Genomic DNA, 55,444 nt, shown 5'->3' with positions numbered 1-55,444 from the left:
TTCGATTTCGCCGGCGCGCATTACCGGATCGATCGCGGGTTCTCCGAGGTGAAGCCGGTGAACCCGCGCGGCATCCCGGTCTATTTCGGCGGAGCATCGCCCGCGGCCATCACTGTGGCCGGTCGCCATGCCGACACCTACGCCCTGTGGGGAGAGAGCCTGGACCAGGTCCGCGAAGCCATCGCCAGGGTGAGGGCGGCGGCCGCACCCCATGGCCGCGATCCCCGCTTCAGCCTGTCGTTCCGCCCGATCCTGGCCGCGACGGAGGAGGAAGCCTGGGCGAGAGCCGAGGACATCCTGGCGCGCACCCGCGCCGCCCGCGCGGCCAAGGGGCTCGGCCCGGCGGCCGTACCCGAGAACGAGGGCTCGCGACGCCTGCTCGCGGCGGCCTCCCAGGGCTCGCGCCTCGACAAGCGCCTCTATACCGCCATCGCCAGGGAGACGGGCGCCTCGGGCAATTCCACCGCCCTCGTCGGGAGACCGGAGCAGGTGGCCGACGCCCTGCTCGACTATCATGACCTCGGAGTGCGCACATTCCTCATACGCGGCTTCGACCCGCTGGAGGATGCCCTCACCTATGGCCGCGACCTGATCCCGGCCTTCAAGCGGCTCCTCGCCCAGCGTGGCGCCCGAGCGGAGGCAGCCTGATGCGTGCGCTCATCGCCGCCCTCGCGCTCTTCGCCCTCACCGGCAGCACCCACGCCGACGAGACGGTGCTTCGCGTCGGCGACCAGCGCGGCAACGCCCGTGCCCTCATGGAAGCGGCCGGCGTCCTCGCCGACCTGCCCTACAAGCTCGAATGGAGCGAGTTTCCCGCAGCCGCCCCTCTCCTCGAAGCCCTCAATGCCGGGGCGATCGATGCCGGCGGCGTCGGCGATGCGCCCTTCACCTTCGCGGCCGCCGCCGGGGTTCCGGTGAAGGCCTTCGTCGCCTTCCGCAACAGGCAGGATGGGCTGGCGATCCTCGTCGCCAAGGATTCACCGATCAGGATGGTGGCCGACCTCCGGGGCAAGAGCATCGCCACCAATCGCGGCTCCATCGGCCATCAGGTGGTGCTGGCCGCACTGGAGGAGGCGGGCCTTCCGGCAAATGCCGTGACCCTGCGCTTCCTGCCGCCGGCGGATGCCAAGATCGCGCTAGCGAGCGGCAGCGTCGATGCGTGGTCGACGTGGGAACCCTATACCTCGACCGCCGAACTCGCCGGCCTCGCCCGTGTCGTCCGCGACGGCAACGGCATCACGCCGGGCCTGAGCTTCGCAGTGGCCTCCGACGCCGCCCTGAAGACCAAGCGAGCGCAACTCGCCGATTTCGGCCGCCGCCTCGTCTCGGCCAGGGAATGGGCCCTGAAGGACCCGGCCCCCTACGCGGCGGTCTGGTCGAAGCTCATCGGCCTGCCGGAGACCGTGTCCCTGCGCTGGTTCTCGCGGGCGGAGTATCGGGCCGTCCCCATCGACGAGGCGGTGATCGCCGACGAGCAGCGCAACATCGATCTCTATGTCCGCTCCGGGCTGATCCCCGCCGCGCGGGCGCCGCGCGCCGACCTCATCCTCGATCGGAGCTTCGAACCGCCGTCGATCGCGGTACGTTGAACCGATTGCCGCCGAGGACCGGACCGATGCACGACCCTTCCGACCACAGCCACGACCACGCCCATTCCGAGCACACGCGCGAGCACGAGGCGGCTCCCGCCGCCGAGCGCTGGAAGCATGACGGCGTGCGGGTGATCCCCGGCGACAAGCTCGATTCCAACACCGCCCAGACGCCGGGCATGTTCCGGCAGGCGGCGATCAACCATGCCCGCGTCGGCGCGCAGAAGATCTGGGCCGGCACGGTGGCGATCGCACCCGACGCCAAGACCGGGGTGCACCATCACGGCGCCCTGGAGAGCGTGATCTACGTGGTCTCCGGCCGCGCCCGCATGCGCTGGGGCGACAAGCTCGAATTCGTGGCGGAAGCCGGCCCCGGCGACTTCATCTTCGTGCCGCCCTACGTGCCGCACCAGGAGATCAACGCCGATCCGGACCAGCCCCTGAACTGCGTCCTGGTGCGCTCCGACAACGAGGCGGTGGTGGTCAACATCACCGACGTGGAACCCGTCGAGCGCCCCGAGACGGTCCACTGGATCGACCCCATCCACAAGCATCCCTGATCCTGCACGGACCACGAGACATCGACCCATGATTCATCGTCGCCATGCGCTGCTCGCCGCCGCGCTGAGCCTTGCCACCCTCCTCCCGCGGGCGTCATTCGCCGCCGACCCGAAGACCCTGCGCATCGGCTATCAGAAATCCTCGACCCTCATCGCGCTGCTCAAGCAGGATGGCAGCCTGGAGAAGGCGCTCGCGCCCCTCGGGGTCGGGCTCACCTGGCACGAATTCACCAGTGGTCTTCCGGTGATGGAGGCGCTCAACGCGGGCCAGATCGATCTCTCGGCGGATGTCGCCGACACGGTGCCGATCTTCGCCCAGGCCGCCAATGCGCGGATCACCTACGTGGCGCAGGAGGCGGCTTCACCCGGCGCTCAGGCCATCGTCGTCGGAAGCGATTCCGCGATCAAGTCGGTGGCGGACCTCAAGGGCCGCAAGGTCGCTGTGACGAAGGGTGCCGGCAGCCACTACCTCCTCCTCGCCGCCCTGAAGGCGGAGGGGATTCCGTTCAAGGCGATCACGCCCGCCTACATCACCCCCGCGGACGGGCGCACGGCGCTCGCCAGCGGCGGGGTCGAGGCCTGGGTCGCCTGGGACCCGTTCCTCTCGGCGGCCGAACTGCAATCGGGCGCCCGCATCCTGGAGGACGGGACCGGCCTGTCGCTCTACAAGCGCTACTACCTCGCCTCGGACGAGTACGCGGCCCAGCGCGGCGACGTCCTCAACATCGTCTTCGCCAAGCTGCGCGAGACCGGCGCTTGGGTGAAGGCCAATCCCGACGAGGCCGCGACCCGTCTCGGCGCCTTATGGAAACTCGATCCGGCCATCGTCGCCAAGGCCAATGCCCGCCGCACCTACGTGGTGGAACCGGTAACCCGCGAGGGTCTCTCCGAGCAACAGACCATCGCGGATGCGTTCCGCAGCGAAGGTCTGCTGCCCCGCCCCGTCGACGCCTCGTCGCTGGGCATCTGGGCGCCGACCAAGTCCTGACCGGCGAACAAAAAATCCCGATGAGCCGGGCTCATCAGGATCGTGGCGCTTCTCACCGCATGAGGGACGGGCTCACCACTTGTAGGAGACGCTGGCTACGACCTTGCGCTGGGTACCGTAGAAGCAGGCCGTGGCGGTCGAGCAGGACGACACGAAGCGTTTGTCGCCGATATTGATCACGTTCACGGCAGCGCGCCATCCGGCGTAATCGTAATGCACCGCCGCGTCGAAGGTCACGTATTCGGGCACGACGAGTGTGTTGGCGACATCCGCATAGGACTGCCCGACATAGTTCACACCGCCGCCGAAGCCGAAGCCTTTGAAGTCGCCGACCGGGATCGTATAATCGGCCCAGAGCGAGGCGAGGGTCTGAGGAATACCTACCGGAACCTTGCCAAGGTCGAGGACCGTCCCTTCGATGGTGCGCAGACCGTAGAGCGTATAAGCGGCCGTGAGGTTCAGGCCTTCGGCGAGGGTCGCAGTGGCCGAGAGTTCGAAGCCGCGCGAGCGCACCGATCCGATCTGCAAGTTGGTGAAGATATTGTCCGGGTTCGGCGTCAGCGTATTGTTGCGGACGAGGTCGAAGGCCGCGAACGTGAAGAGCGTGTTCCAGCCGACGGGCTGGAACTTGGTCCCGATCTCGACCTGCTCGCCAGTCTCCGACTTGAACGGCCGGTTGTTGACGTCGGCGCCCGGCGTCGGGTTGAAAGATGTCCCGTAGGTGATGTAGGGCGCCAGCCCGTTGTCGAGATTGTAGATCAGGCCGAGCCGGCCAGTGAAGGCGCTCTCGCTGATCTGGGTCGAGGTCCCCGCTGGGATCTTGCTGTCGATGTTGTTGTCGACGAAGTCCTGACGACCGCCGATGAGGAAGGTCAGGCGTTCGGTGAGCGCGATTTGATCCTGTGCGTAGAGGCCGACCTGCTGGAGCTGCTGGTTCAGCACGCGGTAGGGGGCGGGCGCGACCGCAGTCTGGAAGTAACGCGGGAACAGGATGTTGAGATTCGGCGCTTGGGCGGGGAACGGGGTGGAGGCCTGATTGTCCGAGAGGCTGTAGCGTTTGTAGTCGACGCCCATCAGCACGGTGTGCCCGAACGTACCATCGTTGAAGCGAGCCTCCGCCTGATTGTCGACGGCGAAGAGCCCGGCGCGGGGCGTCGTCAGGAAGCCGTAGCGGGCGAGATTCGTCTGGGATGTGTCGCCGAAGGCGTAGCCGTTGGCGACGTAGCGGGAATCCGAGACTTCCGTGAACGAGTAGCGGAAGTTCTGGCGCACGGTCCACACGTCGTCGACATGGTGCTCGAATTCGTAGCCGAGATTGGCCTGGTTGCGGGTGTAGCGGTCCACCAGCGGATCGCTGGCGTTGAGCTTGCGGTCGATCCTGAGACCGGAAGCGTTGGTGCGCACGGTCCCGAAATACGGAAGGAACTGGCCGGCCCCGCCGGTCTCGTCGCGCTGGAAACTCGTGAGCACCGTGAAGGTGGTGGCGCCGTCGGGCTTATAGGTGAAGCTCGGCGCGATGTAGTAGCGGTCTTCCGGAGCGAAGTTCACCTGGGCGTCGCCGTTCTGGAAGCGGCCGGTGAGGCGGTAGAACCAGTGGCCGGACTCGTCGACCGGGCCGCCGAGATCGAAAGCGGCGTAGCGCTGGCTGAACGAGCCGCCGCCCAGTTCGAGATAGCGCAGGGGCGTAAAGGTCGGCCGCTTCGAGACGATGTTGATGAGGCCGCCCACCGGGCTGCCGCCGAAGAGGGTGGCGGCGGGGCCGCGCAGCAGCTCGATGCGTTCGGCGCCGAACGGGTCGACGCGGAAATTGGCGAAACCGGTCTGGAACAGCTGGAGTCCGTCCCGGAACAGGCCGGATTCCGTGGCCGAGAAGCCGCGGATCAGGAACCAGTCGAGGCGCGTATCGGGGCCGAACTGGTTGGCGTAGATGCCCGGCGTGTAGCGCACGGCCTCGGACAGGGTCTGGGAGCCCTGTGCCTTGATCTGGTCGGCGCTGACGACGCTGATCGATTGCGGCGTGCGGATGATCGGCGTGTCGGTCTTGGTCGCGGTGGCACTGCGGGTGGCGACGTAGCCGTCCACCGGGCCGCGGGCGGTCTCGGGTCCGCGGCGTCCGTTGCCGGCTCCCGCGCCGATACCGGTGCCGGCTCCTTCGACGCTCAAGGTCTCGAGCGTCACGGCGCGTTCCTGTGCCGAAGCGGCGCCCGTCAAGGCGAGCACGATGAGAGACACGCCAGCCGCGAGGGCTGCGGGACAGGCGAAGGAGGGCGACGACATGGGAGTGCGGCTCCGGATGACGGACAGCAGAACGCGCTCGCGGAAACAGCGAGCCTTACCCTGCAGCGTTGTTTAGAATTATGACAAACTACTGTAATACAACAGAAATTCGCGCCTCAGCCGTAGCTCTCGCCCCGGAGGCTGGCAAGACACCGGACACCATTCGCCGGTTCCCGTTGCTGGTTAGACACAGATCACGCAAGTTGTCGTTGACGTCACCACTCAGCCTGCGGACGTTAGCCAATCGCTGAACGAGGCGAGTACGCGGTGGGAGAGCGTTTGGATTCGAGAACCCATGTCGCGTGCGGGCCCTGGCTCCTTCTCGACGCGCCGCGGCGCGGAGTCATGCAGGAGCCCGGCGGGGCGGAGGGCCGGCCTGTGAGAGCGATGATGAGGGCCGACGATCCACATCCCCGGCGCGACCCGCCGGGGATGCGATGATGTGCGGTTGGCCTATTTCAGGCGGTCGGCAGCCCAGGCGATGTGGTCGTCCATGAAGGTCGAGATAAAGAAATAGGAATGGTCGTAGCCCTCGCGCATGTTCAGCGTCAGGGCGATTCCGGCTTTTGCGCAAGCCTCTTCCAGGAGCCAGGGGCGCAGCCCGTCCTGCAGGAAGCTGTCGGCGGTGCCCTGATCCACGAGGAATTCGGGGAAGCGCTTGCCGTCCTCGATCAGTGCCGTGGCGTCATGCGCGCGCCAGGCCGCCTCGTTCTTCCCGAGATACTTCTCGAAGGCGGGCTTCGACCATCCGGCGGTGGACGGCTGTGCGATCGGCGCGAAGGCCGAGCAGGACTTGAAACGGTCGGGATAGGTGAGCGCGATGGTCAGAGCGCCGTGTCCGCCCATCGAATGGCCGAAGATGCCCTGGCGAGACATGTCCGCGGGGAAGTTCTCGGCGATGAGGGCCGGAAGTTCTTCCGTCACGTAGCTCCACATCCGGTAATTCGTGGCATAGGGCGCCTGGGTCGCGTCGACATAGAAGCCGGCGCCCGAACCGAACTGCCAGTTGCCGGCCTCGTCCGGAATGTCCGCGCCGCGCGGGCTCGTATCAGGCGCCACGATGATCACGCCATGCTTGGCCGCCGCCCGACGATACTCGCCCTTGTCCATGACATTGGCATGGGTGCAGGTGAGACCGGACAGGTACCAGAGCACCGGCACCGGGCCGTTCTCCGCCTGCGGTGGCACGAAAACCGCGAAGGTCATGGGGCAGCCGGTGGTCTTGGCATCGTGCTTGTAGACGCCCTGCGTGCCGCCATGGGCGCGGGCCTTCGAGATGGTTTCCATGCTGTGATCTCCTGATGAGATGGGAATGGCGTTCGTCGTTCCGCAGTAATCCGGCGCTACGTTGACCGGCGAGCCGACCGTGCGCCCTCTCTCTTGAAAGGCGGGACACAGGCGCAAGACACAGGCGAATGAGACGCTGCGTCATTCCGGGTCGCCGCAGGCGAGCCCGGAATCCAGAACCGCCGACAGTGTAAAACCTTGCGCCACCTATGGCTCTGGATCCCGGGCTCCGCTGGGCGGCCCCGGGATGACGTGGTGCTGCCGAAGGTCTTCCAACAAGCGAACCTGCAGATGCGATCGCTTCGGTTGGAGGGAGCGGGAACCGCCGCTCCCTCCTCGCCGGACTAGTAAACCACCACCGACCGGATCGACTTGCCTTCGTGCATCAGGTCGAAGCCGTGGTTGATCTGTTCCAGCGGCATGGTGTGGGTGATCAGATCGTCGATGTTGATCTTGCCGTCCATGTACCAGTCGACGATCTTCGGCACGTCGGTGCGGCCGCGGGCGCCGCCGAAGGCCGAGCCCTTCCAGACGCGGCCGGTGACGAGTTGGAACGGACGGGTCGAGATTTCCTTGCCTGCCTCGGCCACGCCGATGACGATGGATTCACCCCAGCCGCGGTGACAGCACTCGAGCGCCTGGCGCATCACGTTGACGTTGCCGGTACAGTCGAACGAGAAGTCTGCGCCACCGCCCGTCACGTCGAGGATCGCCGCGACGACGTGATCGTTGCCGACCTCCTTCGGGTTGATGAAGTGAGTCATGCCGAACTTGCGGGCCATCTCCTGCTTGTCCGGGTTGATGTCGACGCCGATGATCTTGTCGGCACCGACCATCCGGGCGGCCTGAAGCACGTTGAGGCCGATGCCGCCGAGACCGAACACCACGACGTTGGCACCGGGCCAGACCTTGGCGGTGTAGATCACCGCGCCGATGCCGGTGGTGACGCCGCAGCCGATGTAGCAGATCTTGTCGAAGGGGGCGTCTTCGCGGATCTTGGCAAGCGCGATCGCCGGCAGGACCGTGAAGTTCGAGAAGGTCGAGCAGCCCATGTAATGGAACACGGTGTTGGCGCCGCCAGGGCTGCCGCCGGTGGAGGTGCAGGAGAAGCGGCTGGTGCCGTCCGGCATCACGCCCTGGCCCTGCGTGGCGCGGATCGCGGTACAGAGATTGGTGCGCTGCGACAGACAGGACTTACAGCTGCGGCATTCCGGCGTGTAGAGCGGAATCACGTGGTCGCCGACCTTGAGGTCGGTCACCCCGGCGCCGACCTCGCGGACGATGCCCGCGCCCTCGTGACCGAGGATCGCCGGGAACTTGCCCTCGGAATCGAGGCCCGACAGGGTGTAGGCGTCTGTATGGCAGATGCCGGTGGCCATCAATTCGACGAGCACCTCGCCGGCCTTGGGTCCTTCGATATCGATCGTCTCGATGGTGAGAGGCTTCTTGGCCTCCCACGCGACCGCAGCGCGCGTCTTCATGGCGTTCTTCTCATGTCTGGAAGATCACGGACGGCGTCGAACTGCCGACTCTTCGCTTCGCCGCATCCTTGGGAGGGCGAGCCGAACGGCCCGAGAATCTGGATGGTGTGATGATGGTTCTGACGCCGAGATGCAACGGCTCGGGGGGCTCCATATCGGCGCCCCCCGGTTGCGTTGTCCGCAGAGCATGGTGGCCCACGTCTCAGCGATAGCCGGCAGCCTGCAGCTCGAACAGCTCGGCGTAGCGACCTCCGCGACCCTGCAGCTCCGCATGCGTCCCGGACTCGACGACCCTGCCGCTTTCGAGGACGAGGATGCGGTCGGCCATGCGCACGGTGGAGAAGCGGTGCGAGATCAGGACGCAGCTGCGTCCTCGGCTGAGATCGCGGAAGCGCTGGAACACCTCGAACTCGGCCCGCGCGTCGAGAGCGGCGGTGGGCTCGTCGAGGATGAGGATCTCGGCCTCCCGCATATAGGCCCGGCTCAGCGCGATCTTCTGCCACTCGCCGCCGGAGAGGTCGACGCCCTCGGCGAAGCGCTTGCCGAGCGGCTGGTCGTAGCCCAGAGGCAACCGCCCGATTACGCCGTCGGCGAGGCCGCGCCCGGCAGCACGGGTGATACGGTGGGAATCGTCACGCTCGTCGATGCGCCCGACGGCGACGTTCTCGGAGGCGGTGAAATCGAAGCGCACGAAATCCTGGAAGATCACGCCGATCCGGGCGCGCAGGTCGTCGAGGTCGTAGTCGGAGAGCGGACGTCCATCGAGCAGCACACGGCCTTCCGTCGGGTCGTAGAGCCGGGTCAGCAGCTTGACGATGGTGGTCTTGCCGGCCCCGTTCTCTCCCACCAGGGCCAGCACCTCACCGGCGGCGAGGTGGAAGCTCAAGGACCGCACCGCCCAGATCTCGGTGCCGGGATAGCGGAACCCGACATCCTCGAAGACGATGCCGTGAGTGATGGGCTGCGGAAACGGGATGGGGCGGTCCGGCGAACGGATAAGCGGCACCACGTCGAAAAACGAGAACAGGTCTTCGAGATACTGCGCCTGCGACGAGATCTGCGAGAACCCCAGCAGCAGGCCCTCGATCAGGCCGCGCAGACGCTGGAACGAGCCGGCGAGGAAGGCGAGGTCGCCGATGGAGAAGGCGCCGGCCACCGTGCGCCAGACGATGGTGGCGTAGGCCGCGTAATAGGCGAGCGTACCGAGCGCTGCGAAGGCGCCGCCCCAGCCGGCGCGGCGGATGGCCAGGGCGCGGCTGTCTGCGAGCAGCTTTGTGGCAAGGGCCCGATAGCGATCGGCGATATAGGTATTGAGGCCGAAGAGCTTGATCTCCTTGGCGGATTCCACGCTGGCGCCGAGATAGCGCAGGTAGTCGATCTGGCGCCGCTCGGGCGTGCGGGTCCAGGCGAGGCGATAGCCCTGGCGGTTGAAATAGAGCTCGTTGAGGAAGGCCGGGACGAGGGAGCCGGCGAGCAGCACGATCAACCACGGGGCGTAGGCCGCGAGACCGATGCCGAATGAGACGAGCGTGATCAGATCCTGTGCCTGTCCAAAGAGCTGGAACAGCAGGTTGGAGCGCCCGGTCACCTGGCGGCGGGCGCGCTCCAGCCGGTCCTGCTGGGCACTGTCCTCGAATTGCGCGAGATCGAGGGCGGCTGCGTGGCGCATCAGCCGAAGGGTCGCGGCGTTGCCGTAGAGGTCCGCCACCAACCCGTCGACGAGGGTGCTGAACCGCCCCAGGAGGTCGGACAGGATGGCGAGGCCGAGTTCCAGGGCGACGAGGCCGGCGAGACGGCGCAGGGCGGGGTCGGCGAGCCAAGCGTCGAGGCCGGTTCCGGCCGGATGCGGCCGTGCATGTTCGGCGACGATGGCGTCGAGGATGAGCTTGCCGACATAGAGCATCAGCACCGGCAGGCTCGCTCGCACGAGGCGCAGGGTGAGGCTGGTCACCAGCAGGCGCGGGCTGGCGGCATGAACGAGGCGGAACAGCGCCAGCAGGTAGCGCAGCGCCCCCACGCGTTCTGCGACGAACCGGTTCAGTAAAGGGAACGGAGAAGCAAAGGACATCGCGACGGACCATGCAGGGGCCGGCACCCGACGTCGATGCGTCTTACCAGCCCCTTCCGGTGCGTCGGACGCGTTCTCACGCAGGTGCCTGAGGACATCCGGTTCGACCGCAAGACTTTGCTTTGTTTCCCATGTTACCGTTCCGACCGCATGGTGTGCGTGAGGCGGGTTGGATGCTCAGCGGTTCGACTCTTCTGCGAGTGGTCGTTCTCTTTGTCGTAGCGGCGGGGTTGGCGGGTCTGGTCCAGGCTTTCTGGCCCCAGGGCGGTGACGATCCGGTCTCCGTGCCGCAGGTGCAGAGAACCGAGCCTGCCAGACCCGATCCATCGCGGCCGGTTTCGCCGAAACCCGAGCGGCGCGCCGAGCCGGCGGTCCCGGCCGAGCAACCCGCCCCTGCGCAACCGGCACCTCAACCGCAGCAGGCACCCGTGCCGCAACCCATCCAGGCGCCGTCGCCGATCCGGTCTCCGTCGCGGCCGGCGACTCCGCCGACGTCGCCCGAGGGACAGGCGACTGCCGCGACAAGCCCGGTTCCCGCCCCCTCCGGTGGTCCCGCGGCGCCGCTGGCGCAGACTCCTCCCCTGCGGACGTCCCAGACAGAGACCCAGCAAGCGGTGGAGGATGCGGCCGACAGCGCCGGACCGCCGGCGGTCTCCGTAGTGGATCTCAACACCGGATCGCTCGCCGAGCTCAACGGCCTCAAGGGTGGCGGCATGATCGGGCGCGCCATCATTCAGCGCCGCCCCTACACGTCCGTCGACCAACTCCTGTCGAAACGCGTCCTCAGCCGGTCGACCTACGACCGGATCAAGAACCAGGTGACGGTGCGTTGAGGGCATCCTGTCAGCTTCGCGCTGGCATAGGAGGCCGTCGCTTCGTAAGGTCGCCCCGAGGAACGGCGGAAGGTGAAAGCCATGCAATCGGGCACGGGAGACGTCATGCGCTTCGGCTCCTTAGAACCGGACGCAACGGGGCTTCCATCGTCGCCGGAGCCGGATTTCCCCGAGAGATGCCTGTCCCGACAGCCTCGTTCGCCGCTAGCGGCAGGGCGCGTTCCCATGCTCCGACACCGCCAATGCCCCGAGAACGATTGAAAGGATCCGATATGTTGACGCAACCCAGCAACATCACCCTGCGCGACGACCTCGGGGTGACGGAGACCTCGGAGACCGACAACGTGGTGCGGTGGGACGGTGAACGGCTCTACGTCGAGCACGACATCTACCATAACGGCCAGCTCGTTCATAAGAAGTACCGCAAGAACGTCACCGAGGCCGTGGCCAGGGCGCTCCAGGCCCTCGTCAATCGTTCGAAGCAGTAGCCGGGCGGAGCCGTTCAGGCGCCGCCGCACATATGCTGGGAGTCCGGCATCGACCAGACATCTCCCGAACGCAGGTTGGTGGTGGTGTAGACCCGTCCGCGATCGTCGCCCTTGGGGCAGTCCTTCGGCACGGAGATCAGGCACACCATCACCGAGTCCCCGACCTTGGAACGCTCGAGCGCGGCGACGCGGGAATAGGAAATCTGATAGCCGCCATTGGCGTAGGACACCGCCGTGCCCGTGGCGGGGTCGGATTTGCCGGCACCCGTGATGCTCCCCCCGAAGCGGTCGCCGATCTCGGTGATGGTCGTCCGGGCGCATGTTCCGACGATCGTCGGAACCTGAGATGCTTTGGGAGCCGGCGTGGGTTTGGCCAATGCGGCGCCACCGTTCTGCGCCGAGGCACAAACGGCCCATATCTGGGCGACGCAAACGCCCATCGCCATGGTGCCTCGCTTCATCCGCTCTCCTCGTCCCCTGTCGCCCGGTCCCATCCCCTGATGAGGGACATGGCCTCGGATCGGCACCTCTTCTACGACGTTCGAAACGATAGAATATCGTCCGCCGCAAGGGAAACCCGGACCCGCCATGCGCACCGAAACCCCGATCCTGATCCATCTCGAAGACTACCGGCCGAGCGACTACCTCATCGACACGGTAGATATCGATGTACGGCTCCATCCCCGCGAGACGCGGATCATCTCGACTTTGGCCCTGCGCCCGAACCCGGCGGGACGCCCGCACGCTCCGCTGGTGCTCGATGGCGACGAGCTCGCGTTGCTGGGGCTTACCCTCGACGGCAGCCCCCTCGATTCGGCAGCCTATTCCGCCACGCCCGCGGCTCTGACCGTGCACGAGCCGCCACGACGGCCCTTCGCCTTGAGGATCGAGACCCGGATCGACCCGACCGCCAATACCAAGCTCATGGGATTGTACCGGTCGAGCGGCGTCTATTGCACCCAATGCGAGGCCGACGGCTTCCGCTGGATCACGTATTTCCTCGACCGGCCCGACGTGATGTCGGTCTACACGACCCGGATCGAGGCCGAGGAGGACGAGGCGCCGATCCTCCTCGGCAACGGCAACCCGAAGGAATCCGGCCCTGCAGGCCCCGGTCGCCATTATGCCGTCTGGCACGACCCGCATCCGAAGCCGGCCTACCTCTTCGCCCTGGTCGGCGGTCGCCTCGACCGGGTGTCGCGCGAGGTCACCACCATGGACGGCCGCGCCGTCTCGATCGCCGTCTACGTGGAGCCGGGCAAGGCCGACCGCGCAGACTATGCCCTGGAGGCCATCGCCCGCTCGATGAGATGGGACGAGACGGCGTTCGGGCGTGCCTACGACCTCGACGTGTTCAACGTCGTGGCAGTGTCCGATTTCAACATGGGCGCGATGGAGAACAAGGGCCTCAACATCTTCAACGACAAGTACGTCCTCGCCTCGCCGGACACCGCGACCGATGCGGATTACGCGGCCATCGAGAGGATCATCGCCCACGAATATTTCCATAACTGGTCGGGCAACCGCGTCACCTGCCGCGACTGGTTCCAGCTCTGCCTGAAGGAGGGTCTCACGGTCTTCCGCGACCAGGAATTCTCCTCCGACATGCGCTCGCGCGCCGTCCATCGCATCGGCGAGGTCAGGACGCTGCGCGCCCGCCAATTCCCCGAGGATGCCGGGCCGCTGGCCCATCCGGTACGCCCCAGGGCCTATGCCGAGATCAACAACTTCTACACCGCCACCGTCTACGAGAAGGGCGCCGAGATCGTGCGGATGTTGCGCACCCTGATCGGTGCCGCGGCCTTTCGCGCGGGCATGGACCGCTACTTCGCCGACAATGACGGGCGAGCGGCCACGGTTGAAGATTTCCTCGCCGCCTTCGCCACCGAGACCGGCCGCGATCTCTCGGGCTTCGCGCGGTGGTACGAGCGGCCGGGCACGCCGGTGGTCACAATCGAAGGGCATCACGACGCCTCGGCGAGGACATACCGCCTGAGGTTCCGCCAGCGCCTGCCGGGCGCGGAGGACAGCCCGCCACTCGTCATACCGATCGCCCTCGGCCTCGTCGGCGGACGCGGTCCCATCGCTGCCGCCTGCGAGCGTGTCGTCGGGGGCGTCTTCGTCCTTGATCGCCCGGCGGACGAGATCGTGTTCACCGACGTCGACGAGCGGCCGGTCCCATCGCTGTTCCGGGAGTTCTCGGCCCCCGTCCGGGTCGAGATGGTCTTGAGCGATACGGAGCGCCTGACGCTGCTCGCCCACGACAACGATTCCTTCAACCGCTGGCAGGCCGCCCAGAGCATCGCCATGCGCCTCATCGTGCAGCGGACGAAAGCGGACGCCCCGCTGGCGGAGGATGCGGGCTCGGATGCACAGGCCTTCGTCGAGGCCCTGTCCACCTTCCTCGATGCCGAAGCCCTGAGCGATCCGGCCTTCGCCGCCCTGGTCCTCGGATTGCCGAGCGAAGGCGACGTGGCCAACGAGATCGGCGTGGATATCGATCCAGACGCGATCCACCGTGCCAGACGCACCTTGCGACGCCATATCGGACGAGGCCTCCGGAAACGCCTGGAAGCGCTTCACGCCGCTCTGGCCGACCAGGCGGAGGCGGCATTCAGCTCCGATGCGGCTTCCGCCGGTCGTCGGGCCCTGCAAAACGCTACCCTCGACCTGATCAAGGCGGCCGATGAAGAGCGGGGGACCGAACTCGCTGTCGCCCAGTTCACCGATGCCACCAACATGACCGACCGTCTCGCTGCCCTCTCGGCTCTGGCCACGATACCGGGCGAGGCACGAGAGGCGGCCCTCCAGGCCTTCGCCAGCCGATACGCCGACGAACCTCTGGTCCTGGACAAGTGGTTCGGCATCCAGGCGCTGATCCCGGAGAACGACACGATCGCGCGCATCCGCGAACTTCAGGACCATCCGGCCTTCGCGATGACCAATCCGAACCGGGTTCGCGCCCTCATCGGAACGTTCAGTACGGCGAACCCGACCCAGTTCGCCCGGTCCGATGGCGCAGGGTTCAAGCTGGTCGCGGACGCGATCCGGACCATCGACGGGACGAATCCTCAGCTCGCCGCGCGCCTTTTGACGGCTTTCGGATCGTGGCGAATGCTGGAATTCGAACGTCGTAGCCAAGCTACGGCCACGCTTGGCGAAATCGCCGCCACGCCGGGGCTTTCGCGCGATGTGGCGGACATCCTGACCCGGACTCTCGCGCAGGGCTAAACCATTAATAAACAACATAAAATTGAATCGGTCGATTCTCTGGATTCGATTGCCACACTCGGCCGAGAGTCAAGGATCTGTCCAAGAATTCCGTGGACAAGTTGGCTGTGGAAATGCTGAACTGAATACGATTCGGAGCGTGACTCACCAACACGTATCCGAGCGACTCACCGGCAGTTGCGGGGTCTTGTCATGCTGGAGGCGGATTCCGCTTCCCTCTCCGCGCGCGCGGATACGATCCTCGGTATTCACCGCCCTCAGACTGCGGCCCATGCCCGCTTCGTCCGTGCCGAGATCTGGCTGCGCTACGCGGTACCCGCTTTCCTCGCGACGTTCCTCGTCTGCCTGGCGGCTGGAGCGGCGCTCCAGTTGCGCGGCGAACGCAGCGAGATCCTGCGCGAGACGGTCACCGAGATCGAGACCTTCACCCGGCTGGTCACAGCTGCCTTGTCGGATGTGGAAGCGACCTCTTCCGCGATCCGCTCACGCCTGGAGACGCTCCTTCCGGTCACGTTGATGCCGGCCGGACGGCAGATCCTGGTGACGTCGGCATCCGAAGAGATTCTGGGCGCCCATCCGGCCATGACGGATCCGCGCGGAACGCTGACGGACCGGATCGGGGAGATGCAAGCACTCAGCACGCTGGGAGAGCGCGCCGGCGTGATGGCCCTCACCCTCGCCAATGGCGAGCAGGCCTTCGCGGCCCTGCGGACACTTCCCAACGGCCGGGGCCAGGTGGCGGTCATCCAGCCCATCGCCCCCGTTCTCGACGCCTGGACCACGCGGATGCGGAACCAGGCGGTTCTCTACGCCTCGGCCGCCCTCGTCATCGTCGGGATCGGGGTTGCCTACGCCCTCCAGACCCGGCGCGCCTACGCGGTGGACAGGCTGTGCGAGCAGATCAAGCAGCGGCTCGACACCGCCCTCGGCCGCGGGCGCTGCGGATTGTGGGACTGGGACATCCCGCGTGGACGGATCTACTGGTCGGATTCGATGTACGCGCTGCTCGGCTATCGCCGCGAGCGAGAATTCCTGTCCTTCGGCGACGTCAACGCCCTGGTCCACCCGGACGACGGCGACCTCTATGCCCTGGCCCGCCAATTGGCCGCGAGCCAGTCCACCGTCGATCATGAGTTCCGCATGCGCGGCGCCAACGGCGCTTGGATCTGGCTGCGCACCCGCGCCGAGATTGTCCCCGATCAGGTCGATGGCGGGCGCCATCTCGTGGGCATCGCCCTCGACGTCACCGAGCAGCGGCAGCTCGCCGAGTCCAATGCCACCGCCGACATGCGCCTGCGCGATGCGGTGGAGGCGATCTCGGAAGCCTTCGTGCTGTGGGACACGAGCAACCGCCTCGTCCTGTGCAATTCGAAGTTCCGCCACCTCCACGCCCTGAGCCCGGACGATGCGACGCCGGGCAAGCGCTACCACGAGATCATGGGCCGCGGCGTCCTCCCCCCGGTACGCCGGGAGCTACGCGAGATCGAGGCCTCGTCGGCGACGGCCCGCACCTTCGAGGCGGAGCTCACGGACGGCCGCTGGCTCCAGATCAGCGAGCGGCGGACGAAGGACGGCGGCTACGTCTCCGTCGGTACCGACATCACCAACCTCAAGCGGCAGCAGGAGCAGCTCGTCGCATCCGAGCGCGAGCTGATCGAGACGGTCAAGGATCTCAAGCGCTCGCGCCGGACCCTGGAATTGCAGACCCAGCAGCTCGCGGACCTCGCCGAGCGCTATCTCGACCAGAAGGCCCAGGCGGAGACGGCCAACCAGGCGAAATCGGAGTTCCTCGCCACGATGAGCCACGAGCTGCGGACGCCGCTCAACGCCATCATGGGCTTCGCCGAGTTGATGGAAACGGGGGTCTACGGCTCCCTCGGCTCGCCGCGCTACACCGAGTATTGTCGCGACATCCGCTCGAGCGGCGACTATCTGCTCTCGGTCATCGACGACATCCTCGACATGTCGCGCATCGAATCGCACCGGGTTCGTCTGGCTCTCCGGGAAGTCCCCCTCGACGGCGCTATCCAGAACGCCCTGAAGCTTGTCACCGAGCCGGCCCGGGCGAAATCGCTCACCATCGACGTCGATACCGTCGCCGGTCTGACCCTGCTGGTCGACGCGCGCGCGCTGCACCAGATCCTGGTCAACCTGCTGCAGAATGCGGTGAAGTTCACGCCCGGCGGAGACGGCCGTATCGTCGTGAAGGCGCGCCCGTCCGGGGATCGGATCCATATCTTCATCGAGGATACGGGCATCGGCATTCCAAAGGCGGCCCTGCGCCGCCTCGGATCGCCGTTCCAGCAGGTGGAGACCAATCTCACCCGGACGCATAAGGGCTCCGGTCTCGGCCTCGCCATCGCACGCTCCATGGCGCAGCTCCATGGCGGGTCGCTCCGCATCCGTTCGGAGGAAGGCCTCGGCACCATCATCCTCGTGCGCCTGCCGATGCCGACTGCGGAACGGCGGCGGGAAATCGTCACCGAAGGCTCGGACGAGACCGTGGATTCCTTGCGTGAAGCGTCGGGCGCGCGTCCCCGCGGCGGGGCCGGATCGTCAGGCGAGATGCCGCTGAAGGCTTTGACACAGGTGCCGGCCTGACGCATCGCTCCCTGGACAGGCCGCCGCGCGAGCGGAAACGGCGCAGGGTCGAGCGATGTTTCGAATTCTTCTGGTGGCTCTCATCCTCTCCGCACCGACGGCCGTCCAAGCCGACGAGTGCGACGCGCTGGCGGTGCGGATCGCGGGGCAGATCGGTGCCAAGGTCGGCCGGCGGCAGGGGCCGAGTATCGACCTCAAGATTCCCAACAGCACGAAGATCGACCTGACCTGCCGGGCCGAACCGATCGTCCAGGCGGCATCGGGCGATCCGACACCCTTGGCCGTCTACTTCCAGGATCTGGCGATCGCCGGTGGAGCCGCGATCGGAGAATCGCCCGGTGCCGTCCAGAGCGCCATCGGCAAGGCCTACGAGACCTCGCTCCGGGAGCGCCGCAAATCCTTCATCCAGCAGAACGGATGGTCGGCGAGTTGCTACACCGATCCATCCGGCTCCATCCGTACCCTCTGCTCGGTGGGCCGCATCCCGCCGGGGTGACAGGAGCGACAGGAACTCGCCCCGGTCGACTGCCGACTCAATACTCGATGATGTCCTCGAGAGCGTAGTGCTTCACCGTCTTGCGGTTGGCGATGAGCTCGTCGATCGTCGGCTCGCCCTTGATGGCACGGGCGATGGCGAGCTTCGTCGCCTCGTAATTGGTGCGGTAGAGGTCCTTCTGGTCGAGGTTGGCATCCTCGGCGCAGCGCGGGTCGAGCCAAATCATGATGATCATGCACAGCTCGTCGAGCCCGTCCTTCGGCAGGATGCCCTCGATCACGCAATCGACGATCGCGTCGCCGGTGGCGGCCTGAACCACGCCGCCGAGCAGGTTCACGTACTCGACCGTATGGATCGTCGCCTTGGTGGTCATCATGGTGGAGGGACGCACGAGCTGGTTCAGGTCCCGGACCACGAACATGCGGGTATGGCCCTGGACCTGCCCCATCATGCCGGCGAAGGCCTGGCCCACCGGGCCTCGGGTGGAACCGATCAGCACTTCCGGCATCGCGTCGGTATACTGGCCATCGGCGGCGAGCACGGTCGCCTCGCCGGTGCGGAACCAGATCTCGGACATGTCGGCGTTTCCTTGTCTTGACAACATTTGGTCTTGGCAACGGCCGGCGCTCCGGCCGCTACGCGGGCGGAGAAACACCGTTCCGCCGCCGGCCGTCAATCTCCCGGGCCGAGAGATGTGGCCGGCTTGCGCTTCCGCTCTGGCCTCGCAGGCCGCAATCGGTCATTCAAGGCACGGTTTTGAAAAGCACGGCTGCGCAGGCGTGCGATCTTGCACGCCTGCAGCATCGGCCTCCGTCGGGAAGTGACGTTCACTTTGTCCGCCGATGCCTCACGCCGCACGGGAGATGGGCCGATGAGCGGGCAGCAGGAACGGGACTGGAGTCTCGCCGTCGCCGCATTGCCTGATGGTGTGCGGCTCGAACTCGGCCTTGCGGACCTGTCCGGAGCGCCCTTCACCGCCATCCTCGCCCTCGACCGGAGCGAGGCGCGCGACCTCGCCCGCGCCCTGCTCGCGGCATCGGGAGATGCGGCGGAACGGACCTTCCCGCGCCCCTCTGCCGACGGCGGCTGACGCGTCAGCGCGAGGGAAGTCTCGGCACCTTCAGGCCACGCGCTTCAGGGGTGGGATTGCAGACATAGGAGAATTCCGTCTGCAGGTCGGTGAAGACGGATTCCCCGGTGATCTTGCAATTCTCCCGCGCGGTCTCGTCGAGGAATGTGCGGGCCGCCTCGCGCAGCCGCTTGGCGCGCGTTGCCGCGGGTCCGCCCTGTCCGTCGTAGCGCTCGTCGATACCGCAGCCGGTGATCTCCCGAAGACCGTCGGAGACGACGAGCATCTTGTTCACGCGCCGCTGATCATAGACGGAATAGGGATCGTTGCAGCCGATGGTCACGATCTGGACGCCCACCGCGGCGTAGTTCTTCGACAGATAGGAAAAGCCGGTACAGCCGGACACTCCGAGGGCGAGGATGGCGGCGACGGCCAGGATTCCGGTGTTCCGGTTCAACGTGGTCGCGCTCCGCTAGCCCACTCGATCAGGGTGGGTGCATTGAAGCGCGGGCGGTCCGACGGTCAAGGCTCCGCCGGACACACCCATGCTCCATTCCACCGAATGGCGTCTTATTCGGCAGCCGCCGCGAGATAGCGGGCGGGGTCGTAGTTGAGGATCGGCCCGAGCCAGCGCTCGACGTCGCGCAGGTCCATGCCCTTGCGGAGAGCGTAATCCTCGACCTGATCGCGCTCCACCTTGGCGACGCCGAAATAATGCGCCTCCGGATGGGCGATGTAGAGACCCGAGACGGACGAGCCCGGCCACATGGCGTAGCTCTCGGTGAGCTTCACCCCGATGCGCGGCTCGGCCTTGAGGAGATCGAACAGCGTGACCTTCTCGGTATGGTCGGGCTGGGACGGGTAGCCCGGAGCAGGACGGATGCCGGCATATTCTTCGCGCACGAGATCTTCCGGTGCGAACACCTCGTCGGCGGCATACCCCCAGAACTCGCGGCGGACCCGCTCGTGCATGCGTTCGGCGAGCGCCTCGGCGATGCGGTCGGCGAGCGCCTTGACCAGGATCGAGCGGTAATCGTCGTTGGCCCGCTCGAAGCGCTCGGCGATGCGCACCTCCTCGAGCCCCGCCGTCACGACGAAGCCGCCGACGTAGTCGCCGATGCCGGACCCTTCGGGCGCAACGAAGTCGGAGAGGCAGGTATTGGCCCGCCCGTCCCGCTTCGACAGCTGCTGGCGCAGGCCGTGGAAGGTGGCGAGCTTCTCGGAGCGGCTGTCGCCGGTATAGAGCGCGATGTCGTCGCCCACCGCGTTCGCCGGCCAGAAGCCGATGATCGCCTTCGGGTTGAACCAGCGCTCCTCGACGATCTGCTTCAGCATACCTTGCGCGTCGTCGAACAGGGCTTTCGCCGCCGGACCCTGATTGGGGTCCTCGAAGATCGCCGGATAGCGGCCCTTGAACTCGTAGGTCTGCAGGAACGGCGTCCAGTCGATATAGGGGACGAGATCGGCGACCTCGTAGGAGGCGAAGACCCGCGCTCCCGTGAAGGTCGGCTTCTTCGGCGCGTAGCCGGACCAGTCGATCCGGAACGGGTTGGCGCGGGCTTTCGCCAGCGGCAGGCGCTGCTTGTCGAGTTCCGAGCGCGCATGCGCGTCGGCGACCTTCCTGTACTCGGCCCGCACCTTCTCGATGGTCGTGTCCCGCGTCTCCTTCGAGAGAAGGCTCGACACCACGCCGACGGCCCGGCTCGCATCGGTGACGTAGACGGTCTGGCCCCGGTTGTAGGACGGGTGGATCTTCACCGCGGTGTGGACGCGGCTCGTCGTGGCACCGCCGATGAGGAGCGGCACGTCGAACCCCTCGCGCTCCATCTCGGCGGCCACATGCACCATCTCGTCGAGGGAGGGCGTGATCAGGCCGGACAGGCCGATGATGTCGACGTTCTCCTTGCGCGCGACGTCGAGGATCTTGGCCGCGGGCACCATCACGCCGAGATCGATGATCTCGTAATTGTTGCAGGCCAGCACGACGCCGACGATGTTCTTGCCGATGTCGTGGACGTCGCCCTTCACCGTCGCCATCAGGATCTTCCCGGCGGCCTGACGCTTGCCGTCGCCGCCATTGGCGAGCTTCTCCGCCTCCATGAAGGGTTCGAGATAGGCCACCGCCTGCTTCATCACGCGGGCGGATTTCACCACCTGCGGCAGGAACATCTTTCCGGAGCCGAACAGGTCACCGACCACGTTCATGCCGGCCATCAGCGGGCCTTCGATGACGTGAAGGGGGCGCGCGGATTCGAGCCGCGCCTCCTCGGTGTCGACGACCACGTATTCGGTGATGCCGTTGACGAGGGCGTGCTCCAGACGCTTGGCGACGGGGGCCTCGCGCCAGCTGAGATCGGCGGTCTTGGCCTGGACGCCACCGCCGGACTTGAAGCGCGCAGCCGCGTCGAGCAGCCGGTCCGTGGCGTCGTCGCGCCGGTTCAGGACGACGTCCTCGCACAGCTCGCGCAACTCGGCCGGAAGCTCGTCATAGATCGCGAGCTGGCCCGCATTCACGATGCCCATATCCATGCCGACCTGGATCGCGTGGTACAGGAACACCGCGTGCATCGCCTCGCGCACCGGCTCGTTGCCGCGGAAGGCGAAGCTCAAGTTCGAGATGCCGCCCGAGATATGGGCGTGGGGCAGGGTCTCGCGGATGATCCGCGTCGCCTCGATGAAAGCGACACCGTAGCCGTTATGCTCCTCGATGCCGGTGGCGACGGCAAAGACGTTGGGGTCGAAGATGATGTCCTCCGGCGGGAAGCCGACCTCTTCGGTCAGCACCTCGTAGGCCTTGGAGCAGATCTCGACCTTGCGCTCCAGCGTGTCGGCCTGCCCCTGCTCGTCGAAGGCCATCACCACCACCGCCGCGCCGTAGGAGCGGCACACCTTGGCGTCCGCGATGAACTTCTCGATGCCCTCCTTCATGGAGATCGAGTTCACGATGGCCTTGCCCTGGACGCATTTGAGCCCGGCCTCGATGACGTGGAATTTCGAGGAATCGATCATCACCGGCACGCGGGCGATGTCCGGCTCGGCGGCGACGAGGTTGAGGAACTCCACCATCGCCTTCTCGGAATCGAGCAGGCCCTCGTCCATGTTGACGTCGATGATGCTGGCGCCGGCAGCGACCTGATCGCGTGCCACGTCGAGCGCCGCCGCGTAGTCGCCGGCGGTGACGAGCTTGCGGAATTTCGCCGAGCCCGTGACGTTGGTGCGCTCGCCGACATTCACGAAGGGGATCTCCTTCGTGAGCGTGAACGGCTCCAGGCCCGACAGGCGCATCAGCCGGGGCACGTCCGGGATTGCGCGGGGCTTCACACCCTCGACCGCCTGCGCGATGGCGCGGATATGGTCCGGCGTGGTGCCGCAGCAGCCGCCGACCATGTTGACGAGGCCGGAAGTGGCGAACTCGCCCACCAGCTTGCCCATCGCCTCCGGGCTCTCGTCGTAGAGGCCGAATTCGTTGGGAAGACCGGCATTCGGATAGGCGCAGACCAGGGTATCGGCGATGCGCGAGAGTTCGGAGATATGCCCGCGCATCTCCTTGGCGCCGAGCGCACAGTTGAGGCCGATGGTGAGCGGAGAGGAATGGCGCAGGGCATTCCAGAACGCTTCGGGGGTCTGGCCCGACAGGGTACGTCCCGACAGATCTGTAATGGTGCCGGAGATCATGATCGGCAGGGTGGTGCCGGTCTCCTCGAACACCGCCCAGGCCGCGGCCACAGCCGCCTTGGCGTTGAGCGTGTCGAAGATGGTCTCGATGAGGATGAGCTCGGCGCCGCCTTCGATCAGGCCTCGGACCTGCTCCTCGTAGGCGGTCTTGACCTGATCGAAGGTCACGGCCCGGTAGCCGGGATTGTTCACGTCAGGGGAGATGGACAGGGTTCGGTTCGTCGGGCCGATGGCGCCGGCAACGAAGCGGCGGCGACCATCCTGCTCCTCGGCGAGTTTTGCCGCCTCGCGGGCGAGGTGCGCGCCTTGCGCGTTCAGCTCGTGAACGATGGATTCCATGCCGTAATCGGCCTGGGCGATGGTGGTGCCGGAGAAGGTGTTGGTCTCGCAGACATCGGCGCCGGCCAGGAAATAGTCGAGGTGGATCTGCCGGATCGCGTCGGGCTGCGTCAGGATCAGCAGGTCGTTGTTGCCCTTCTGGTCATGGGAATGATCGGGGAAGCGCGATCCACGAAAATCCGCTTCGCCGTAACCGAGGCGCTGGATCACCGTGCCCATCGCCCCGTCGAGGACGAGGATTTTTTCCGCAGCCCGCTGGCGCAGGGCGGCTTCGATCTCTTTACCGTCGACGGGGCGTAGGTCGGTCATGTCGTATCCTTGGAGACGCGAAGTCCCACCAATCCACCTCATCCTGAGGTGCCGGAGCGTAGCGGAGGCCTCGAAGGAGGTCTCCAAGTCTCGTTGCGCGATCTGGAGCCCTCCTTCGAGGCCCGCATGCGCGGGCGCCTCAGGATGAGGTCCAAGGGTTGGATCGCGTGTCCTTATTTCAAGCCGCCTTCGCCGCCACTTTCGGCGCCTGAGAACGCAGGCCGAGCAGGTGGCAGATGGCATAAACGAGGTCGGAGCGGTTCATCGAGTAGAAATGGAAGTCGTTGACGCCCTGATCCACCAGATCGAGCACCTGCTCGGCCGCCACGGCGGCGGCGATCAGGCGGCGGGTGTCGACGTCGTTGTCCAGCCCCTCGAACCGGGCAGCGAGCCAATACGGCACCGACGCGCCGGTACGACGGGCGAAATTGGCCGATTGCTTGAAGTTCTGGACGGGCAGGATGCCGGGGATGATCGGGATGTCGATCCCGGCGGCGCGGACCTTGTCGACGTAGCGCAGATAGACGTCGTTCTCGAAGAAGAACTGCGTGATCGCCTGGTCGGCGCCGGCATCGACCTTGGCCTTAAGGGCATCGATATCGGCATCGAGCGAGGCGGCCTCCGGGTGCTTCTCGGGATAGGCCGAGACCGAGACCTTGAAGTCGCCGACCCGCTTGATGCCGGCCACGAGATCACTGGTCCGGGCATAGCCGCCGGGATGCGGACGATAGGCTGTGCCGACGCCGTCCTGCGGGTCGCCGCGCAGGGCCACGATGTGGCGCACGCCGGCATCCCAGTAGGATTGCACGACCTCGTCGATCTCTTCACGGGTGGCATCCACGCAGGTGAGATGGGCGGCCGGCTTGAGGCTGGTCTCCTTGATCATCCGCGCCACGGTGTTGTGCGTGCGCTCGCGGGTGGAGCCGCCGGCGCCGTAGGTCACCGAGACGAATTTCGGCTGGAGCGGGGCGAGGCGCTCGATCGACGACCACAGGACCTTCTCCATCTCGTCGGTCTTCGGCGGGAAGAACTCGATGGAGACCTGGATCGGCCGATAGCCGTCGCGGCTGGCGCGGTGTTGGGAAGCGGTGGGCATCGGGCGTCCTCAAGATCTTTCGGTTCAGACGGTCTTTGTGATGACGGCAAGGCGATGGCGGCCGTTCAGGCCACGGCGCGCTCCGCCTCGGAAGTTCGTGCCGGCGTGGCCGCGGCGGCGGCGAGCCAGAGGGTGACAGTGAGTTGGTGGCCGCTCTCGTCCGCAGGGGCGAGATGCCGGATCGCGACCGTACCGAGACCCGCATCTGCGAGCCAGCCCGTCACCTGCTCGGGGGCGAAGCCGAGGCGGCGATGGGCCTGATCCTCACGCAGGAATTCGAGGTCGTGAGGCGCGAAATCCACCACGAGAAGCCGGCCTCCGGGCATCACCAGCCGTGCCGCCTCGCGGAGCGCACGGGCCGGGTCGTCGAGATAATGCAGGACCTGATGCACCACGACGAGGTCGAAGCTCTCCCGGCCGAAGGGCGGCGCGTGAATGTCGCCCTGGCGCAGGTCGACGCCGGACAGGCCGGCCCGCTCGAGATTGGCCCGGGCGACGGAGAGCATGGCGTGGCTCGAATCGAGCCCCGTGGCGCGATTGGCTCTCGGGGCCAGAAGACCGAGCATCCGTCCCGTACCGGTTCCGAGATCGATCAGGCTTCTTACCGGCCGCGAACCGAGCGCCTCGATCACCGCAGCCTCCACCATCGCTTCCGGCACGTGGAGCGAACGGAGCTGATCCCATTTCGGGGCGAGACGTGCGAAGAAGGTCTGTGCGGCATCCGCGCGCTGAGCGCGTACGCCATCGAGGCGGGCGCGATCCTCGGACAGGGGCGGGCTCGACCGGTCGAGGCCGACGACCAGGGGCTCCACCAGCCCGGTCCGTGCCTCGATGAGGCGAAAGAACGCCCAAGCGCCTTCCCGATGCCGTTCCACCAGACCGGCCTCGACCAGGAGCTTGAGATGGCGCGAGATCCGCGGCTGCGACTGGCCGAGGATATCGGTGAGATCCGAGACCGAGAGCTCCCCCTGCATCAGCAGCGCAAGGATGCGCAGGCGCGTCTCCTCGGCGGTGGCGCGCAGCACACCGAGGGCGTCGGCGAAAGGAAGGGCGGTCGGCGCCTTGACGCTCTCTTGAGACATAAAGATATCTTTATGTTCGATTGCGTGCCGTGGCAAGGGGAAACGATTGAGGAAGCGGTCGAGCCGTCGTCGGCTTTTGGCAATCGCCTTTCATCCGGGCTTCGCATGGCACGCGCCACATCGACCGTCGTCTTGCTTGTCCGAGCCGGCTGCTCCCGTTTCGGTGGAGAGACGCGATCGACGGTCTTCGGAGGGGAGCGTTCGGGCGCTTCTGCCGATATGCTCGGGCTTCGACATTCGTCTCCCGATCTCGGAACAGCAGAAACGCCCTCGCGTGACCCAGCCGAATTCCCGTCCCCCGATCCGTTTCCGCGGCCGTTCGTTCATGGCCCTCGTGCTGGCCCCCTCGGCACCGGTCCATGACTGGCTCGAAGACCTCGATGCGCTCGCGCGCCGCTCCCCGGCCTTCTTCGTCGGCCGGCCGGTGATCCTCGACGTATCGGGGCTCGGCCTCGACCGGGTGGACCTTGCCGGTCTGGTGACCGATCTGAAGGCGCGGGACGTCACGGTGATGGGGATCGAGGGGGCGAAATCCGGCAGCCTCGGCGAAGGGCTTCCCCCCGCCCCGGCCGGAGGCCGCCCGGTGGACGACGTCGCCACGCCGGACGCGCCGACGCCCGTCGAACCGCCCCGTGCGCCCCGCTCGCTGTTCCTCGATCAACCCGTCCGTTCCGGGCAGACGATCCTGCATCTCGACGGAGACATCACCATCATGGGTTCGGTGGCCTCGGGGGCGGAGGTGATCGCCGGCGGCTCGATCCACATCTACGGGGCGCTACGCGGACGGGCCATAGCGGGCGCCTCCGGCAACCCGGATGCGCGCATCACCTGCCGCAAGTTCGAGCCGGAACTGCTCGCCATCGACGGTCTCTACCGGACGGCCGACGACCTCGGTCCGGAGCGCCGGGGCCAGCCGGCCCAGGTCAGGCTCGATGGGGATTCGATCAAAATCGCCGCGCTCGAATAGCGCCGTCACAGGAACACAGGATTCCGACGTCAACGGATCACGGAAGGCAGGGACGTTAACCAAGCGGTAACCATAACGGACGTCAATGGTTCGGTAAGGAATCGCGAGAGCCCGTGACACACGCCCCTCCATCCCGCCGATCCGTCAAGCTTCGAGGCCGCGCCTTCAAGGCGCTCGTCCTGGCCCCGGAAGCCCCGCTTCCCGATTGGTTCGCCGATCTGGACGCCTCGCTGAAGCGTTCGCCGACCCTGCTCGACGGCCGCCCTCTCATCCTCGACATCGCCGCGCTCGCACCCGACCCGGATGTGCTCGGCAAGCTTCTGGCCGATCTCGGCACCCGCCGCATCCGCATCCTCGGCATCGAGGGCGCCGCGGCCTCGCTCTCGGGGACGGCATCGCTGGACGGTCTCACTCTCCCACCGCTCCTGGTGGGCGGACGCCCGGCCAGCAGCATCGAGATCCCGGCCGATGCCGATCCGGAAACCACCTCGCTCATGATCGAGGGATCGGTCCGCTCCGGCCAGTCGATCGTGCACCATACCGGCGACGTCACCGTCATGGGCTCGGTGGCATCGGGCGCCGAGATCCTCGCCGGCGGCTCGATCCACGTCTACGGCGCCCTGCGGGGGCGCGCCATCGCCGGCGCCGCCCGCAACCCCCGCGCCCGCATCTACTGCCGCAAGTTCGAGCCCGAACTGCTCGGGATCGATCGCCTCGTCCGTACGGCCGAGGATATGGGCACGACCCTGCGCGGGAAACCCGTGCAGATCTGGCTCGATAGCGGCTCCATCAAAATGGCAACCTTGGATTAAGGAGACACACGCATGGCCAAGGTTCTGGTCGTTACTTCAGGTAAGGGTGGCGTCGGCAAGACCACCACCACGGCGGCACTCGGCGCGGCGCTCGCGCAGGCCGGCCAAAGCGTTGCCGTCGTCGATTTCGACGTCGGCCTGCGCAACCTCGACCTCGTGATGGGCGCCGAGCGGCGCGTGGTCTACGACCTCATCAACGTGGTCAACGGCGATGCCAAGCTCAACCAGGCGCTGATCCGCGACAAGCGGCTCGAGAACCTCTCGCTGCTGCCCGCCTCGCAGACCCGCGACAAGGACGCGCTCACCGACGAGGGCGTCGCCAAGGTGATGGACGAGCTGCGCGAGAAGTTCGACTGGGTGATCTGCGATTCGCCGGCCGGCATCGAGCGCGGCGCCACGCTGGCCATGCGCCACGCCGATCTCGCGGTGGTCGTCACGAACCCGGAAGTCTCCTCGGTCCGCGATTCCGACCGCATCATCGGGCTCCTCGATTCGAAGACGCTCAAGGCCGAGCGCGGCGAGATCATGGAGAAGCACCTGATCCTCACCCGCTACGACCCCGCCCGCGCCGATCGCGGCGACATGCTCAAGGTCGACGACGTGCTCGAGATCCTCTCGATCCCGCTGCTGGCCATCATCCCCGAGAGCCTCGAAGTGCTGCGCGCCTCGAATGTCGGCTGCCCGGTGACGATGAACAACCCGCTCAGCGCTCCGGCCCGGGCCTATATCGACGCCGTCCGCCGCCTGAAGGGCGACCCGGTCCCGATGACCGTGCCCTCGGACAAGAAATCCCTGCTCAACAAGCTGTTCACACGGAGGGCGGCATGAGTCTGCGCAACCTCTTCAACAAGCGTGCTTCGGCCCCCACGGCGCGCGACCGCCTGCAACTCATCCTGGCCCATGAGCGGGCCGGGGCCGGCGGTTCCGATCTGGTGATGCTGCTCCGCGAGGAGATCCTCGCCGTCATCGCCAAGCACGTGACGGTGGAGCGGGACAAGGTCCAGATCCGCCTGGAACGGGGCAAGGACATGTCGACGCTCGGCGTCGATATCGAACTGCCCGTGACCGCAGCGCCCAAGCCGCCGGCGAAGCCGCCGGCCAAAGTGCCGGCGAAGGCATCGAGCAAGCGCGCAGCGGCGTGATCGCTGCCCGTCAGACGATGAACAGACCGGCGATGGTGGCGCTGGTCAGGTTCGACAAGGTACCGGCCAGGATCGCGCGCAATCCATAGCGCGCGATCTCGGACCTCCTCTCCGGGACGAGGCTCGCGAGACTCGCGAGCTGGATCGCGATGGAGGCGAGGTTGGCAAAGCCGCACAAGGCGAAGCAGACGATGGCGGTGGTCCGCGCGTCGAGAGCGCCCGACTTCAGCACAGGCGAGAGCTGGGCATAGGCCAGGAACTCGTTGAACGCGATCTTCTGCCCGATGGCGCCGCCGACGAGGCCGGCCTCGCTCCAGGGCACGCCCATGAGCCAAGCCAGGGGCGCGAAGGCGAGCCCGAGCACGCCCTCGATGCTGAGGGACGGATAGCCGACGAGGCCGCCGCCCCATCCGGCGATGCCGTTGAGCAGGGCGATCAGCCCGGTGAAGGCGATCAGCATGGCGCCCACCGAGACCGCGATGACGAGCCCTTTCTGGGTGCCGTCGGCCGCCGCCTCGATCAGGTTCACTGCCCGCGTCTCGCCGAACTCCACCTGCATCGTCGTCACCCGCGTGGGCTCGGTCGACGGCATCAGGATCTTGGCGTAGAGGAGCCCGCCCGGGATCGCCATGACGCCGGCCGCCAGCAGGTACTCCATCGGCACGCCGAGCGCGGCATAGCCTGCCAGGATCGAGCCTGCGGTGGAAGCGGCCCCGCTCGTCATCACGGCGAACAATTCGGCCCCGGTCAGCAGCGCCAGGAACGGGCGCAAAGCCACCGCGATCTCGCTCTGGCCGATGATGATGGTGATGACGGCCGAGAAAGTCTCGATGGGCGAGGTGCCGAGCACCCGCTGGAGCCCGGCTCCGATGATGCGGGCGAGGGTCTGCATCACCTTGAGATGATACAGGATCGCGATCAGCGCCGAGACGTAGAGGATCTGCGGCAGCACCCGGAGCGCCAGGATGAACCCGCTGCCGCCGAAGAGTTCGAACATGCGCGGCTCGACCAAGCCGCCGAACAGGAACAGCACGCCGCGATCGCCATAGGCGAGCACCGTCTGGACCAGCGTCGCCGCCGCATCGAGGGCCTGCCGGCCGAGCGGCACGAACAGGACCACGGCGCCGATCGCGATCTGCAGGGCGAGCGCCGAGAGCACGGTCCGCGGCCGGATCGCCCGGCGGTTGGTGGAGAACAGGATCGCGACGGCAAGAAGCAGGGCGAGGCTTGCGCCTGCGTGGAACACTCTGTCGATCATGTGGCTCCGCCTTCTGCGCGTGACGGAGCAAGGGCGATGCCGGGCCTGACGCAGGTCATGTCGGTTTCGTCCGGAACGGGAAGTGCGCCCGGCGTGTTGACCATCAAGCTGCGCCGTATTGCGGCGCATAACCGGTTTTAAGGAAGACAGCCATGAGCCTGATCGGACGCCTCGTCACCAAGATCCTCGGCAACGAGAACCGCCCCGTCGTCCGCGACGACCGCAACTACGATTCGAGCAACCCCATCGGTCGCCTCGTGACGAAGATCCTTCGGAAGTAAGCTCGGCCATCATCCCTCTCTCCGCACGCGGGGAGAGGGAAGCGACGACCCCGTCGTCTAAGCGGCGAGGCGGCAGCCGCCGGCAAGGGACAATTCCGAAGAAGCCTATTCCGGAATCGCCCGATCACTGTCGGTTCGGTTCTCTCCCGAGATGCAAGGCGACGATAATCATAAATCTCGCGGGCAACGCGAGTCCCCTCTCCTGGAAGGAGAGGAGGCCCGTCGCGCCTCATGTCGAACCCGCTTCGAAAGCGGGAACTGCCGTCGATCAGATGCGTGAATCCAGTGGCGGGGATCTGACATTTGGCACCTATCCTGAAACATCCGAGAAGGATGGATTTGGGGCGGTCCGCCTTCCGGCTTTTTCCCGAGGAAGCGGTCGCGATCACCGGATCGGTATCGCGAACCGCTCTTTCGTGACGCCGATTGCCCCGATCCGGAGATAGAAACGGATGGCATCGCTGTTCCAGACCGGCGTCTGCCATTCGAGCCGGTCGACGTCTTCCGCCTGCACGAGTCGTACTGCCGCGTTGAAGAGTTGCCGGCCGATGCCCCGACCACGCGCTCGAGCCACGACAAACAGGCAGTCGAGGTGGCCATAGGGACACCCTTGCCATAGCGAGAAATCGAGTGTGACCGCAGCGTAGCCGACAAGTGCGGTATGCGCCTCGGCCACGAGCAGATGCGTCGGTGGGTTGTCCGCCGAAAGGATCGTCTCGAGGTCGTCGAGCGACAGGGGAGCCACGCCCCGCTCGAATGCGGCATGCGCCTGAACCAAATTGAGGAGCGCTGTCGCATCGGGCACCATCGCTTTCCGGACGCGCGTGCTCACGCCGCTGCTCCGGTCCGCGCCAATTCGAAGCCTTCGTCGAGCCAGCCGGTGATGCCGCCTGCCATGATTTTGACGGGCCGCCCGAGTTCCGCAAGCCGCAGCGCCCCCCTGGCAGCACCGTTGCAGTGCGGCCCGGCGCAGTAGGTGACGAACACCGTGTGCTCGGGCCATTGTTGGAGCTTGGAACGCACGATCTTTCCGTGTGGCAGGTTGATCGCACCCGGAACATGACCTGCGGCGAAGAGGGCGGGGCCGCGCACGTCGAGCAGCACGAAGTCCGCCCCACGGTCCAGAGCGTCATGCACGTCCCAGCAGTCGGTCTCGAAGGCGAACTCAGCGGCGAAGCGCTCGCAGGCGAGGGCGCTCGGGGCGGGTGGCACTGCGGTGACTGCGGTAGGCATGGGAATCTCCCTCGTTCGACCATGCCATGTCACCCTCGTGAAGTTCGGCTTGCAATTGGCTGAAACGCCAGACATCGTGAAAATCGTGCCAAACACGACTGGACCTCTTGCCGTCGCGCTTCTCTACGATGGCCTCTGTACCTTCGAGTTCGGGATCGTGGCCGAAGTGTTCGGTCTCCCCCGACCCGAGATGGGTAGGGCTTGGTATCGCTTCGCCAGTTGCGCAATCGAGGACGGTCCGTTGCGCGCGCACGGAGGCTTCACGCTCACGCCGGACCACGGCATCGAACTGATCGACCACGCCGACATCATCGTGGTGCCCGGCTGGAAGGGCGCAGACGAGCCGGTTCCCGAGGATCTCTGCCGCCGGTTGCGAACGGCCCATGAGCGCGGGGCGCGGCTCGCTTCCATTTGCTCTGGCGCGTTCGTGCTTGCCGCGACGGGGCTCCTCGATGGCGGATCGGCTACGACGCACTGGCGCTACGCTCAGGCCCTGCAGGAGCGCCATCCCGAGGTCGCGGTCGACCATGCCTCGCTCTATCAATCCCACGGGCGCGTCCTCACCTCTGCCGGAAGTGCAGCAGGGCTCGACCTCCTGATTGAGATCGTGCGTCAGGACTATGGGCCGGAGGCTGCGAACTCGGTGGCGCGCCGCCTCGTGATGCCCGCCCACCGCACGGGCGGACAGGCTCAGTTCCTGGAGCGCCCTGTGCCGGTGCGGCGGAACAGCGAGGTCTCGCCCTTGCTCGACCAGATGCGGGCCGCACTGGGCGCGTCGTGGCCGCTGACGCGCATGGCCGAGGAGTGCCGCATGAGCCTGCGTACGTTCGTCAGACGCTTCACAGAGGCGACGGGGTCACCGCCGGGCGAGTGGCTTGCCGCCGAGCGGATTGAAGAGGCCAAGCGCCTTCTCACCGCAGGCCGCCTGGACATCGATGAAATCGCTGCCGCCGTCGGGCTGGGCGGGGCCGACACGTTACGGCACCACTTCCGCAAACGCATTGGAATCAGCCCTGGCGAGTTCCGGACGCGCTTTGCCCGGCGCGAGACAGCACAGCGTGAGGTGTCCGCTCCGTCCGTTCATGGGCATCCTGCCTCATCGTCTGAATGACCGAGTTGGGCCGGGAACGGCCCCCGGGGCATGGGTTCCATCTGTCAGATGTCGATCACTGGTTAGGCATGGGGGAGAGGAGTGGCCGCGGGTTCGCTCGGGCGTGAAGACGATACGCGTCGGGCCCTATCCCGACGCGTATCGTCTCATCCTCAAGCCGCCTTGCGCTTGCCCTTCTTCTCCCGGCCCTGCCCCGGTGCCGTCTTGCCGGTCTTCGACCGATCGAGGACGAAGCGGGCGTAGTCGTCCATGTCGCCCGCGAAGGGCTTCACGGTCCTGTCGGCGGCGAGCCAGAGCCGGTCGGCCACCAGCTCCATCAGCGAGCGGTCGTGGGTGATGAGGATGACGGCGCCGCCGTAATCGTTCAGCGCGTCGAGAAGTGCCCGCCGGCTGTCGATGTCGAGGTGGTTCGTCGGCTCGTCGAGGATGAGCAGGTGCGGCGCCTGCATTGCCACGAGGTTGAGCAGGAGGCGGGCCCGCTCGCCGCCGGACAGCGCATCCACCGTGGTTTCCTGCTTGTCGAAGGCGAGACCGAAGCTCGCGAGCTTGGCGCGACGTCCGGATTCGCTGTCGTCCGGCCGCTCGCGGCGGATGATGGCGAGCGGCGTGTCCTTCGGGTCGAGGGCCTCGATCTGGTGCTGGTGGAACCAGCCGACCTGCACCCTGCCCTCGCGCACCATCCTCCCGTCCCGCACCGTCAGCGCGCCGGCCGCCATCTTGGCGAAGGTCGATTTTCCCGCGCCGTTCACGCCGAGCAGACCGATCCGGTCGTCGACGTCGAGGGTCAGGTTGAGGTCGCGCAGCACCGGTTCGTCGCTGCCGTAGCCGATGGTGGCATCGGTGAGATGCATCAGGGGCGGCGCCAGGGGGCGCTTCGGTGAAGGCAGGTGGAACGGCGCCACATGCTCCTCGATGGTGGTGGCGATGGGCTCCATCTTGGCGAGACGCTTCATGCGCGACTGGGCCTGGGCCGCCTTCGAGGCGGAGGCCTTGAAGCGATCGACGAAGCTCTGCAGATGCGCACGCTCCGCATCCTGCTTCATCTTGGTGGAGGCCTGGAGCCGCGCTTTCTCGGCACGGCGCTTCTCGAAATCGTCGTAGCCGCCGGTGTAGAGTTCGAGCTTGCCGTTGGCGACGTGCAGGATCGCATCGACCGAATTGTTCAGGAGTTCGCGGTCGTGGCTGATGATCAGCGCCGAGTGCGGATAGCGCTTGAGCCGCGCCTCCAGCCAGAGCGCGCCTTCGAGATCGAGATAGTTGGTGGGCTCGTCGAGCAGCAGCATATCGGGCTCGGCGAAGAGCGCGGCGGCCAAGGCCACCCGCATGCGCCAGCCGCCCGAGAATTCCGACATCGGCCGGCCCAGATCCTCGACCGAGAAACCGAGACCGGCGAGGATCTCGCCGGCCCGCGCCGGCGCCCGGTCGGCGTCGATCTCGATCAGCCGGCCGTAGATCTCGCCCATGCGCTCGGGCTCGGCGGTTTCGAGTTCGAGGTTGAGCGCCTCGCGTTCGAGATCCGCGGCGAGGATCGTATCGATCAGGCTCACCGGTGTCGCCGGGTGCTCCTGATCGACGGATGCCACGCGGGCGGTCTTCGGCAGGAGGATCACCCCGCTATCGGGCTGAAACTCACCGAGGATGATCTTGAACAGGGTCGACTTCCCGACCCCGTTGCGGCCGACCAGACCGACCTTCGATCCGGGCGGCACGGCCACGCTGGCGCGGTCGAAGAAGCGCCGGCCCCAGGCATTGAAGGTGAGGTCTTCGATCTGGATCATGGGTCAGCGGCCAAACGCAGGGGAGATGCGGGCCGGTGGCCACACGGGGATCGAGATCTCTCCCTATCGCAGTGCAGCATCGAGCGCGAGAGCGAGCCGCGCAGGGCACCACCCCATCGGGGGATGGTGCCCGTCTCTCAGTTCCGCTCGACGCCCGCGGCGATCGCCTTCACGAGAGGCGCCGTGGGGACGTTCTTGCGCCAGAACGTGCCGGACCGTGCGGTCTCCTGGCCGCTCTCGTAGAGCTTGCGCATGTAGCCCGTATCGAACCCGCGCGCCGCGGTGGTGTTGGGCGCGGATTCATCGATGTAGGTCAGGTTGAAGCCCATGCCGTTTCCGCGTGTGAAGGCGTAGGTCGCGGCCAGCGTCGCGCGGCTGCGCGCCCGGCTCGCGGTGGTGAACGAGCGCTCGACGATGGAGAGCGTGTTGTTCTGTGCCAGGTCGAATTCCGGCTCGAGCCGCCCGTTGATGATGACGTAGATGTCGGCCTTGCCCGCCGCGCGCATGCGACTGTCCCGCAGCAGGAAGGATTGCGGAAGGGTGAAGACCGGCGTCACCACGGACCCGTCGACGTGCATTTCCTGGAAGGCCCTGCCCTCCGCCTGCACGTCGAGAAACTGGGGCGGGAACACGGCAGGAATGCTGGCGGAAGCCGTCAGCACATCCGTGAACAGCGAGACGGCGTTGGGGCCGCCATTGGCGGCGATGGCCCCCATGTTCCAGATCACGGCCCTCTGAGAATCGAGGTTCGTCGTCACCACGAGCAGGCGACGCCCCTTGGCATGCTGCTCGGCGATGGCCGCCAGCAGGTCCGGCGTCACGTAGCGGCGCACGAGATCGCGCAGGCGGCCATCCCCGAACAGGCCGGACCCGAACACGATGTTGGTCACGCTCGGCGACTGAACCAGGGTCGAGGCGATGCCGCTCGTGTAGATATCGGTGAGGTAGGAATCGTAAGCCGGTCCCAGGAAGGCGAAGGGAGCGATCAGGGCGCCGGTGCTCACTCCGGAGACGAGAGCGAATTCCGGTCGCTTCCCGGATTCCGTCCAGCCGTTGAGAATGCCGGCGCCGTAGGCTCCGTCACCGCCGCCGCCTGACAGGGCCAGATAGGCGAAGGTCTGCTTCGACCGTTCCGGCCTCGCCACCATCTCGGTGAAGGTACCTTCGGAGGCATCGGCATAGGCCCGCACGCTCAGGTCCATACCGACCGGCGTCGCCGCCGCCGCCTGATCTGCGGTGTAGGCGACGCGCGGAATCGATCCGCAGGCGGCCAGTTGTGCGGCCATCAGGAGGGCGGCAGCGCCCTTGACCCATCCGAACCGGCGAGATGTCGACATGGCGGCGTGATCCTGGCGTTCGACCTGCATCGCGACCGACGCACGGAGCGGTCAAGCTGATCGATAACGAGCTTGGCCATTCTACCGTTCCGGGCATTGCTGGGCAATTGCCGGTCGGTCGGGTTCCTGTCGTCGGCGCGGTCCGTGACCGGCGAGCAACGCCCACCCCACCGTGCTCCGGCGCATCCGCCCGCCTCGGCGAAGATCCGGTTCCGAAGGAGTGAGGCACATCGAAGCTTGTCGAACGGCGACAACTTCCTATGTCACGGAAAATCAATCGACATCGGCATTCAGACCCACCGATCGCCCGTCATGACGGGTAGATAGCGGCGCAATCCTGCGACGGCGGAGCGGCCTGCATGCCTTTTACCATACATGGTCCGGCTTCGAGACGTGCCGGGCGACGCAGGAAGGCAAGATGGAATCGGACGACGCCTGGCATCTCACCGACCGACTGGGTGCCGAGCACGGCAGGGGCGATCCGTTCGCCGCGGCCATCCGTGCGACGCGCATGGCTATGATCATCACCGATCCGCGGCAGGCCGATAACCCCATCGTCTTCGTCAACGACGCCTTCCTCAACATGACCGGCTATCACCGCGCCGAGATCATGAACCGGAACTGCCGCTTCCTTCAGGGTGAGGCGACGGATCCCAACGCCGTGCGCCAGATCCGCGAGGCGATCGCGGCCAAGCGCGACATCGCCATCGACATCCTCAACTACCGGAAGGACGGCAGCTCGTTCTGGAACGCCCTCTATGTCAGCCCGGTGATCAACGAGGAGGGCGAGAACCTGTACTACTTCGCCTCGCAGCTCGACGTGACCGACCGGATCGACGCGCATATGCGGACGCGCAACGAGAAGGAGCATTTCGAGCGAGAGGTGGAGAAGCGGACGAAGGAGCTGACCGAGGCACTGGCGGCGAAGACCATGCTGGTCCACGAGGTGGATCACCGGGTGAAGAACAATCTTCAGATGATCGCCTCCCTGCTCACCATGCAGACGCGAACCATCACCGATCCCGATGCCAAGGCATCGCTGCAATCCATGCTGACCCGCGTCGAGGCTCTCGGCACGGTGCACAAGCGCCTCTATCAATCCAACGACGTCGAGCGGTTCGACGTCGCCGCCTTCGCGCGGGAACTCACGATCGATCTGGTGCGCGGCTCCGGGCGAACTGGAATCGAGATGGAGTTCGATCTCGTCTCCGTCGAAGTCCCCGTCGAGCAGGCACCGCCGGTCGCCCTCGTCATGAACGAGCTGCTGACCAACGCGCTCAAGCACGCGTTCCCGCACGATGCCGGCGGGAGGCTGTCGGTCTCGGTGAAGCCGGACGGCGACGACATCCGGATCGCGATCATCGACGGCGGCATCGGCATGCCGCGGGAAGTCGTCGGCAACCGGACATTCGGCAAGCGCCTGATCGAAAGCCTTGCGCGGCAGCTGAATGCCAGTATCGCTTGGCACCCGGCCAATCCTGGGACCTGGATCGACATACGCCTGCCCCGTGACGGGCCGGGCAGCAGGGAGACACCGTGAGTGAGCCCCTCAGGATCGTCATCGTCGAGGACGAAGCACTGATCGTGATGCAGTTGGAGATCCTCATCGAAGAGGCAGGGCATCAGGTCGTGGGCACGGCTGCCTCGGCCGGTGACGCCATCGCCGTCGCCAGACGGACCCGACCCGACATCGTCTTCATCGATCTGCAGTTGCGGGGAGGTTCCTCGGGTCTCGACGTCGCCAAGGCTCTGGCCGAAGAGCCCGCGATGACGCTCGTGTTCCTGACCGCGAATGCCCGGCACTTCAGTGACGATTTCGCCGGCGCGGCGGCGGTGATCGCGAAGCCCTTCTCGGAAGCCATCATCGGGGACACGATGGTCTTCCTCGAGGAATGCATCCGGACACCGCCCCCGCTGTCGGCCCTGCCCCTCGGCCTGCGCTGCGCGCCGGGATACCTCGAACGGCTCGGCACCTGAGGCGAGGCTGGGCGAGGATCAGGCGGCCTTCTCGGCGCGCGACAGCCTGATGAAGAGGTCCGGAACGTCCCGCGCCGGAACGGGCCTGCTGAAGTAGAAGCCCTGGACTTCGTTGCAGCCCTCCGCCCGCACGAGATCGAGCTGAGCACTCGTCTCCACGCCTTCCGCCGTGATCGTGGTCCCGCGACGCTCACCGAGTCCGACGATGGACCGCACAATGGCGGCCGTGTCCGGATCGGCGATCTCGCGAATGAAGGAACGGTCGATCTTGATCTTGTCGAACGGGAACTGCCGCAAATAGCTCAGGGACGAATAACCGGTCCCGAAATCGTCGAGGGCGATCCGGACGCCGATATAGCGCAGGCGATGCAGGCAGCCGATCACCGCCTCGGTATCCTGGATCAGGACGCTCTCGGTGATCTCGAGTTCGAGCCGGTCGGCGGCGAGGCCCGATGCGGACAGGGCCATGATCACGTTCTGCTCCAGGCCCGGCTCGCGAAACTGCATCGCCGAGACGTTGACCGCGATCCGCGCGGGTTGAGGCCAGGACGCGGCCTCGCGGCAGGCCTCCCGCAGGGCCCATTTGCCGAGATCGACGATCAGCCCGGTTTCCTCGGCGATCTCGATGAAGGTCGAGGGCGGGATCATCCCGCGGGTCGGATGCGACCAGCGCATGAGCGCCTCGAAGCCGCTCACGGTATCGGTCGCGAGGTCGACCACGGGTTGGTAGTGCAAGGTCAGGTCGTGGCGCAGCACGGCTTCGCGCAGCTCGAATTCGAGCTGGATGCGGTCTTCGATCGCCGCATCCATGCTGGCTTCGTAGACGCGTACCGTGTTCCGGCCGGCGGCCTTCGCACGGTACAGGGCGAGGTCCGCATGTCTCAGCAGAGGATCGGCCTCCAGCCCGTCCACCGGAGCATGGGCGATGCCGATGCTGATCCCGATATTGGCCAGATGCCCGTTCAGCTTAATCGGCTGGGCGATGGCGTCGATCGCCCTCCGCGCAATCGCCACGGCCTCGTCGATCCGGTCGAGATTGCCGAGGATGATGCCGAACTCGTCGCCTCCGAGACGAGACACGATGTCATCCGGCCCCACGACGCCGCTGAGGCGCTCGGCGACGACCTGCAGGAGCGCATCGCCGGCCAGATGGCCGAGCGTGTCGTTGATCGCCTTGAACCGGTCGAGATCGAGGCAGAGCACCGCCGTCGCGTGCCTGCCGTTCCGCTCCGAGCCGAGCATCTGTTCGAGACGCCCATGGAAGACCGACCTGTTGGGCAGTCCGGTCAGGGCGTCGTGGCAGGCGAGATGGGCGATCCGCTGGTCCGCCTCCTTTCGTGCCGTGATGTCGATATAGGTTCCGACGAAGCGGATCGGGACGCCACCGGACCCGTGCGTGACGACCTTGCCGCGAGCGAGGAGCCAGATATAGCGGCCTTCCTTGGTGCGGACCCGGATCTCGGCCTCGAAGGCGGATATTCGCCCCTGGAGATGCTCGCGCAGGGCATGCCGGCCGACCGGCAGATCGTCCGGGTGGATCAGTGACTGGACTTTTCTGAAGTTGCGTCCGAACTCGCCTGGGGCATAGCCGAGCATGGTCTGAGCCCGGTCGGAGAACCAGGCTCGACCGGTTCGAAGGTCGGCATCCCACAAGCCGTCGCTTCCGCTGTCGAGGGCGAGCGCCAGGCGCTCCTCGCTCACGCGCAGACGCGCGTCGCTCGCCCTGAAGGCTTCCTCGGTCTCCTTGCGGGCGGTGATGTCGAGGTTCATGCCGACGAAGCGGCAGACTTCGCCTGTCTCAGGGTCGAGGACGGCACTGCCGAAGCCGTGAAACCAGCGGCATTCGCCGGTCCTCGGGTTGATGGTGCGAAATTCCACCCTGTGGTTCGTGCGCGTCTCGATGGCGCGAACGGCTTCGGCCCGAACTCTCACGATGTCTTCCGCGGGGACATTCCGTTCCCATTCATCGAGGGTCATGGAGGCGCCTGCGGCCGGGTTCTTCGCATCGTCGAGGGGCAAACCCTGCATCAGGGCGCTCTCCGCCGATTGCCAGACACGGCCGGTGGGGATCTCCCATTCCCACACCCCGGCTTCCGCCGCGTCCTGAGCGAGACGAAGGAGGACGCCGGTGCGTTCCAGCACCATCCTGGCAGTGATGATGTCGTCGATGTCGAGGGCGGTGGTGAGCCATCCGGGCTGCCCGTCGAGCAGGCGGAGCGGGCGCTTGCTGAGTTTGTGCCAGCGATACACGCCGTCGGTGCGGCGGATTCGGATTTCGAGGTCGAAATCCTCCCGCGCCTCGTAGCGTTCGCAGATCGTGCCGAGAAGGCGGGTGTGATCGTCAGGATGATAGGAAGCCAGCCGTTCGTCGAGCGAGACGAGGGAGTGGCCATAGTAATCGTCGTAATGTCGGTTGCGATAGACCGTGTTGTCCTGTTCGTCAGTGACCCAGACCATCTGGGGAAGAAAATCCGCCAGGAGACGGTAGGACGCCTCGCTCTCGCGCAAGGACCGTTCGGCCTCTTTTCGGGCTGTCACGTCCGCGAAGGTGTAGACGGTGCTGCCGTCGGCCAGCGGCACGCCGAAGATTTCGAGGATGGTTCCGTCGCGTTCGAGATGCTCGCCGTCGGCACCGGGTTCGCCTCGATCACGCCTGCGCCTGTCGAGCGTTTCCGGCAGCGCCCCGTCACGCTCGATGAGGTAGCGGCGGACCTCCTCGAAGAGAGCGCCGTCGTGGAGCATTCCTTGCGGCAGATCGAGGAGGAGGTTCAGGCGCTCGTTATGGACCCTTATCCGGTCTTGCGCATCGACCATGACGAGGCCTTCGTCGATGCTCTCCAGGGTGATGCGCAGCAGGTCCGTCGTCTCGCGCAGGTGCTGATCCGAGCGCGCCAGTTCGGTGACGTCGAGGCAGATGCCGGTGATGGCGCACACGGCTCCGGCGGAGTCGCGCTCGATGATTCCGCGCTCGGCGACCGTCCGGCATTCCCCGCCGGGACGGATGATGCGTGAGCGATGCTCGTAATCGTCCCGCGTGAAGGCACCCGATCCTGAAACGGCATCGTCGAGATGCCAGCGGACGCGATCCCGATCCTGGGGATGATAGAATGCCAGAAGCTCGTCGAGAGGGACCCGGGCGATATCTGCGGGCCGGCGGCCATAGATCCGTGTCATCCCGTCGGACCATTCGACGCGCCGCTCGACGACGTCGATACGCCAATGTCCGAAGCCCGCGATCTCCTCGGCCATACGCTGCGATTGCAGCGCTGCGGTGAGATGGGCCTCGCGACCTGCGAGGATGCGGGCCACACGCTGGCGCTCGCGCAATTCGGCCTCACGTTCCGCATTGGATTCGTAGAGGCGCAGATGCGCAGTCACGATGAGAGCGAGATCCTGGAGCTGGCCGACCTGCTCGTCCGTGAAATCGGGACGCGGGACGGTATCGATCAGGCACAGAGTCCCGATATTGTGTCCAGGGTGCAGGGCGAGCGGGACGCCGGCGTAGAAGCGGGCGCGGGGGCCTCCTTGCACCAGCGGATTACCGGAAAACCGGGGATCGGCGAGGAGGTCGCGGACCACCATCGGCTCGTCGGGCGAGCCCGCGATGGTGTATTTGCAGAAGGCGTCGTCTCGACTCGGTGGCGGCCCCTCGACCCCGAGCCTGGCTTTGAGCCGCAGGGATTCGGCATCGATGAGCGGAACGAGAACGATGGGAACCCCGAACAGGGCCGCCGCGGTGCGGCAAACCGCATCGAGATGGGGCTCCGGGTCATTGTCGATGAGGCTCAGGAAATCCCGTTTGGCGGAACATGCAGCTTCGGAGCCTTCAAGGATTTCGAGGCTCCGGGAGATGTCAGGGCTCTGTGAGATTTCAGGTCTTTGGTCCTGAGCCTGATCTTGCACGTCGCACCATCCAGGGAACCGAACCGAGGCTATCCGTCCTGACGAAGGTCGAGAATGACACAGCGTGCCGAAAGCCTTCGCGTAGGAATAGGACGGGGTCCGTTGCGATATTCCTACCGTCTCATGAAGACTGCCCGCTCATTCAACCTCGTCGCGCGGAATCTTCGCATGGCGGGTTCGCATTCCCAGCCTGGGCGACCACGTGGATGGAATGGCCGAGCTTCCTTTCACAGGGCGTAATTTCATCGTAACCGTAGGCGACTGTCTCCGGTCACCCGTCGTTCCTTTCGCCTCGAACCCCGTTCAACCGCCTTGTTTCTTCCCGGCGAAAGCCATCTTACCAGCGCGGGCTCCCGCGGTTTCTCGAGCGTCGACACCTGGGTGTTCGACCTCGACAATACGCTCTATCCGAGCGACGCTCGGGTCTGGCCGCAGGTCGACGAGCGCATCACCTTGTTCGTCATGCAGCTCTACGGGCTGGACGGCATCTCGGCGCGTGCGCTGCAGAAGCATTTCTACCATCGTTACGGCACCACGCTGAAAGCGCTGATGGTGGAAGAGAAGGTCGATCCCTACCATTTCCTCGACTTCGCCCACGACATCGACCACTCCTCGATCCGCCTCGATGCGGCGCTCGGCGATGCGATCGAGAAGCTGCCGGGCCGCAAGCTGATCCTCACCAACGGTTCCCGGCGCCATGCCGAGAACGTGGCTGCCAAGCTCGGCATCCTCGACCATTTCGAGGACGTGTTCGACATCGCCGCCGCAGACTTCGTCCCGAAGCCCGAACGCTCCACCTACGAGCGCTTTTTGGTTCGGCACGACGTCGATCCGGGTCGCTCGGCACTGTTCGAGGACATCGCCCGCAACCTCGTCGTGCCCCATGAAATCGGGATGGCGACGGTACTGGTCGTTCCCCGCACCATCGATCCGTTCCGTGAGGCGTTCGAACAGGAGGCGGTGCAGGAACCGCATATCGACCATATCACCAACGACCTCGCCGCCTTCCTCAGCGAGCGGGTCCTTCCGGTCGTCGGATGAGCGATTCCGTTCAGGATTGGTCGGACATCCGCGCGCCGTCCCTGGACGACGTGGAGATCCTGGCACGTGACGCGCTCGCCCGCCTGCCGGCGGCGTTCCTCGCCCTCTGCGACGGAGTGACGATCCATGTGGAGGATTTTCCCGACGACGCGACGCTGCGGGAGATGGAATGCGAGAGCGGGTTCGATCTCCTCGGCCTGTTTCGAGGCGTCGGCCTCGCGCAGAGCGGCGAGACGGTGACCGGGCAGATGCACAACCGGGTCTGGCTCTATCGCAGGCCGCTCCTCGACTATTGGGCCGAGTACGAGGAGACCCTCGGCCATCTCGTCACCCATGTCCTCGTCCACGAGATCGGGCATCATATGGGCCTGTCCGACGATGATATGGCCGCCATCGAGGCGTCGGCGGGCGACTGATTTCCGGTCGCAGGACCTGTCCAGGCGATCAATCGTCGTTCGCGGGTTTCGGGCTCGCGGCCCGCGGCCTGAGGAGGCTGGCCTTCGGACGCCGCGTGCGGAACTGGCCGCGCTCCACGGCGACGAAGACCAGCACCGTGATGGTGAGCGTCGTGATCCACCAGATCACCGTCAGGCCGACGCCGATACAGGCGATCGTGAAGGCGCTGGCGAAGGCGGCCATCGCTCCGGGAACGATCGCGCCGGGAGCGGTCGCGGTGGCGGAGCGCCCGCTATGTCGGATCGCCGCATGAAGGGCGAAGGCTGCCGCGAAGGCGCCGACGATCCCGAGTTCGTACCAAAGCTCGAACAGCATCGTCGTCGGAGCATTGTTGGGCAGCAGGTTCACGAAGCGGCCGCGCAGGGCGGTCTCGAATCCGTGCCCGGTCACGAGCCGGAACGGCTCCGTTGTGACGACCTTCTGCCACGCCTTGATCGTGAGGACGCCGGGGGCCGTCGGGCCGAAGGCGACGATGCCGATCGGCCGGGCGAGGAAGGGCAGGAACGGTGCTGTGACCAGCAGGCCGGCGCAGACCAACGCCACGGCGCGGACGGCGACGAGGGGGCGATATGTGGCGAACAGAAACACCACCGCACCGGCAGCCAATGCCAGGATCTGGGTCACATTCGGCGAGATCGAGAGGGCGATCGCCACCAGGATCGCGGTACCGAGCGCCTCCATATCGCGACCGCGGGAACGCAGCCACGCGATGGACGGCCAGACCAGCAGGGCGAGAAGCGTGAGCCCGCGATCGACCGAACTCTGGTCCTCGGGGACGTTGCGCAGGAGCGTATCGCCGAACAACCCGAACAGGATCGAGACGATGGACGCGGCGATGATTCCGAGCGGCAAGAGATAGAGGTTGGCCGAGCGCATCCGGTCTGGCAGCGCGAAATAGGCGGCCAGCGTCATCAGAATCGTGGCGACGAGGTTCAGCAGGCGCTCGGTCGCAGGGCCGAGAAACGGCGTCCAGACGAGGGAAAGCGCCGACCAGACGATCACCAGCCCGCCCGCGAGGAACACCGTCGACGTCACAAGACGCGTGGCGGCAGGCCTGAGCGGTCGTTGCTTCCCGTCGATCGCACTGGCGATGACGATGAGCGCGATCGCGATGGGGGCGAGGATGACGGTGGCACGGCGGGCCACCTGAGCCGCGACCGGAAGCACGACGAACAGGCCGAAGAAGCCGACACGGCGCAGAAGGGCCGCCGCGTCGAGAGCCGGGTCGATGGATGGTCGGGACGTGGAGGCGCGGGCCATGGTGCGATTGTAGCCGTGAAACGGCGCCACGAGACCGTCCGTGCGCTACCAATCGAGTCGTAGTGCAGCGCGCGGGTGTGGGCTGTAGATGTCGTGCAACACCTGTGCCTCCTCCGCCAGATGCGCTCAGACCGGTTTCGGCTGGCGTCGGCTCGGAGCCAGCCGCCGGCCGATATCGGTCAGGACCCGCCAGCCCGCCCAGGTCGCGAGGAAGCCGAGGATTCCGGCGATGATCCCGTCGGCGGTGGCCGGGACGGCCGGGACGTAATCCTGGTAGGTGGCGCGTGCGAGGGACATGTCTGGATCGCGCAGCAGCGCCGCAAAACGACCCATCGGTCCCCCCGCCTCGGCCAGAGCCCGCTTCTGCGCATCGAGATGCTTCAGGCGCTCGATATCGGCTCGTGCGGATTCTCCGCGCCGCGCCACCAGGGAATCGCCGTTGCTGCGGAGACGGTCAACCGCGCCCTCCCGGTTGGTGCCGCTTGCGGCGGCGTCCGCGTCGAGGGCGGCGAGGGAGCGGCGAAGCTCGTCGAGGGTGCCTCCCAGCCGCTGGGCGTATTGCTGGGCGAATTCGGGTCCCTGCGCCGCGACGATGCCGCCGAGGATGCCGAGGGCGAGGCCGAAGGTGCGGATCACACGGAGCACGATTCATTCCTCATGGCGTCGTGGGACAAAAGGGTGAGCCGCAGGGCGGTTCCCGAGCGATCAGAGCGCATCGGCCAGGGCCTCTCCCACCTCCGCCTCGGTCACCTCCAGCAACGGCCGGCTCACCTTCGCGGCCCGCGTCTTCCGGCCGGGCCGCATGACCAGGATGATCGTCTCGAGGCCGGGACAGGCGGGATCGGGGCACAGGATCTCGTTGACCTTCACCACGCAATCCGGCTCGACGAGGGCGCGGACCCACGTCTCGACCCGTCGCCGCGCGGTGTCGTCGGCCGGTTCGCGGCGGCGCCCCAACCCGAGAAAGACCATCGTCCGCCCTCAACCCGGCAGCGTCAGGATGCCGGCCATGCCGTCGGCGCAACCGAAGGCGAGGCGGCTGCCGCGTCCGTCCCAGGCCAGGGCCGAGATCGCGCCGCCCTTGGTGGCGGGGCGGACCAGGAGTTCCGAGGCGTCGACGAAGCGCACGAGCAGGATGCAGCCGTCCTCGTAGCCGATGGCGAGGACCAGCGCCTTGGGATGGAACGCGACGCGCGAGACCCGGGCCGGGCGGATTCCGCATTCGCGCGGCGTCTTGCCGGTGGGCCCCTCCTTCGAATCGAAGGGCCAGATGATGGCGGCCTCGGCGCCGCTGGTGGCGAGCCAGTTGCCGTCGCCCGACCAGCTCACCGAGCGGACCTTGGCCGGATAGCCCGACATCCGCATGTGGCCGCGGTCGGGCTGAAGGCGCCAGCCGTGGAGCGAGTTCTCCTGCATCGTCGTCACGACGAAGCGCCCGTCCGGCGACCACGTCACGTCGATATGCGAGCCCTTCCACTCCACGAAATCGGGCGCGGTCTCGAGATTCGGATACCAGAGGGTGGCGCCGTTGTAATGCGACACCGCGAGGCGGTAGCCCTTGGGGGCGAAGGCGAGGCCGCGCGCCGTCGAAGGGGCGGCGAAGATCTTCTCCCGGCCCTTGGCATCGCGGGCGACGACGTTGCGGCCGGCGGAATAGGCGAGGCCTCCATCGGGATGGAGCGCCAGGGCGTCGATCCAGGCGCCGCCCTTGGTGGCGGCGACCTCGGTCGGGTCTCCGTTCGCCGCGGTCGCCACGATGCGTCCGTCGTCGCCCCCCGTCACGATCCGTTTCCCGTCGCCCGACGCCACCAGGATGCCGGCGTCCGGGTGGGCCTCGACCCGCCGCGTCGTCTCCGGGCCGACGAGCAGGACCGCACCGTCGCCGAGGGCAAGGGCCAGGGTTTCCTTCAGCCAGACGGCACCGGAGACGTGGGCGCCGGCCTCCACCGGCACCACGTGGTCGAGGAGGGAGGGAGCGCTGGCGCTCATCGGCTAAGAACCTCTCAGGACGCAGCCGCGGCGTCCGGTGCCGATCTCAGCACCGTCAGAACCGTCGCGACCAGGGCGAGACAGCCGGCGATGCCGGCGGGAATGGCGAGGGCATACAACGCGAAGCGTCCGTAGGCGACCGTTCCGGCGAGCGAGCCGACCAGGAGCGACAGCCAGACCAGGCTGTCGCCGACCCAGCCGAAGCGGGGGCCTCGGCCAGCCAGGGCCGAGGCGAGCTTCTGGCCGGTGCTGAACAGGGCACCGGTGACGAAGGTGGTGCCGGCGCGAAACCCCTGGACATGGGCCAGCACCGCGTTCTGCGCGCCCATCGCCAGGGCGAGGAGCAGCGAGGCATGGCCGGGGCTCGGATCCTCCACCGCCGTGAGATAGGCGCCCGAGACGAGGATCGTCTCGAATCCGAGCAGCACGGGCGTGCTCCAGCGCGGCGGCGTCAGGGCCGAGAGGCCGCCGCCGCACAGGCTGCCTAGGAGGAAGGCGGCGATGAGCAGGCCCGGAAGGACCGCGACGAGGGGCGTGTCGTGCCCCAGCGCCACGGCGAACTGGGTCGTGTTGCCGCTCATGAACGAGGTGTAGAGGCCGCCGAGCCGGATGAATCCGAGGGCGTCCACGTAGCCGGCGAGCGCCGTGAGGACGAGGCCGAAGCCGAGATGCCAGGTCCGGCTCATGACGGCGCGCGCATGCGATCCGCCCCGTTTCGTCCCGGGACGACCGAGACCGGCCCAACAGGGTTAAGGCATTGCTTACCAAGTCCGCGCAATTCGAGTGAACGGGTCCGAACATCGGGGCCGTGGCACCCGTTGGTGTGACGATCCGGCGTCGGGGTTTTCATTCCGGCCCGGGTGAGTTGGAGTTGCGTCATGATCCCTGTCGCCTGCGCTGCCCTTGCGTTGCCGAACTTCGGCTCCCTCCGCCGAGCCGAAACCGTCCTCGTGGTGGAGGATGAAGCCATGGTGTGCGAACTGGCCGTCGAAGCCCTCGCCGACGAAGGCTACCGCGTCCTGAGCGCTGCGGATGCCGAGGAAGCCGAGGACATCCTGGCGCGAGAGCGCGTCGACCTGCTCTTCACCGATATCGATTTGGCCCGCAACACCAATGGCCTCACCCTGGCGCGCAGGGCGCGCCGCCTGCGCCCGAGCCTGCCGGTCATCTACACGTCCGGCGGGCGCGGAAGCCTGTCGCAGGCGGACGCTGTGACGGAGTCAATCTTCGTGCCAAAGCCCTATCGTCCGAGCCAACTCATCGCCCTCGCCAACGGCCTCCTGCGCCGTTTTCCCCACTACGCCTGAGCGCATCACCGCGCCTACCCGCCTCCCGGAGCCAAATCCCCCATGCGTACCCTGCTCGCCACCGCCCTCGTCCTCTTGGGCACGTCGCTCAGCGCCTACACGACGGGGAATGCCAAGGCCGCATGCGACGTGAAGGGGGCGAAGCTCGAAGAGGCCATCGCCGGCAAGTCCGAGCTTCGCGAGAGCGCCAACAAGCAGGCCGTGCGCGACCTGCGCACCCTGCGGGATGCCGCCATCATCCTCGAAACCTACAAGTACGAGCCCGAATGCGACCGCCTCGTCGCGATCATCAAGACGCTGGCCGCCAACCCGGAAAAGGCGATCGAGCAGAGCGGCGATACCGACGAGGAAAAGGCCGAGGACATGATGGAGGCTCGCCAGCCCAAGGCACCGGCCGCCGAGGCTCCGGCCACCAAGCCGAAGTGATCGCCTGCCCCGACCGGCGCGACGCTCACCGAGTGAATCACGGCACGAGTGGAACGCTTGTCGCCTGGAATCCCTGTCACCTGGAACGCTTGGCCAGCAGAAGGCTTGGCGAACAGGACATCCAGCCGATGGAACGCTCCGCCTACGGAGCGATTGCATCGGCGGTCACGCAGAACGAGCACGGCTAATCTCCGGAGGCGGGGCCACACCTCCCGGCGCTTCCCTCTTTCCTGAACGGGTCGACCAAGCATGGGCACGGATACGACAACGCGCGGATCGCGCTTGGTCCACGCGGCGAGCGACCTGCCCTCGGTCGTCCTCGACGACTACAACATCGAACTGAAGAACGGCGAAGGCTTCGTCGGCGACCGTGTCTCGAAGGCCGCCTTCCGCGATCTCGTCGAGGATTGGCGCGAGAAGCTGCGCAAGCTCGGCCCCGATCCGCTGGGTAGCAAGGCCAGCCGCGATTTCAGCAAGCGGCGCCTCGACGACTATCTCATCGAAGGCCCACCGCTGGCGGCCGGCGTGGTCTTCGGTGCCATCGAGGAATTCGCGCAGGAACTCGCCACCGTGGTCCGCCGCTTCCTGCGGCAGAAGGGCTGGCGGGACACGCAGAGCATCGTGGTCGGAGGCGGTTTCAGCGACAGCCTCGCCGGACGCCTCGCCATCGACCGGGCCAGCGTGATCCTCCGCGCCGGAGGGCTCAACCTGACTCTCGAGCCGATCCGCCATCATCCAGACGAGGCCGGCCTGATCGGCGCCGTCCACCTCGCGCCCTCATGGATATTCTCGGGCTACGACAGCCTGCTCGCCGTCGATATCGGCGGGAGCAACATCAGGGCGGGGGTGGTCTCCACGAACCTCAAGAAAGCGTCCGACCTGTCGCGCGCCGAAATTTGGCGCTCGGAACTCTGGCGTCACCGGGACGAAGACCCGGCCCCGAGCCGGGACGAGGCGGTGGATCGCCTCATCACCATGCTGAACGACCTGATCACGCGGGCAGAGCGGTCGCGACTGAAACTCGCGCCCTTCATCGGAGTCGGGTGCCCCGGCGTGATCGCGGCCGACGGAACCATCGAACGTGGCGGCCAGAACCTGCCGGGCAATTGGGAGAGCAGCCGCTTCAACCTCGCGGAAAGACTGGTCGAGGCCATCCCCATGATCGGGGATCACGACACGATGGTGCTCATGCACAACGACGCCGTGGTGCAGGGCCTTTCGGCCATGTCGGACATGACCGGCGTCGCGCGCTGGGGCGTCCTCACCATCGGCACCGGCCTCGGCAACGCGCGCTTCACCAACCGGCAGATGCCCGACACGGTGCATTGAACGAGCCTATCGCCGCCACCCCGTTCGTCGTCTTGGAACAGGCCTTCGCGACGAACGGCGGAAATCCGAGGCCGATGCCCTAACGCGCGGCGGGAGTCGGGATGGCCGCGGGGGCGGTCTCTTGGTCTGAACGGCTGCGCAAGCGGGTCGCCTTGCTGGCGATGCGCGCCCTCAGGTCGCTCGTCAGCTCGATCTCCACGAGCCGCCACGACCATCCGCGCAGGCGGAGGCGAAGGCGGAATTGCTGCGATCGCGGCGCTTCGGGAGGTACGGCGATGACGACGGTCCGAAACCCGCGCATGTCGGAAGCGAGATAATAGGGGATCAGCCGCGTCAGCGTATCGATCTTCAGCCCATAGGCGGAAGGTGCCCCCGGCTCGGCCGTCGAACTATCGGAATCCGGCGGGAAAGGACCGAGATCGAGGGTTTGCGGTATGCCGTCGTCGAGGAGATCGATGACCGACTGCGCCGTCACGAGGGATTCGGTCAGGGGCTCGGCGAGGGCCGCAGCGGCCTCGACGAGCCGCTGCCGTTCCTTCGGGACCTCGACTTCGGCGCCGGGCTCACCCCGCGCTTGTGTGGCAGCGGCCGCGGCCTGCCGGATCATCGACTGGCGCAAGGTGCGGAAATTGACGTGTCTCTCCACGTAGCCGACGTCCCGCGTCTGGACGGCCCTGGCCAGGTCGTAAAGCATCCAGAACGGCGTCAGCGTGTACAGGAACCACGCAAGCACCAGGGAGATGGGGATCCACCACAATCGCATCATCGCGCGATGGCAGACCTCGGCGCCCGCTCCCTCCATCCGGCGAGGCCCGCGAACTCCGTGACGACGGCCTCGTAGACCGGCCGCTTGAACGGCACGATGAGATCCGCCAATCCGGCCATCGCCTCCCAGCGCCAGGCATCGAATTCCGATTTGTGCAGGCCGCCGCCCGGCGAGAGAACGTCGATCTCGACCTCGTTCCCGACGAGCCCGAAGGCGAACCATTTCTGCATCTGCCCACGATAGCGCCCCTTCCAGGCCTGTTTCAGGACCGTCGGCGGCAGGTCGTAGGCGAGCCAGTCCGAGGTTTCCCCGAGGAGTACGACCGACTCCGTCGAGACGTTGGTCTCCTCGTGCAGTTCCCGGAGGGCGGCGGCCAGAGGCTCCTCGCCGTCATCGATCCCGCCTTGGGGCATCTGCCAGGCGCGATCGCCATCCACATGTTCCGGCCCGGCCTCCTGACGGCGACGGCCGACGAAGACCAGTCCCGACGGGGCGATCAGCATGATCCCGACGCAGGGCCGATACGGCAAGTCGAGATGGGATTCGGGCGGTTTGGGGTTCATCGGCCGGACCATAGGTCAGGGGATCGACCGCCCGCAATGTGGCAAGCGGCGGATCACGGTCGAAAACCCGCCGCCGCGTCAGCCCGGCGGCGGATCAGGAGACTCCACCTCTCCCCTGCGCTGGAGGATCAGGGCCACGAACCAGCACAGGGAGGCCCAGGCGGCGCCGATACACCAGCCGGCGAGCACGTCGCTCGGCCAGTGGACGCCGAGATAGATCCGGCTCGCCCCGACCAGCAGCGTCATCCCGACGCCCAGGACGAGGACCAGCACCTTCACCGACCGGTTCGGATCGACGCGGGCGAGAAGCGTCGCAAGGGTCAGGTAGGCGATGGCCGACATCATGGCATGGCCGCTGGGGAAGCTCGCGGTGAACACGTCCATCCCGTGGGGGACGAGGTCCGGCCGCGGCCGGTGGTAGAACATCTTCAGCACCGTGGAGACGAGCAATCCGCCGCCGATGGCGCCCAGGACAAAGAGCGCGATACGGTGCCGTCGGGTCAGCGCGAGATAGGCGACCGCGCTCAGGGTGACGAAGGTGATGGTGAAGACGCTTCCCAATCCGGTGATGTCGCGCATCGTCTCTTCCAGCCAGCGCGGCCCGATCGGGTCGGACAGGTCGGCCGGATTGCGCAGGGAAAGCAGGATCTTGCGGTCGAGCGCCGCAGTGGAGCCCTCCCCGACCTCGTCGGCGAGATAGAAGAAGGCGTAGCCGAGGAGGCTCACGCCGAGCAGCGCCATGAGGGGGCCGACCTCGTTGAGGCGAAGGCGCAGCCACAGGGCGGTGGCCCGGCTGAACAGCGGGTGGTCGAGATAGGTCGGGAGCGGCGCCTTCATGCTGCGGTCTTCATCGTCCGGTCGTCGTCCTTCGATCATCGAACCAGCCCGAAGGCGTAGCGTCCCCGCTGTTGCCACGGTCCACCAAGGTAGCGCCAGAGCAGGAGTCCCGCCGCGGTGAAGCTGAACGGCTTGAAATCGAGTTCCAGGGCATGTTGGAGATTGCGGGCGACCTCCGGCGAAACCTTGTTCTGGACCGTGACATGCGGCCTCCAGCCCTGCCGGTCCTGCGCCGTCAGGAGATTCTCGTAGCGCCGGGCGATGCTGTTCCGGATGGAGGCGAGAGGCTCGGAGGCGAGCGTGAAGGCGACGCCGCGCCCCAGGAAGCGAAGTCCCGTCACCTCGACCATCACCGGCTCCTCGACCGCCGTGAGTTCGGCGAGGGTCGCGGCGATGTCCTGCTCATCGCCTCCGGGCAGATGGTGGAACAGCGTCACATGGGCCGGGAGATGGTTGAGGGCCTCCGGAAAATGCCGCCGTCGCAACCCGTCGAAACGCACGAAGGTCGCCGGATCCATCTCCAGTGTGACGATCAGTGGATCGGATGTGAGTTCGCCGGACAATGTCATCGTCCGCAGATGGAGCGGGAGTGGGCGCAATCCAGTCGCCGCTCCACTCTCCGACGCCCTTCCCCCCCGGAGATGCACAGCCCATCTGTGACAGGCAACGCGTAGGGAGGGATGGCGGATGGGGCTGCTCGTCGACGGCATTTGGCAGGACAAGTGGTACGATACGAAGGAGACGGGCGGCCGCTTCAAGCGTACCGAAGCCAAGTTCCGCAACTGGGTCACTGCCGACGGCGAGCCCGGTCCTTCCGGCGAAGGCGGTTTCCGGGGCGAGGCCGGGCGTTATCACCTCTACGTCTCGCTCGCCTGCCCCTGGGCACATCGCGCCCTGATCGTGCGGGCCCTCAAGGGCCTCGAACAGGCGATCACCGTCTCGGTGGTCGATCCGCTGATGGGCTCGGACGGCTGGGTCTTCGGTGACACGCCGGGCGCCACCCCCGACGCGGTGAACGGAGCGAGCCGCCTCTACGAGGTCTATCTCGCGGCGGTGCCGGACTTCACCGGCCGGGTCACGGTGCCGATCCTGTGGGACAAGCAGCGCCGCACCATCGTCTCCAACGAATCCTCCGAGATCATCAGGATGCTGAACGACGCATTCGGCGGATCCGGCCCCGACCTCTACCCGGAGGCCTTGCGCGACGAGATCGATGCGGTGAACGCGCGGGTCTACGATGCGGTCAACAATGGGGTCTACAAAACCGGCTTCGCGACGACGCAGGACGCCTACGAGGAGGCCTTCGACGCGCTGTTCGCCGAACTCGACAGCCTCGACGAGCGGCTGGGCCGGGCGCGCTACCTCTGCGGGTCGGCTCTCACGGAGGCCGACATCCGACTGTTCACGACGCTGGTGCGGTTCGATCCGGTCTATGTCGGGCACTTCAAATGCAACCTGCGCCGGATCGCCGACTATCCGAATCTGTCGCACTATCTGCGCGACCTCTACGCGCTGCCGGGCGTCGCCGGCACGGTGAACCTCACCCATATCAAGCGGCACTATTACGAGAGCCATCCGACCATCAACCCGACCGGCATCGTGCCGAAGGGTCCGGAGATCGATCTCGATGCGCCCAACGACCGCGCCCTGCGCTTTGGAGCTTGAGATGACGAGGTTCGCGGCGATCGGGCCTCGACAGATCGGATGGCGGACATACATCTGCGGTATGACGACACGAAACGCCCTTCCCCGCTCCGCCGCCCGCTCGATCCTGCTCGGCCTGCCGCTGACATTGGCCATGCTCGCCACGGCCGGTTCGGCCTCGGCCCAGACGGCGGTCAAGCTCGAAGGGACGTGCGAGAAGCTGATCGTGGCGGGGCTGGACATCACCCAGAACTGCAAGGACACGATGATGAACACCGTGTCCCGCAACCGGACGAGCTTCGACTTCTCGGCCTGGGACGGTCGCGTGCTGAGCTTCAGCGGCAGCGGCGCCCAGCAGGAGCGGACGGAGGAGACCGACGCGCTCCAGCCGATCAACCTCGTGGTGCCGAGCGAGAAGACCAACGACGGGGTGGTGCAGGGACCGCTCGTCGCGGTGGGGGCGTGCAGCTTCAGCAGCCCGGCGGCGGGCAAGACGGCGATCACCTGCGAGGCGAACGCCGCCAAGGGTCGTTACGAGGCGAGGTTCGTGACCGATGCGAAGACGCCGGCCGACGCGCCCAAGCCCTGATTCCGGGCATCCGTCCGGGGTCGGAATTGCCTCGCGGGCGGTCTGGTCTCGACGTGTCGTTGCGCCCATTTAGGGCAGGGACAATCTGAACGGCGAGACCGGCATGTTTGCCGACGATCCGGCCGCGAGAGTTGAGGATGGCATGCTGAACGACGTTTCCACCGCCGGAGTGAGCCCGGCTGGCGGTCCCGAAAACCTCATCAAGGATGTCACCACCGCCACGTTCCGCGACGAGGTGATCACGGCGTCCATGACCCAGCCCGTGCTGGTGGATTTCTGGGCGACGTGGTGCGGACCCTGCAAGCAGCTGACGCCGCTGATCGAGAAGGCGGTGAAGGCGGCGCAAGGCCGCGTCGTCCTCACCAAGGTAAACATTGACGAGAACCCGGCCATCTGGAGCCAGATCAGCCAGCAGCTCGGCCTGCAATCGATCCCCGCGGTCATCGCCATCGACAAGGGGCGCCCGGTCGACGGCTTCGTCGGCGCGCTGCCCGAGAGCGAGATCAAGGAGTTCATCGGACGGCTCACAGGCCCCGCCGGCCCGACGCCGGTGGAGGCGATGATGGCCGAGGCCGAGGTCGCGCTTGGCGAGGGCGATTTCGCCGGTGCGTCCGAGCTTTACGCAGCCGTCCTCGGGGAGGAGCCGGAGAACCTGGTGGCGCTCGCAGCGCTCGCCAAGATCCAACTCGATGCCGGCGAGGTCGCCAATGCCCGGCAGATCCTCGACATGGCGCCCTTCGAGAAGGCGTCCGATCCGGCACTCGCCAGCATCCGCGCGGCGGTGGAGCTCGCCGAACAGGCGGCCTCCCTCGGCGATCTCGGCGTGTTCCAGCAACGCATCGCTGCGGATCCGGCCGATTTCCAGGCGCGTTTCGACTTCGCGCTCGGCCTCAACGGGCTCGGCAAGCGCGACGAGGCGGTGGACGAGCTGATCGAGATCGAGCGGCGCGACAAGAGCTGGAGCGACGGGGCGGCGCGCAAGCAGCTTCTCACTTTCTTCGAGGCCTGGGGCCTGATGGACAAGGCTTCGATCCGAGGCCGGCGGCGACTTTCGACGCTGGTCTTCGCGTGACGCACCAACGCCAGGGCGGAGAGACGCGATGAGCACCCATGCGGGCTACAAGGGACCGGGCGATTGCCCCGGAGTCATCCCCGTCTTTCCTCTCCCCGGCGCGTTGCTGCTGCCGCGTGGGCAGATGCCGCTGAACATCTTCGAGCCGCGCTACCTCGCCATGGTGGACGACGCTCTGAAGACGGACCGCGTCATCGGCATGATCCAGCCCGACGTGGAGAGCGGGTCGTCGCCGATGACGCCGAAGCTCTTCCGCGTCGGCTGCGTTGGCCGGATCACCCAGTTCGCCGAGACCGGCGACGGGCGCTATCTCATCTCACTCACCGGGATCAGCCGGTTCCGCATCGTCAGCGAACTGGCCACCACCACGCGCTACCGGCGCTGCCAGGTCTCCTACGACGATTTCGTCAGTGATTTCGAGCCGCGGGCCGGCGAAGAGGCGGTGGATCGGGAGGGCGTGCTGAAGGCGTTGAGGGATTTCGTCGAGGTCAACGATCTCAAGGTCGATTGGGCCGGTATCGACGAGGCGCCGAACGAGGCTCTCGTCAACGCCCTGTGCATGATGAGCCCGTTCGGCTCGCGGGAAAAACAGGCGATGCTGGAGGCCCTCGACCTCAAGACGCGGGCCGAGGTCTTGATTGCGGTGACCGAGATGGAGTTGGTGCGTGGATCGGGGTCGGAGCCGACCCTGCAATAGACCCTCACCGATCGTGACCCGAGGACAGAAGACGATGGCCGAAGAAATCCCCAATGCCGTGGAAGCCACGCGCGTCGACCCCAAGCTCCTCGAACTCCTGGTCTGCCCGCTGACCAAGCAGTCGCTCGATTACGATTCCGTCCGCCAGGAGCTGATCAGCCGTTCGGCGAAGCTCGCCTACCCGATCCGCGACGGCATCC

The 55,444-nt window shown here is 66.6% G+C and carries 53 protein-coding genes and 1 pseudogene (2 of these 54 cut by a window edge); 28 read left to right on the top strand and 26 right to left on the bottom strand.

The genetic code is table 11. The features are described from left to right. The 4 genes in view from ACFQ4G_RS01395 to ACFQ4G_RS01380 are tightly spaced (at most 28 nt apart) and all read left to right on the top strand, a layout consistent with a single transcriptional unit that may run on beyond the window. Window positions 1-648, top strand: the 3' portion of a protein-coding gene (locus ACFQ4G_RS01395; RefSeq protein WP_238206841.1) for an LLM class flavin-dependent oxidoreductase. The gene continues 456 nt to the left of window position 1, outside the view; the window shows 648 of its 1,104 coding nt (coding positions 457-1,104); its start codon lies off the left edge, out of view; its stop codon occupies window positions 646-648. After that, window positions 648-1,589 (top strand): ABC transporter substrate-binding protein, encoded by a 942-nt coding sequence (locus tag ACFQ4G_RS01390; RefSeq protein WP_379039535.1) that lies wholly within the window; start codon window positions 648-650, stop codon window positions 1,587-1,589. Before ACFQ4G_RS01395 ends, ACFQ4G_RS01390 begins: the two co-directional genes overlap by 1 nt. Window positions 1,590-1,615: 26 nt before the next feature. Beyond that, window positions 1,616-2,149 (top strand): cupin domain-containing protein, encoded by a 534-nt coding sequence (locus ACFQ4G_RS01385; RefSeq protein ID WP_238206843.1) that lies wholly within the window; start codon window positions 1,616-1,618, stop codon window positions 2,147-2,149. 28 nt (window positions 2,150-2,177) lie between these two features. Next, a complete protein-coding gene (locus ACFQ4G_RS01380) occupies window positions 2,178-3,137 on the top strand; it encodes an aliphatic sulfonate ABC transporter substrate-binding protein (RefSeq protein ID WP_238206844.1) in 960 nt (319 codons plus the stop codon). A 72-nt stretch (window positions 3,138-3,209) separates the two neighbouring features. On the opposite strand, the gene ACFQ4G_RS01375 is transcribed toward ACFQ4G_RS01380, so the two are convergent. The 4 genes from ACFQ4G_RS01375 to ACFQ4G_RS01360 form a co-directional block, all read right to left on the bottom strand. Beyond that, a complete protein-coding gene (locus tag ACFQ4G_RS01375) occupies window positions 3,210-5,414 on the bottom strand; it encodes a TonB-dependent siderophore receptor (protein ID WP_238206845.1) in 2,205 nt (734 codons plus the stop codon). A 453-nt stretch (window positions 5,415-5,867) separates the two neighbouring features. Further along, window positions 5,868-6,701: an S-formylglutathione hydrolase gene (gene fghA / locus ACFQ4G_RS01370; RefSeq protein ID WP_238206846.1), complete on the bottom strand. Its 834-nt coding sequence runs from the start codon at window positions 6,699-6,701 to the stop codon at window positions 5,868-5,870. Window positions 6,702-7,045: 344 nt separating this feature from the next. Continuing rightward, on the bottom strand, window positions 7,046-8,182 hold the full coding sequence (locus ACFQ4G_RS01365) for an S-(hydroxymethyl)glutathione dehydrogenase/class III alcohol dehydrogenase (RefSeq protein WP_238206847.1): 1,137 nt from the start codon (window positions 8,180-8,182) through the stop codon (window positions 7,046-7,048). Between the two features lie 202 nt (window positions 8,183-8,384). After that, window positions 8,385-10,250 carry an ABC transporter ATP-binding protein gene (locus ACFQ4G_RS01360; protein ID WP_238206848.1) on the bottom strand — a complete coding sequence of 622 codons (1,866 nt, stop codon included), beginning with the start codon at window positions 10,248-10,250 and terminating at the stop codon, window positions 8,385-8,387. A gap of 200 nt (window positions 10,251-10,450) precedes the next feature. On the opposite strand from ACFQ4G_RS01360, the gene ACFQ4G_RS01355 reads away from it, so the two are divergent. Further along, window positions 10,451-11,083: a ComEA family DNA-binding protein gene (locus ACFQ4G_RS01355; RefSeq protein WP_379039531.1), complete on the top strand. Its 633-nt coding sequence runs from the start codon at window positions 10,451-10,453 to the stop codon at window positions 11,081-11,083. Between the two features lie 272 nt (window positions 11,084-11,355). After that, the gene (locus ACFQ4G_RS01350) at window positions 11,356-11,571 is read left to right on the top strand and encodes a hypothetical protein (RefSeq protein ID WP_238206850.1); all 216 of its coding nucleotides are present in this window, start codon (window positions 11,356-11,358) and stop codon (window positions 11,569-11,571) included. Window positions 11,572-11,585: 14 nt separating this feature from the next. Here the strand turns inward: ACFQ4G_RS01350 and ACFQ4G_RS01345 are convergent, their stop codons facing one another. Further along, the gene (locus ACFQ4G_RS01345) at window positions 11,586-12,032 is read right to left on the bottom strand and encodes a hypothetical protein (protein ID WP_238206851.1); all 447 of its coding nucleotides are present in this window, start codon (window positions 12,030-12,032) and stop codon (window positions 11,586-11,588) included. Window positions 12,033-12,159: 127 nt separating this feature from the next. Here ACFQ4G_RS01345 and pepN point away from each other — a divergent pair, with 127 nt between their 5' ends. The 3 genes from pepN (at window position 12,160) to ACFQ4G_RS01330 (ending at window position 17,899) form a co-directional block, all read left to right on the top strand. Continuing rightward, window positions 12,160-14,802: an aminopeptidase N gene (gene pepN, locus ACFQ4G_RS01340; RefSeq protein WP_238206853.1), complete on the top strand. Its 2,643-nt coding sequence runs from the start codon at window positions 12,160-12,162 to the stop codon at window positions 14,800-14,802. A 192-nt stretch (window positions 14,803-14,994) separates the two neighbouring features. Continuing rightward, complete coding sequence (locus ACFQ4G_RS01335) at window positions 14,995-17,403, top strand: PAS domain-containing sensor histidine kinase (protein ID WP_238207052.1); 2,409 nt, start codon at window positions 14,995-14,997, stop codon at window positions 17,401-17,403. 55 nt (window positions 17,404-17,458) lie between these two features. Beyond that, complete coding sequence (locus ACFQ4G_RS01330) at window positions 17,459-17,899, top strand: hypothetical protein (protein WP_238206855.1); 441 nt, start codon at window positions 17,459-17,461, stop codon at window positions 17,897-17,899. A 37-nt stretch (window positions 17,900-17,936) separates the two neighbouring features. Here the strand turns inward: ACFQ4G_RS01330 and fae are convergent, their stop codons facing one another. After that, complete coding sequence (gene fae, locus ACFQ4G_RS01325) at window positions 17,937-18,476, bottom strand: formaldehyde-activating enzyme (protein ID WP_238206857.1); 540 nt, start codon at window positions 18,474-18,476, stop codon at window positions 17,937-17,939. 294 nt (window positions 18,477-18,770) lie between these two features. Between fae and ACFQ4G_RS01320 the strand changes: the two genes are divergently transcribed. Then, entirely contained in the window at window positions 18,771-18,989 is a 219-nt protein-coding gene (locus ACFQ4G_RS01320; RefSeq protein WP_238206858.1) for a hypothetical protein, read from the top strand. Between the two features lie 4 nt (window positions 18,990-18,993). Here ACFQ4G_RS01320 and ACFQ4G_RS01315 read toward each other — a convergent pair whose 3' ends face one another. From ACFQ4G_RS01315 to ACFQ4G_RS01300, 4 genes are all read right to left on the bottom strand, one after another. Continuing rightward, the gene (locus ACFQ4G_RS01315; protein WP_238206859.1) at window positions 18,994-19,425 is read right to left on the bottom strand and encodes a hypothetical protein; all 432 of its coding nucleotides are present in this window, start codon (window positions 19,423-19,425) and stop codon (window positions 18,994-18,996) included. 113 nt (window positions 19,426-19,538) lie between these two features. Then, on the bottom strand, window positions 19,539-23,291 hold the full coding sequence (metH, locus tag ACFQ4G_RS01310) for a methionine synthase (RefSeq protein ID WP_238206860.1): 3,753 nt from the start codon (window positions 23,289-23,291) through the stop codon (window positions 19,539-19,541). Between the two features lie 178 nt (window positions 23,292-23,469). Then, window positions 23,470-24,387 (bottom strand): methylenetetrahydrofolate reductase [NAD(P)H], encoded by a 918-nt coding sequence (metF, locus tag ACFQ4G_RS01305; RefSeq protein ID WP_238206861.1) that lies wholly within the window; start codon window positions 24,385-24,387, stop codon window positions 23,470-23,472. A gap of 65 nt (window positions 24,388-24,452) precedes the next feature. After that, entirely contained in the window at window positions 24,453-25,469 is a 1,017-nt protein-coding gene (locus tag ACFQ4G_RS01300; RefSeq protein WP_238206862.1) for an ArsR/SmtB family transcription factor, read from the bottom strand. Window positions 25,470-25,743: 274 nt separating this feature from the next. Here ACFQ4G_RS01300 and minC (ACFQ4G_RS01295) point away from each other — a divergent pair, with 274 nt between their 5' ends. The 4 genes from minC (ACFQ4G_RS01295) to minE all read left to right on the top strand — a co-directional run bounded on the left by minC (ACFQ4G_RS01295) (window position 25,744) and on the right by minE (window position 28,390). Next, window positions 25,744-26,436 (top strand): septum site-determining protein MinC, encoded by a 693-nt coding sequence (gene minC / locus ACFQ4G_RS01295; RefSeq protein WP_238206863.1) that lies wholly within the window; start codon window positions 25,744-25,746, stop codon window positions 26,434-26,436. A gap of 113 nt (window positions 26,437-26,549) precedes the next feature. Then, window positions 26,550-27,248, top strand: coding sequence for a septum site-determining protein MinC (gene minC / locus ACFQ4G_RS01290; protein WP_238206866.1), 699 nt, complete (start codon window positions 26,550-26,552; stop codon window positions 27,246-27,248). Between the two features lie 12 nt (window positions 27,249-27,260). Next, window positions 27,261-28,076 (top strand): septum site-determining protein MinD, encoded by an 816-nt coding sequence (minD, locus tag ACFQ4G_RS01285; RefSeq protein ID WP_238206869.1) that lies wholly within the window; start codon window positions 27,261-27,263, stop codon window positions 28,074-28,076. Then, entirely contained in the window at window positions 28,073-28,390 is a 318-nt protein-coding gene (gene minE, locus ACFQ4G_RS01280; protein ID WP_238206872.1) for a cell division topological specificity factor MinE, read from the top strand. Before minD ends, minE begins: the two co-directional genes overlap by 4 nt. Window positions 28,391-28,400: 10 nt before the next feature. Here minE and ACFQ4G_RS01275 read toward each other — a convergent pair whose 3' ends face one another. Then, a complete protein-coding gene (locus ACFQ4G_RS01275; RefSeq protein ID WP_238206874.1) occupies window positions 28,401-29,648 on the bottom strand; it encodes a NupC/NupG family nucleoside CNT transporter in 1,248 nt (415 codons plus the stop codon). Window positions 29,649-29,800: 152 nt separating this feature from the next. Here ACFQ4G_RS01275 and ACFQ4G_RS01270 point away from each other — a divergent pair, with 152 nt between their 5' ends. Continuing rightward, complete coding sequence (locus ACFQ4G_RS01270) at window positions 29,801-29,929, top strand: hypothetical protein (RefSeq protein ID WP_056254243.1); 129 nt, start codon at window positions 29,801-29,803, stop codon at window positions 29,927-29,929. 385 nt (window positions 29,930-30,314) lie between these two features. On the opposite strand, the gene ACFQ4G_RS01265 is transcribed toward ACFQ4G_RS01270, so the two are convergent. Together ACFQ4G_RS01265 and ACFQ4G_RS01260 are read right to left on the bottom strand one after the other, a co-directional pair. Continuing rightward, window positions 30,315-30,761: a GNAT family N-acetyltransferase gene (locus tag ACFQ4G_RS01265; RefSeq protein WP_238206877.1), complete on the bottom strand. Its 447-nt coding sequence runs from the start codon at window positions 30,759-30,761 to the stop codon at window positions 30,315-30,317. Beyond that, a complete protein-coding gene (locus ACFQ4G_RS01260) occupies window positions 30,758-31,162 on the bottom strand; it encodes a rhodanese-like domain-containing protein (protein WP_238206879.1) in 405 nt (134 codons plus the stop codon). The genes ACFQ4G_RS01265 and ACFQ4G_RS01260 overlap by 4 nt, the downstream gene beginning before the upstream one ends. 85 nt (window positions 31,163-31,247) lie before the next feature. On the opposite strand from ACFQ4G_RS01260, the gene ftrA reads away from it, so the two are divergent. Continuing rightward, on the top strand, window positions 31,248-32,273 hold the full coding sequence (gene ftrA, locus ACFQ4G_RS01255; RefSeq protein ID WP_379039545.1) for a transcriptional regulator FtrA: 1,026 nt from the start codon (window positions 31,248-31,250) through the stop codon (window positions 32,271-32,273). 152 nt (window positions 32,274-32,425) lie between these two features. Here ftrA and ACFQ4G_RS01250 read toward each other — a convergent pair whose 3' ends face one another. Further along, window positions 32,426-34,051 (bottom strand): ABC-F family ATP-binding cassette domain-containing protein, encoded by a 1,626-nt coding sequence (locus ACFQ4G_RS01250; protein WP_238206883.1) that lies wholly within the window; start codon window positions 34,049-34,051, stop codon window positions 32,426-32,428. Between the two features lie 137 nt (window positions 34,052-34,188). Next, window positions 34,189-35,388 carry a patatin-like phospholipase family protein gene (locus tag ACFQ4G_RS01245; RefSeq protein ID WP_238206885.1) on the bottom strand — a complete coding sequence of 400 codons (1,200 nt, stop codon included), beginning with the start codon at window positions 35,386-35,388 and terminating at the stop codon, window positions 34,189-34,191. Window positions 35,389-35,806: 418 nt separating this feature from the next. Between ACFQ4G_RS01245 and ACFQ4G_RS01240 the strand changes: the two genes are divergently transcribed. Both ACFQ4G_RS01240 and ACFQ4G_RS01235 read left to right on the top strand, forming a co-directional pair. Then, window positions 35,807-36,928 (top strand): histidine kinase dimerization/phosphoacceptor domain -containing protein, encoded by a 1,122-nt coding sequence (locus ACFQ4G_RS01240; protein WP_238206887.1) that lies wholly within the window; start codon window positions 35,807-35,809, stop codon window positions 36,926-36,928. Further along, window positions 36,925-37,365 carry a response regulator gene (locus ACFQ4G_RS01235; protein ID WP_238206889.1) on the top strand — a complete coding sequence of 147 codons (441 nt, stop codon included), beginning with the start codon at window positions 36,925-36,927 and terminating at the stop codon, window positions 37,363-37,365. The genes ACFQ4G_RS01240 and ACFQ4G_RS01235 overlap by 4 nt, the downstream gene beginning before the upstream one ends. Window positions 37,366-37,383: 18 nt before the next feature. On the opposite strand, the gene ACFQ4G_RS01230 is transcribed toward ACFQ4G_RS01235, so the two are convergent. Both ACFQ4G_RS01230 and ACFQ4G_RS01225 read right to left on the bottom strand, forming a co-directional pair. Beyond that, window positions 37,384-40,743 carry an EAL domain-containing protein gene (locus tag ACFQ4G_RS01230; RefSeq protein ID WP_238206891.1) on the bottom strand — a complete coding sequence of 1,120 codons (3,360 nt, stop codon included), beginning with the start codon at window positions 40,741-40,743 and terminating at the stop codon, window positions 37,384-37,386. A gap of 57 nt (window positions 40,744-40,800) precedes the next feature. Then, window positions 40,801-41,268, bottom strand: a pseudogene (locus ACFQ4G_RS01225) (GAF domain-containing protein); the annotation flags it as partial. A 312-nt stretch (window positions 41,269-41,580) separates the two neighbouring features. Here ACFQ4G_RS01225 and ACFQ4G_RS01220 point away from each other — a divergent pair. Both ACFQ4G_RS01220 and ACFQ4G_RS01215 read left to right on the top strand, forming a co-directional pair. Beyond that, the gene (locus tag ACFQ4G_RS01220) at window positions 41,581-42,309 is read left to right on the top strand and encodes a pyrimidine 5'-nucleotidase (protein ID WP_238206896.1); all 729 of its coding nucleotides are present in this window, start codon (window positions 41,581-41,583) and stop codon (window positions 42,307-42,309) included. Then, the gene (locus tag ACFQ4G_RS01215) at window positions 42,306-42,725 is read left to right on the top strand and encodes a metallopeptidase family protein (protein WP_238206898.1); all 420 of its coding nucleotides are present in this window, start codon (window positions 42,306-42,308) and stop codon (window positions 42,723-42,725) included. The genes ACFQ4G_RS01220 and ACFQ4G_RS01215 overlap by 4 nt, the downstream gene beginning before the upstream one ends. A gap of 28 nt (window positions 42,726-42,753) precedes the next feature. Here the strand turns inward: ACFQ4G_RS01215 and ACFQ4G_RS01210 are convergent, their stop codons facing one another. From ACFQ4G_RS01210 to ACFQ4G_RS01190, 5 genes are all read right to left on the bottom strand, one after another. After that, window positions 42,754-44,025, bottom strand: coding sequence for a peptide ABC transporter permease (locus ACFQ4G_RS01210; protein ID WP_238207053.1), 1,272 nt, complete (start codon window positions 44,023-44,025; stop codon window positions 42,754-42,756). 126 nt (window positions 44,026-44,151) lie between these two features. Next, window positions 44,152-44,670 (bottom strand): DUF2937 family protein, encoded by a 519-nt coding sequence (locus ACFQ4G_RS01205; RefSeq protein WP_238206900.1) that lies wholly within the window; start codon window positions 44,668-44,670, stop codon window positions 44,152-44,154. A 60-nt stretch (window positions 44,671-44,730) separates the two neighbouring features. Next, window positions 44,731-44,997, bottom strand: a complete 267-nt coding sequence (locus tag ACFQ4G_RS01200) for a hypothetical protein (protein WP_238206903.1) — start codon at window positions 44,995-44,997, stop codon at window positions 44,731-44,733. A gap of 9 nt (window positions 44,998-45,006) precedes the next feature. Further along, window positions 45,007-46,014, bottom strand: coding sequence for a WD40 repeat domain-containing protein (locus tag ACFQ4G_RS01195; protein ID WP_238206905.1), 1,008 nt, complete (start codon window positions 46,012-46,014; stop codon window positions 45,007-45,009). Window positions 46,015-46,028: 14 nt separating this feature from the next. Then, a complete protein-coding gene (locus tag ACFQ4G_RS01190) occupies window positions 46,029-46,700 on the bottom strand; it encodes a YoaK family protein (RefSeq protein WP_238206908.1) in 672 nt (223 codons plus the stop codon). Between the two features lie 192 nt (window positions 46,701-46,892). Between ACFQ4G_RS01190 and ACFQ4G_RS01185 the strand changes: the two genes are divergently transcribed. The 3 genes from ACFQ4G_RS01185 to ACFQ4G_RS01175 all read left to right on the top strand — a co-directional run bounded on the left by ACFQ4G_RS01185 (window position 46,893) and on the right by ACFQ4G_RS01175 (window position 49,076). Continuing rightward, window positions 46,893-47,321 (top strand): response regulator, encoded by a 429-nt coding sequence (locus tag ACFQ4G_RS01185; protein ID WP_238206910.1) that lies wholly within the window; start codon window positions 46,893-46,895, stop codon window positions 47,319-47,321. A gap of 42 nt (window positions 47,322-47,363) precedes the next feature. Continuing rightward, window positions 47,364-47,747, top strand: a complete 384-nt coding sequence (locus ACFQ4G_RS01180) for a photosystem reaction center subunit H (protein ID WP_238206912.1) — start codon at window positions 47,364-47,366, stop codon at window positions 47,745-47,747. A gap of 249 nt (window positions 47,748-47,996) precedes the next feature. Next, window positions 47,997-49,076 (top strand): ROK family protein, encoded by a 1,080-nt coding sequence (locus tag ACFQ4G_RS01175; RefSeq protein ID WP_238206914.1) that lies wholly within the window; start codon window positions 47,997-47,999, stop codon window positions 49,074-49,076. Window positions 49,077-49,155: 79 nt separating this feature from the next. Here the strand turns inward: ACFQ4G_RS01175 and ACFQ4G_RS01170 are convergent, their stop codons facing one another. The 4 genes from ACFQ4G_RS01170 to ACFQ4G_RS01155 all read right to left on the bottom strand — a co-directional run bounded on the left by ACFQ4G_RS01170 (window position 49,156) and on the right by ACFQ4G_RS01155 (window position 51,811). Further along, on the bottom strand, window positions 49,156-49,839 hold the full coding sequence (locus ACFQ4G_RS01170) for a DUF2939 domain-containing protein (RefSeq protein ID WP_238207054.1): 684 nt from the start codon (window positions 49,837-49,839) through the stop codon (window positions 49,156-49,158). After that, a complete protein-coding gene (locus ACFQ4G_RS01165) occupies window positions 49,839-50,417 on the bottom strand; it encodes an RNA pyrophosphohydrolase (protein WP_238206916.1) in 579 nt (192 codons plus the stop codon). Before ACFQ4G_RS01165 ends, ACFQ4G_RS01170 begins: the two co-directional genes overlap by 1 nt. A 66-nt stretch (window positions 50,418-50,483) precedes the next feature. Continuing rightward, window positions 50,484-51,242, bottom strand: coding sequence for a phosphatase PAP2 family protein (locus ACFQ4G_RS01160; RefSeq protein WP_238206918.1), 759 nt, complete (start codon window positions 51,240-51,242; stop codon window positions 50,484-50,486). Between the two features lie 35 nt (window positions 51,243-51,277). After that, window positions 51,278-51,811 (bottom strand): 2'-5' RNA ligase family protein, encoded by a 534-nt coding sequence (locus tag ACFQ4G_RS01155; RefSeq protein ID WP_238207055.1) that lies wholly within the window; start codon window positions 51,809-51,811, stop codon window positions 51,278-51,280. 118 nt (window positions 51,812-51,929) lie between these two features. Here ACFQ4G_RS01155 and ACFQ4G_RS01150 point away from each other — a divergent pair, with 118 nt between their 5' ends. The 5 genes from ACFQ4G_RS01150 to ACFQ4G_RS01130 form a co-directional block, all read left to right on the top strand. Beyond that, on the top strand, window positions 51,930-52,907 hold the full coding sequence (locus tag ACFQ4G_RS01150; protein ID WP_238206920.1) for a glutathione S-transferase family protein: 978 nt from the start codon (window positions 51,930-51,932) through the stop codon (window positions 52,905-52,907). 61 nt (window positions 52,908-52,968) lie between these two features. Further along, window positions 52,969-53,475, top strand: coding sequence for a hypothetical protein (locus ACFQ4G_RS01145; RefSeq protein ID WP_379039521.1), 507 nt, complete (start codon window positions 52,969-52,971; stop codon window positions 53,473-53,475). A gap of 142 nt (window positions 53,476-53,617) precedes the next feature. Further along, window positions 53,618-54,547, top strand: coding sequence for a thioredoxin family protein (locus tag ACFQ4G_RS01140; protein ID WP_238206922.1), 930 nt, complete (start codon window positions 53,618-53,620; stop codon window positions 54,545-54,547). 28 nt (window positions 54,548-54,575) lie between these two features. Beyond that, the gene (locus ACFQ4G_RS01135; protein ID WP_238206924.1) at window positions 54,576-55,244 is read left to right on the top strand and encodes an LON peptidase substrate-binding domain-containing protein; all 669 of its coding nucleotides are present in this window, start codon (window positions 54,576-54,578) and stop codon (window positions 55,242-55,244) included. A gap of 34 nt (window positions 55,245-55,278) precedes the next feature. Further along, window positions 55,279-55,444 carry the 5' portion of a Trm112 family protein gene (locus tag ACFQ4G_RS01130; RefSeq protein WP_238206926.1) on the top strand. The gene runs 41 nt beyond the window's last position, so the window shows 166 of its 207 coding nt (coding positions 1-166); its start codon is at window positions 55,279-55,281; the stop codon falls past the right edge of the window.

The sequence above is a fragment of the Methylobacterium marchantiae genome (assembly GCF_042679825.1).
GTDB lineage: Bacteria > Pseudomonadota > Alphaproteobacteria > Rhizobiales > Beijerinckiaceae > Methylobacterium > Methylobacterium marchantiae.
Note: the sequence above shows the minus strand (reverse complement) of the source record. Positions and strands in the feature narration are given on the sequence as shown.

What these genes read in the sequence shown, in the direction of transcription:
- ACFQ4G_RS01390 (WP_379039535.1), top strand. Translation starts at nt 648, where the DNA reads ATGCGTGCGCTCATCGCCGCCCTCGCGCTCTTCGCCCTCACCGGCAGC.
- ACFQ4G_RS01385 (WP_238206843.1), top strand. Translation starts at nt 1,616, where the DNA reads ATGCACGACCCTTCCGACCACAGCCACGACCACGCCCATTCCGAGCAC.
- ACFQ4G_RS01380 (WP_238206844.1), top strand. Translation starts at nt 2,178, where the DNA reads ATGATTCATCGTCGCCATGCGCTGCTCGCCGCCGCGCTGAGCCTTGCC.
- ACFQ4G_RS01375 (WP_238206845.1), bottom strand. Translation starts at nt 5,414, where the DNA reads ATGTCGTCGCCCTCCTTCGCCTGTCCCGCAGCCCTCGCGGCTGGCGTG.
- fghA (WP_238206846.1), bottom strand. Translation starts at nt 6,701, where the DNA reads ATGGAAACCATCTCGAAGGCCCGCGCCCATGGCGGCACGCAGGGCGTC.
- ACFQ4G_RS01365 (WP_238206847.1), bottom strand. Translation starts at nt 8,182, where the DNA reads ATGAAGACGCGCGCTGCGGTCGCGTGGGAGGCCAAGAAGCCTCTCACC.
- ACFQ4G_RS01360 (WP_238206848.1), bottom strand. Translation starts at nt 10,250, where the DNA reads ATGTCCTTTGCTTCTCCGTTCCCTTTACTGAACCGGTTCGTCGCAGAA.
- ACFQ4G_RS01350 (WP_238206850.1), top strand. Translation starts at nt 11,356, where the DNA reads ATGTTGACGCAACCCAGCAACATCACCCTGCGCGACGACCTCGGGGTG.
- ACFQ4G_RS01345 (WP_238206851.1), bottom strand. Translation starts at nt 12,032, where the DNA reads ATGAAGCGAGGCACCATGGCGATGGGCGTTTGCGTCGCCCAGATATGG.
- pepN (WP_238206853.1), top strand. Translation starts at nt 12,160, where the DNA reads ATGCGCACCGAAACCCCGATCCTGATCCATCTCGAAGACTACCGGCCG.
- ACFQ4G_RS01335 (WP_238207052.1), top strand. Translation starts at nt 14,995, where the DNA reads ATGCTGGAGGCGGATTCCGCTTCCCTCTCCGCGCGCGCGGATACGATC.
- ACFQ4G_RS01330 (WP_238206855.1), top strand. Translation starts at nt 17,459, where the DNA reads ATGTTTCGAATTCTTCTGGTGGCTCTCATCCTCTCCGCACCGACGGCC.
- fae (WP_238206857.1), bottom strand. Translation starts at nt 18,476, where the DNA reads ATGTCCGAGATCTGGTTCCGCACCGGCGAGGCGACCGTGCTCGCCGCC.
- ACFQ4G_RS01320 (WP_238206858.1), top strand. Translation starts at nt 18,771, where the DNA reads ATGAGCGGGCAGCAGGAACGGGACTGGAGTCTCGCCGTCGCCGCATTG.
- metH (WP_238206860.1), bottom strand. Translation starts at nt 23,291, where the DNA reads ATGACCGACCTACGCCCCGTCGACGGTAAAGAGATCGAAGCCGCCCTG.
- metF (WP_238206861.1), bottom strand. Translation starts at nt 24,387, where the DNA reads ATGCCCACCGCTTCCCAACACCGCGCCAGCCGCGACGGCTATCGGCCG.
- ACFQ4G_RS01300 (WP_238206862.1), bottom strand. Translation starts at nt 25,469, where the DNA reads ATGTCTCAAGAGAGCGTCAAGGCGCCGACCGCCCTTCCTTTCGCCGAC.
- minD (WP_238206869.1), top strand. Translation starts at nt 27,261, where the DNA reads ATGGCCAAGGTTCTGGTCGTTACTTCAGGTAAGGGTGGCGTCGGCAAG.
- minE (WP_238206872.1), top strand. Translation starts at nt 28,073, where the DNA reads ATGAGTCTGCGCAACCTCTTCAACAAGCGTGCTTCGGCCCCCACGGCG.
- ACFQ4G_RS01275 (WP_238206874.1), bottom strand. Translation starts at nt 29,648, where the DNA reads ATGATCGACAGAGTGTTCCACGCAGGCGCAAGCCTCGCCCTGCTTCTT.
- ACFQ4G_RS01270 (WP_056254243.1), top strand. Translation starts at nt 29,801, where the DNA reads ATGAGCCTGATCGGACGCCTCGTCACCAAGATCCTCGGCAACGAGAAC.
- ACFQ4G_RS01260 (WP_238206879.1), bottom strand. Translation starts at nt 31,162, where the DNA reads ATGCCTACCGCAGTCACCGCAGTGCCACCCGCCCCGAGCGCCCTCGCC.
- ACFQ4G_RS01250 (WP_238206883.1), bottom strand. Translation starts at nt 34,051, where the DNA reads ATGATCCAGATCGAAGACCTCACCTTCAATGCCTGGGGCCGGCGCTTC.
- ACFQ4G_RS01245 (WP_238206885.1), bottom strand. Translation starts at nt 35,388, where the DNA reads ATGTCGACATCTCGCCGGTTCGGATGGGTCAAGGGCGCTGCCGCCCTC.
- ACFQ4G_RS01240 (WP_238206887.1), top strand. Translation starts at nt 35,807, where the DNA reads ATGGAATCGGACGACGCCTGGCATCTCACCGACCGACTGGGTGCCGAG.
- ACFQ4G_RS01215 (WP_238206898.1), top strand. Translation starts at nt 42,306, where the DNA reads ATGAGCGATTCCGTTCAGGATTGGTCGGACATCCGCGCGCCGTCCCTG.
- ACFQ4G_RS01210 (WP_238207053.1), bottom strand. Translation starts at nt 44,025, where the DNA reads ATGGCCCGCGCCTCCACGTCCCGACCATCCATCGACCCGGCTCTCGAC.
- ACFQ4G_RS01200 (WP_238206903.1), bottom strand. Translation starts at nt 44,997, where the DNA reads ATGGTCTTTCTCGGGTTGGGGCGCCGCCGCGAACCGGCCGACGACACC.
- ACFQ4G_RS01195 (WP_238206905.1), bottom strand. Translation starts at nt 46,014, where the DNA reads ATGAGCGCCAGCGCTCCCTCCCTCCTCGACCACGTGGTGCCGGTGGAG.
- ACFQ4G_RS01190 (WP_238206908.1), bottom strand. Translation starts at nt 46,700, where the DNA reads ATGAGCCGGACCTGGCATCTCGGCTTCGGCCTCGTCCTCACGGCGCTC.
- ACFQ4G_RS01185 (WP_238206910.1), top strand. Translation starts at nt 46,893, where the DNA reads ATGATCCCTGTCGCCTGCGCTGCCCTTGCGTTGCCGAACTTCGGCTCC.
- ACFQ4G_RS01180 (WP_238206912.1), top strand. Translation starts at nt 47,364, where the DNA reads ATGCGTACCCTGCTCGCCACCGCCCTCGTCCTCTTGGGCACGTCGCTC.
- ACFQ4G_RS01175 (WP_238206914.1), top strand. Translation starts at nt 47,997, where the DNA reads ATGGGCACGGATACGACAACGCGCGGATCGCGCTTGGTCCACGCGGCG.
- ACFQ4G_RS01170 (WP_238207054.1), bottom strand. Translation starts at nt 49,839, where the DNA reads ATGCGATTGTGGTGGATCCCCATCTCCCTGGTGCTTGCGTGGTTCCTG.
- ACFQ4G_RS01165 (WP_238206916.1), bottom strand. Translation starts at nt 50,417, where the DNA reads ATGGTCCGGCCGATGAACCCCAAACCGCCCGAATCCCATCTCGACTTG.
- ACFQ4G_RS01160 (WP_238206918.1), bottom strand. Translation starts at nt 51,242, where the DNA reads ATGAAGGCGCCGCTCCCGACCTATCTCGACCACCCGCTGTTCAGCCGG.
- ACFQ4G_RS01155 (WP_238207055.1), bottom strand. Translation starts at nt 51,811, where the DNA reads ATGACATTGTCCGGCGAACTCACATCCGATCCACTGATCGTCACACTG.
- ACFQ4G_RS01150 (WP_238206920.1), top strand. Translation starts at nt 51,930, where the DNA reads ATGGGGCTGCTCGTCGACGGCATTTGGCAGGACAAGTGGTACGATACG.
- ACFQ4G_RS01145 (WP_379039521.1), top strand. Translation starts at nt 52,969, where the DNA reads ATGACGACACGAAACGCCCTTCCCCGCTCCGCCGCCCGCTCGATCCTG.
- ACFQ4G_RS01140 (WP_238206922.1), top strand. Translation starts at nt 53,618, where the DNA reads ATGCTGAACGACGTTTCCACCGCCGGAGTGAGCCCGGCTGGCGGTCCC.
- ACFQ4G_RS01135 (WP_238206924.1), top strand. Translation starts at nt 54,576, where the DNA reads ATGAGCACCCATGCGGGCTACAAGGGACCGGGCGATTGCCCCGGAGTC.